The organism is Cohnella yongneupensis (assembly GCF_042655785.1).
Classification (GTDB): domain Bacteria; phylum Bacillota; class Bacilli; order Paenibacillales; family Paenibacillaceae; genus Cohnella; species Cohnella yongneupensis.
The window spans coordinates 1-57,671 of record NZ_JBHSNC010000053.1 but is presented as its reverse complement, the minus strand read 5'-3'; the positions used below and the strand labels follow the sequence as shown (position 1 = coordinate 57,671).

The 57,671-nt window shown below is 54.7% G+C and carries 54 protein-coding genes (1 of these 54 running past the window's edge); 10 read left to right on the top strand and 44 right to left on the bottom strand.

Translation table 11 applies throughout. The features are described 5' to 3' along the window. Together ACFPQ4_RS18240 and ACFPQ4_RS18235 are read right to left on the bottom strand one after the other, a co-directional pair. Positions 1-266, bottom strand: partial view of an RluA family pseudouridine synthase gene (locus ACFPQ4_RS18240; RefSeq protein ID WP_378113318.1) — the start only. The gene continues 685 nt to the left of window position 1, outside the view; 266 of the gene's 951 nt are visible here — the first part of the coding sequence; it begins with the start codon at positions 264-266; the stop codon falls past the left edge of the window. Further along, positions 259-1,188 (bottom strand): ArsR/SmtB family transcription factor, encoded by a 930-nt coding sequence (locus tag ACFPQ4_RS18235; RefSeq protein WP_378113317.1) that lies wholly within the window; start codon positions 1,186-1,188, stop codon positions 259-261. Before ACFPQ4_RS18235 ends, ACFPQ4_RS18240 begins: the two co-directional genes overlap by 8 nt. A gap of 180 nt (positions 1,189-1,368) precedes the next feature. On the opposite strand from ACFPQ4_RS18235, the gene arfA reads away from it, so the two are divergent. Together arfA and ACFPQ4_RS18225 are read left to right on the top strand one after the other, a co-directional pair. Next, a complete protein-coding gene (gene arfA / locus ACFPQ4_RS18230) occupies positions 1,369-2,883 on the top strand; it encodes an arabinosylfuranosidase ArfA (protein WP_378113315.1) in 1,515 nt (504 codons plus the stop codon). 152 nt (positions 2,884-3,035) lie between these two features. Next, complete coding sequence (locus ACFPQ4_RS18225) at positions 3,036-3,353, top strand: hypothetical protein (protein WP_378113314.1); 318 nt, start codon at positions 3,036-3,038, stop codon at positions 3,351-3,353. A gap of 78 nt (positions 3,354-3,431) precedes the next feature. Here ACFPQ4_RS18225 and ACFPQ4_RS18220 read toward each other — a convergent pair whose 3' ends face one another. The 5 genes from ACFPQ4_RS18220 to ACFPQ4_RS18200 all read right to left on the bottom strand — a co-directional run bounded on the left by ACFPQ4_RS18220 (position 3,432) and on the right by ACFPQ4_RS18200 (position 8,682). Then, complete coding sequence (locus ACFPQ4_RS18220; RefSeq protein ID WP_378113313.1) at positions 3,432-4,238, bottom strand: pyruvate, water dikinase regulatory protein; 807 nt, start codon at positions 4,236-4,238, stop codon at positions 3,432-3,434. A gap of 11 nt (positions 4,239-4,249) precedes the next feature. Further along, on the bottom strand, positions 4,250-4,891 hold the full coding sequence (locus ACFPQ4_RS18215) for a helix-turn-helix transcriptional regulator (protein WP_378113361.1): 642 nt from the start codon (positions 4,889-4,891) through the stop codon (positions 4,250-4,252). A gap of 54 nt (positions 4,892-4,945) precedes the next feature. Beyond that, entirely contained in the window at positions 4,946-5,593 is a 648-nt protein-coding gene (gene fsa / locus ACFPQ4_RS18210) for a fructose-6-phosphate aldolase (RefSeq protein ID WP_378113312.1), read from the bottom strand. Positions 5,594-6,155: 562 nt separating this feature from the next. Further along, positions 6,156-7,664: an alpha-glucosidase/alpha-galactosidase gene (gene melA / locus ACFPQ4_RS18205; protein ID WP_378113311.1), complete on the bottom strand. Its 1,509-nt coding sequence runs from the start codon at positions 7,662-7,664 to the stop codon at positions 6,156-6,158. Positions 7,665-7,782: 118 nt separating this feature from the next. Beyond that, positions 7,783-8,682 carry an AraC family transcriptional regulator gene (locus ACFPQ4_RS18200; RefSeq protein ID WP_378113310.1) on the bottom strand — a complete coding sequence of 300 codons (900 nt, stop codon included), beginning with the start codon at positions 8,680-8,682 and terminating at the stop codon, positions 7,783-7,785. 214 nt (positions 8,683-8,896) lie between these two features. Here ACFPQ4_RS18200 and add point away from each other — a divergent pair, with 214 nt between their 5' ends. After that, positions 8,897-9,955 (top strand): adenosine deaminase, encoded by a 1,059-nt coding sequence (gene add / locus ACFPQ4_RS18195; protein ID WP_378113309.1) that lies wholly within the window; start codon positions 8,897-8,899, stop codon positions 9,953-9,955. Between the two features lie 681 nt (positions 9,956-10,636). Here add and ACFPQ4_RS18190 read toward each other — a convergent pair. The 10 genes from ACFPQ4_RS18190 to ACFPQ4_RS18145 form a co-directional block, all read right to left on the bottom strand. After that, positions 10,637-11,620 (bottom strand): sugar kinase, encoded by a 984-nt coding sequence (locus ACFPQ4_RS18190; protein WP_378113308.1) that lies wholly within the window; start codon positions 11,618-11,620, stop codon positions 10,637-10,639. After that, complete coding sequence (locus ACFPQ4_RS18185) at positions 11,617-12,261, bottom strand: bifunctional 4-hydroxy-2-oxoglutarate aldolase/2-dehydro-3-deoxy-phosphogluconate aldolase (RefSeq protein ID WP_378113307.1); 645 nt, start codon at positions 12,259-12,261, stop codon at positions 11,617-11,619. The genes ACFPQ4_RS18190 and ACFPQ4_RS18185 overlap by 4 nt, the downstream gene beginning before the upstream one ends. A gap of 176 nt (positions 12,262-12,437) precedes the next feature. Beyond that, a complete protein-coding gene (gene uxuA / locus ACFPQ4_RS18180; RefSeq protein WP_378113306.1) occupies positions 12,438-13,490 on the bottom strand; it encodes a mannonate dehydratase in 1,053 nt (350 codons plus the stop codon). A 38-nt stretch (positions 13,491-13,528) separates the two neighbouring features. After that, positions 13,529-14,296 (bottom strand): SDR family oxidoreductase, encoded by a 768-nt coding sequence (locus tag ACFPQ4_RS18175; protein WP_378113360.1) that lies wholly within the window; start codon positions 14,294-14,296, stop codon positions 13,529-13,531. Continuing rightward, positions 14,296-15,597: a glucuronate isomerase gene (locus ACFPQ4_RS18170; RefSeq protein WP_378113305.1), complete on the bottom strand. Its 1,302-nt coding sequence runs from the start codon at positions 15,595-15,597 to the stop codon at positions 14,296-14,298. Before ACFPQ4_RS18170 ends, ACFPQ4_RS18175 begins: the two co-directional genes overlap by 1 nt. Then, on the bottom strand, positions 15,585-16,445 hold the full coding sequence (locus ACFPQ4_RS18165; protein WP_378113304.1) for an AraC family transcriptional regulator: 861 nt from the start codon (positions 16,443-16,445) through the stop codon (positions 15,585-15,587). Before ACFPQ4_RS18165 ends, ACFPQ4_RS18170 begins: the two co-directional genes overlap by 13 nt. Beyond that, the gene (locus tag ACFPQ4_RS18160) at positions 16,432-17,313 is read right to left on the bottom strand and encodes a sugar phosphate isomerase/epimerase family protein (protein WP_378113359.1); all 882 of its coding nucleotides are present in this window, start codon (positions 17,311-17,313) and stop codon (positions 16,432-16,434) included. The genes ACFPQ4_RS18165 and ACFPQ4_RS18160 overlap by 14 nt, the downstream gene beginning before the upstream one ends. Before the next feature lie 39 nt (positions 17,314-17,352). Further along, positions 17,353-18,423 (bottom strand): Gfo/Idh/MocA family protein, encoded by a 1,071-nt coding sequence (locus ACFPQ4_RS18155; protein WP_378113303.1) that lies wholly within the window; start codon positions 18,421-18,423, stop codon positions 17,353-17,355. A 14-nt stretch (positions 18,424-18,437) separates the two neighbouring features. Further along, positions 18,438-19,586 (bottom strand): Gfo/Idh/MocA family protein, encoded by a 1,149-nt coding sequence (locus ACFPQ4_RS18150; protein ID WP_378113302.1) that lies wholly within the window; start codon positions 19,584-19,586, stop codon positions 18,438-18,440. Positions 19,587-19,757: 171 nt separating this feature from the next. Next, entirely contained in the window at positions 19,758-20,684 is a 927-nt protein-coding gene (locus ACFPQ4_RS18145) for an AEC family transporter (protein WP_378113300.1), read from the bottom strand. Positions 20,685-20,778: 94 nt separating this feature from the next. Here ACFPQ4_RS18145 and ACFPQ4_RS18140 point away from each other — a divergent pair, with 94 nt between their 5' ends. Next, entirely contained in the window at positions 20,779-21,084 is a 306-nt protein-coding gene (locus ACFPQ4_RS18140; RefSeq protein ID WP_378113299.1) for a hypothetical protein, read from the top strand. A 571-nt stretch (positions 21,085-21,655) separates the two neighbouring features. Here the strand turns inward: ACFPQ4_RS18140 and ACFPQ4_RS18135 are convergent. The 8 genes from ACFPQ4_RS18135 to wrbA form a co-directional block, all read right to left on the bottom strand. Next, positions 21,656-22,315, bottom strand: a complete 660-nt coding sequence (locus tag ACFPQ4_RS18135) for an SGNH/GDSL hydrolase family protein (RefSeq protein ID WP_378113298.1) — start codon at positions 22,313-22,315, stop codon at positions 21,656-21,658. A gap of 122 nt (positions 22,316-22,437) precedes the next feature. Further along, entirely contained in the window at positions 22,438-24,030 is a 1,593-nt protein-coding gene (locus tag ACFPQ4_RS18130) for a DUF2339 domain-containing protein (protein WP_378113297.1), read from the bottom strand. Further along, the gene (locus tag ACFPQ4_RS18125; RefSeq protein WP_378113296.1) at positions 24,030-24,788 is read right to left on the bottom strand and encodes a YwaF family protein; all 759 of its coding nucleotides are present in this window, start codon (positions 24,786-24,788) and stop codon (positions 24,030-24,032) included. The genes ACFPQ4_RS18130 and ACFPQ4_RS18125 overlap by 1 nt, the downstream gene beginning before the upstream one ends. Before the next feature lie 198 nt (positions 24,789-24,986). Then, entirely contained in the window at positions 24,987-26,075 is a 1,089-nt protein-coding gene (locus ACFPQ4_RS18120) for an RCC1 domain-containing protein (RefSeq protein WP_378113295.1), read from the bottom strand. Positions 26,076-26,126: 51 nt separating this feature from the next. Further along, entirely contained in the window at positions 26,127-26,852 is a 726-nt protein-coding gene (locus ACFPQ4_RS18115; RefSeq protein ID WP_378113294.1) for a response regulator transcription factor, read from the bottom strand. Further along, positions 26,845-28,242, bottom strand: a complete 1,398-nt coding sequence (locus ACFPQ4_RS18110) for a sensor histidine kinase (RefSeq protein WP_378113293.1) — start codon at positions 28,240-28,242, stop codon at positions 26,845-26,847. Before ACFPQ4_RS18110 ends, ACFPQ4_RS18115 begins: the two co-directional genes overlap by 8 nt. Positions 28,243-28,278: 36 nt before the next feature. Further along, complete coding sequence (locus ACFPQ4_RS18105) at positions 28,279-28,869, bottom strand: thymidine kinase (protein ID WP_378113292.1); 591 nt, start codon at positions 28,867-28,869, stop codon at positions 28,279-28,281. 161 nt (positions 28,870-29,030) lie between these two features. Then, positions 29,031-29,645 (bottom strand): NAD(P)H:quinone oxidoreductase, encoded by a 615-nt coding sequence (wrbA, locus tag ACFPQ4_RS18100; protein WP_378113291.1) that lies wholly within the window; start codon positions 29,643-29,645, stop codon positions 29,031-29,033. Between the two features lie 156 nt (positions 29,646-29,801). Here wrbA and ACFPQ4_RS18095 point away from each other — a divergent pair, with 156 nt between their 5' ends. Next, entirely contained in the window at positions 29,802-30,608 is an 807-nt protein-coding gene (locus ACFPQ4_RS18095) for a hypothetical protein (RefSeq protein ID WP_378113290.1), read from the top strand. 81 nt (positions 30,609-30,689) lie between these two features. Here ACFPQ4_RS18095 and ACFPQ4_RS18090 read toward each other — a convergent pair whose 3' ends face one another. The 3 genes from ACFPQ4_RS18090 to ACFPQ4_RS18080 form a co-directional block, all read right to left on the bottom strand. Then, on the bottom strand, positions 30,690-31,355 hold the full coding sequence (locus ACFPQ4_RS18090; RefSeq protein ID WP_378113289.1) for an SOS response-associated peptidase: 666 nt from the start codon (positions 31,353-31,355) through the stop codon (positions 30,690-30,692). Between the two features lie 92 nt (positions 31,356-31,447). After that, positions 31,448-32,275 carry an ammonia-dependent NAD(+) synthetase gene (gene nadE / locus ACFPQ4_RS18085; protein WP_378113288.1) on the bottom strand — a complete coding sequence of 276 codons (828 nt, stop codon included), beginning with the start codon at positions 32,273-32,275 and terminating at the stop codon, positions 31,448-31,450. Between the two features lie 133 nt (positions 32,276-32,408). Continuing rightward, on the bottom strand, positions 32,409-33,248 hold the full coding sequence (locus ACFPQ4_RS18080) for a DegV family protein (RefSeq protein ID WP_378113287.1): 840 nt from the start codon (positions 33,246-33,248) through the stop codon (positions 32,409-32,411). 225 nt (positions 33,249-33,473) lie between these two features. On the opposite strand from ACFPQ4_RS18080, the gene rocF reads away from it, so the two are divergent. Beyond that, positions 33,474-34,379: an arginase gene (gene rocF / locus ACFPQ4_RS18075; protein WP_378113286.1), complete on the top strand. Its 906-nt coding sequence runs from the start codon at positions 33,474-33,476 to the stop codon at positions 34,377-34,379. Between the two features lie 346 nt (positions 34,380-34,725). On the opposite strand, the gene ACFPQ4_RS18070 is transcribed toward rocF, so the two are convergent. Continuing rightward, complete coding sequence (locus ACFPQ4_RS18070) at positions 34,726-35,520, bottom strand: helix-turn-helix domain-containing protein (RefSeq protein WP_378113285.1); 795 nt, start codon at positions 35,518-35,520, stop codon at positions 34,726-34,728. A gap of 145 nt (positions 35,521-35,665) precedes the next feature. Here ACFPQ4_RS18070 and ACFPQ4_RS18065 point away from each other — a divergent pair, with 145 nt between their 5' ends. Then, the gene (locus tag ACFPQ4_RS18065) at positions 35,666-36,475 is read left to right on the top strand and encodes a phytanoyl-CoA dioxygenase family protein (protein WP_378113283.1); all 810 of its coding nucleotides are present in this window, start codon (positions 35,666-35,668) and stop codon (positions 36,473-36,475) included. A gap of 15 nt (positions 36,476-36,490) precedes the next feature. Here the strand turns inward: ACFPQ4_RS18065 and pruA are convergent, their stop codons facing one another. Beyond that, positions 36,491-38,038, bottom strand: a complete 1,548-nt coding sequence (pruA, locus tag ACFPQ4_RS18060; protein WP_378113282.1) for an L-glutamate gamma-semialdehyde dehydrogenase — start codon at positions 38,036-38,038, stop codon at positions 36,491-36,493. Positions 38,039-38,151: 113 nt separating this feature from the next. Here pruA and ACFPQ4_RS18055 point away from each other — a divergent pair, with 113 nt between their 5' ends. After that, on the top strand, positions 38,152-39,357 hold the full coding sequence (locus ACFPQ4_RS18055) for an ornithine--oxo-acid transaminase (RefSeq protein WP_378113281.1): 1,206 nt from the start codon (positions 38,152-38,154) through the stop codon (positions 39,355-39,357). Positions 39,358-39,395: 38 nt separating this feature from the next. Beyond that, positions 39,396-40,325 (top strand): proline dehydrogenase family protein, encoded by a 930-nt coding sequence (locus ACFPQ4_RS18050; protein WP_378113280.1) that lies wholly within the window; start codon positions 39,396-39,398, stop codon positions 40,323-40,325. A gap of 71 nt (positions 40,326-40,396) precedes the next feature. On the opposite strand, the gene ACFPQ4_RS18045 is transcribed toward ACFPQ4_RS18050, so the two are convergent. The 14 genes from ACFPQ4_RS18045 to ACFPQ4_RS17975 all read right to left on the bottom strand — a co-directional run bounded on the left by ACFPQ4_RS18045 (position 40,397) and on the right by ACFPQ4_RS17975 (position 55,303). Then, positions 40,397-40,603, bottom strand: coding sequence for a Spo0E family sporulation regulatory protein-aspartic acid phosphatase (locus ACFPQ4_RS18045; RefSeq protein WP_378113358.1), 207 nt, complete (start codon positions 40,601-40,603; stop codon positions 40,397-40,399). A gap of 252 nt (positions 40,604-40,855) precedes the next feature. Beyond that, positions 40,856-41,938: a glycoside hydrolase family 172 protein gene (locus tag ACFPQ4_RS18040; protein ID WP_378113279.1), complete on the bottom strand. Its 1,083-nt coding sequence runs from the start codon at positions 41,936-41,938 to the stop codon at positions 40,856-40,858. A 121-nt stretch (positions 41,939-42,059) separates the two neighbouring features. Next, positions 42,060-43,241, bottom strand: coding sequence for a SulP family inorganic anion transporter (locus ACFPQ4_RS18035; RefSeq protein WP_378113278.1), 1,182 nt, complete (start codon positions 43,239-43,241; stop codon positions 42,060-42,062). 150 nt (positions 43,242-43,391) lie between these two features. After that, positions 43,392-44,537 carry a glycosyl hydrolase family 8 gene (locus tag ACFPQ4_RS18030; RefSeq protein WP_378113277.1) on the bottom strand — a complete coding sequence of 382 codons (1,146 nt, stop codon included), beginning with the start codon at positions 44,535-44,537 and terminating at the stop codon, positions 43,392-43,394. Positions 44,538-44,643: 106 nt separating this feature from the next. Then, positions 44,644-45,840 carry an acetyl-CoA C-acetyltransferase gene (locus ACFPQ4_RS18025; RefSeq protein ID WP_378113276.1) on the bottom strand — a complete coding sequence of 399 codons (1,197 nt, stop codon included), beginning with the start codon at positions 45,838-45,840 and terminating at the stop codon, positions 44,644-44,646. 29 nt (positions 45,841-45,869) lie between these two features. Then, on the bottom strand, positions 45,870-46,778 hold the full coding sequence (gene prpB / locus ACFPQ4_RS18020; RefSeq protein WP_378113275.1) for a methylisocitrate lyase: 909 nt from the start codon (positions 46,776-46,778) through the stop codon (positions 45,870-45,872). Between the two features lie 37 nt (positions 46,779-46,815). After that, entirely contained in the window at positions 46,816-48,264 is a 1,449-nt protein-coding gene (locus ACFPQ4_RS18015; RefSeq protein WP_378113274.1) for a bifunctional 2-methylcitrate dehydratase/aconitate hydratase, read from the bottom strand. Positions 48,265-48,304: 40 nt separating this feature from the next. Further along, positions 48,305-49,420, bottom strand: coding sequence for a citrate synthase (mmgD, locus tag ACFPQ4_RS18010; RefSeq protein ID WP_378113273.1), 1,116 nt, complete (start codon positions 49,418-49,420; stop codon positions 48,305-48,307). 15 nt (positions 49,421-49,435) lie between these two features. Continuing rightward, on the bottom strand, positions 49,436-50,290 hold the full coding sequence (locus ACFPQ4_RS18005) for a 3-hydroxybutyryl-CoA dehydrogenase (protein ID WP_378113272.1): 855 nt from the start codon (positions 50,288-50,290) through the stop codon (positions 49,436-49,438). A gap of 203 nt (positions 50,291-50,493) precedes the next feature. Next, complete coding sequence (locus tag ACFPQ4_RS18000; protein ID WP_378113271.1) at positions 50,494-51,756, bottom strand: alkaline phosphatase; 1,263 nt, start codon at positions 51,754-51,756, stop codon at positions 50,494-50,496. 87 nt (positions 51,757-51,843) lie between these two features. Beyond that, positions 51,844-52,599, bottom strand: a complete 756-nt coding sequence (locus ACFPQ4_RS17995) for a sugar phosphate isomerase/epimerase family protein (protein WP_378113270.1) — start codon at positions 52,597-52,599, stop codon at positions 51,844-51,846. Positions 52,600-52,647: 48 nt separating this feature from the next. Next, a complete protein-coding gene (locus ACFPQ4_RS17990) occupies positions 52,648-53,157 on the bottom strand; it encodes a hypothetical protein (RefSeq protein ID WP_378113357.1) in 510 nt (169 codons plus the stop codon). A gap of 45 nt (positions 53,158-53,202) precedes the next feature. Then, positions 53,203-54,300 carry a Gfo/Idh/MocA family protein gene (locus ACFPQ4_RS17985; protein ID WP_378113269.1) on the bottom strand — a complete coding sequence of 366 codons (1,098 nt, stop codon included), beginning with the start codon at positions 54,298-54,300 and terminating at the stop codon, positions 53,203-53,205. A gap of 145 nt (positions 54,301-54,445) precedes the next feature. Further along, positions 54,446-55,303 (bottom strand): AraC family transcriptional regulator, encoded by an 858-nt coding sequence (locus ACFPQ4_RS17975; RefSeq protein ID WP_378113268.1) that lies wholly within the window; start codon positions 55,301-55,303, stop codon positions 54,446-54,448. A 142-nt stretch (positions 55,304-55,445) separates the two neighbouring features. On the opposite strand from ACFPQ4_RS17975, the gene melA (ACFPQ4_RS17970) reads away from it, so the two are divergent. Next, a complete protein-coding gene (melA, locus tag ACFPQ4_RS17970; protein WP_378113267.1) occupies positions 55,446-56,744 on the top strand; it encodes an alpha-glucosidase/alpha-galactosidase in 1,299 nt (432 codons plus the stop codon). The last annotated feature ends 927 nt before the right edge of the window (positions 56,745-57,671 follow it).

The window sequence follows — 57,671 nt, the reverse complement described above, 5'->3', positions numbered from 1 at the left end:
ACGTCGATGTTCGCGTTCACGCCGACGTACTTCGTCTTCTTCTGGCCGATGCTAGCTTCCTTGTAGGCTTCGTCCTCGACGTAGATCGTAAGCTCGTCCCCCGCGACCAGCTCGTAGTTTTGATTTTTGCGCTTGCCGTTCACTTTAACTTTGCCCTGGTCGATCATCTTGTATATTTGCCCGAGCGGAATGTTCGGCATCAAGTTCCTTAGGAAGCGGTGCAGCTTCTTGCCGCCCTCCGAGTTCGATACTTTGCGGTTAATCATCGCTTGCTCTCCTCTTGCTGTAATAAGCGCGTAATTGAATATCTTGATTATAGTTGCCAAAGCCCGCGCCATACAACGTCAAGCCTCCGACATGCGCGGCATCTTCCTCCACGGCGAACCGCAGCGTCCAAAATCGATCCTCCAGCCGCAAATCCCCGAGCTTCGTGTTCGAGATCCGTTGACCGTCCATGTACGTGCCCGACTCGTTCACTCTAAGCACTTTCCATAATCCGTACTGATTAAGCGGCGGAGCCCACCAATCTGGCGTGTAACGTCCGCGCGATTCCGTGCCGAAATCTCCGGGGCTTGTCCATTCCCCAAGCCGCGTTCCATTCAAGTAAAACCGAATGTCCGACGGCCATTGTTCGTTCGAGCCGGGTGCCTCCGACGCGATTTCGAACGAAATTTCGAGCTCGACGGGTTGCTGGCTCGCCAACAAATAATTCGGAACCGTATATTCGACAAATCCGCGGCCGAACCATAGGATCGCCGCTTTGACCCGCTCCGGATCGAGAAAATAACGAGGGTCGTCGTAGTGGCCGATCAGCTTCTCGCGCGTCGCGAGCCCGCACGTCGGGAACGCCTCGAACGCGGTATAGTGTCCGACCTGAATAGATTGCTCATGATACACCCGTTCTTCCGCGACCGTATGCGGAAGCGTAATCTCGACGCCCGTCTGCGCGAGCGAACACATTTTGTGCGTTCCTCCGGCTTTGCGCACCATTTTCGTCTGCACGAGACCCGCCAGCTCCAGCTTACGGATATGCATCGTTACGATCGCGCTGCTTAGCGACATCCGCTGCGCGATATCTTTTACGTTCATATGCGCGTCGGCTAACAGTTCGATAATTTGCAGTCGCACGTCGCTAGCGAGCGCTTCGTACAACGGCAACCACTTGCGATCCGTATTCGCCTTGAGCATTTTCATCCTCCGTCCGACCATTCTGCAATATAGATTAATATAAATATAAATTCAACAAAATGCAATGAATGTTTAATTTTCAGGTTGAAATTCGATTGCGGATCGGTTTTAATACATTTGAAAGCACTTTTTTGTTTGCTAATTAATTAAAATATTAATCCTGAGGAGTTTGATGGATTTATGACAACGCAACATGCGGCTAAAATGATCGTCGACAAAGACTTCAAAATCAGCACGATCGACGACCGCCTATACGGCTCTTTCATCGAACATCTCGGACGCGCCGTATATGGCGGCATATACGAACCGGGACATCCGCAAGCCGACGAGAACGGCTTCCGCCGCGACGTTCTTAAGCTTATTAATACGCTTCGCGTGCCGATTATCCGATATCCGGGAGGCAACTTCGTATCGGGCTACGACTGGAAAGACGGCATCGGACCGAAGCACCTTCGTCCTAGACGGCTGGAGCTCGCTTGGCGCACGATAGAGCCGAATCAGTTCGGCATGAACGAGTTCGTCGATTGGAGCCGCGCCGCGGGCACCGACGTCATGTGGGCGATCAATCTCGGCACGCACGGCGTAGACGAAGCGCGTAATATCGTCGAGTACGCGAACCATCCTTCCGGCTCTTACTGGAGCGATCTTCGCGCAAGCCATGGTTACGCCAAGCCGCACGCCATCAAAACTTGGTGCCTGGGCAATGAGATGGACGGACCTTGGCAAATCGGGCATAAAAACGCGGTCGAATACGGACGCGTAGCGTTAGAGTCGGCGAAAGTCATGAAGTGGGTCGATCCGACGATCGAGCTCGTCGCTTGCGGCAGCTCAGGCCGCGGAATGCAGACTTTTCCAGAGTGGGAAGCTACGGTGCTCGACCATACTTACGAACACGTCGAGTTTCTTTCGCTGCATAGCTACTACGGGAATCATGAGAACGATACCGCGACTTTCCTCGGCCGATCGCTGGAGATGGAAGATTTCATTCATACCGTGGCCGCGACTTGCGATTATATTAAAGCGAAGAAAAGAAGCAAAAAGAAGATGATGCTAAGCTTCGACGAATGGAACGTCTGGTTCCACTCCAACGATGCGGACCGCAAGATCGAGCCTTGGCAAATCGCGCCTCCGCAGCTTGAAGACTTGTATACGATGGAAGATGCGCTAGTCGTAGGATGTCTGCTCATCGCGCTGCTGAAGCATTCCGACCGCGTCAGAATGGCTTGCCTCGCCCAGCTCGTCAACGTCATCGCTCCGATCATGACCGAGAACGGCGGCCAAGCTTGGGCGCAGACGATTTTCTATCCGTACATGCATGCCTCCGTATACGGCCGCGGTCAAGCGCTCGTCCCGCTCGTCCAATCGCCGAAATATGATACGAAGGACATTACCGATATTCCGTACCTGGAATCGATCGCCGTCTACAACGAGGATGCCAGCGAAGTAACCGTCTTCGCGGTTAATCGGGATCTCGCGAACCCGCTCCCTCTCGAAGTCGATCTGCGCAGCTTCGGCAGTTGCCACGTTATAGAGCATCTCGTGCTGGAAAACGGCGATCTGAAAGCGACGAACGACGCCGCGAATCCGAACCGCGTACAGCCGCACAACGGCGGCAATGCAGTTGCTGACGGCTCCAAAGTTACCGCTAATTTGAACAAAGCATCGTGGAATGTTATCCGCCTCGGCCTTAACTAACGATCAACCTCGCCCCGCACGGTCCCCCTACGGAGGCGAGGTTTCTATTGTAATATCCCATAATTAATCTTAGAATATCTACCAATCGTCCAAAAGTTATGTTATACTGTAAGCGCTACCAAGCAAACATCTTTCTAAGGGGGATTGGAACGATGACTGTAGCACTGCAGCAAAAAAACGTATACGAGGACTTCGATCCAAAGTCGGACACGTTGTTTTTCAAAGTAGGTACGCATGGGCTGATCAGCTTCCACGGACGGAACTATAACATTAAAAAGAGAATGTCCGCCGACGAAAGAAACCGACTGATCGCGGATACCGGAACTTTCTTCCGCGTGTCGTCGGACTGCTACGTGAACATCCACAACATCTCGTCGCTTGGCGACGCAAACATCTTCTTCGGCGATTCTTCCAAACGCGTATCTTGCTCGCATCGGAAGCTGCAAATGATTCGCGAGAAGCTGGCCTAACGATCGGTCGCCTCACAAGATGAAAGCCCGAGTAAGTTAAGGGATTCGACTCCCTTACTCACTCGGGCTTTTCTTTGTTCACACGATCATATCCATAATAAGTCCGGCCGTCTCTTCGATCGCCTTTTCAGACACGTCGATGATCGGGCACTGCAATCGGTTCATCATTTCCGCCGCGAACGCGAGCTCCTTCTCGATCCGCTCCATCGACGCGTAATGCGCGCGGCTTGGAAGCCCTAGCGCTTTGAGCCGTTCGGTGCGGATTTTGAGCAGCCGGTCCGGATGCATCGTCAGACCGACGGTCAGACCGTTCGTCTTGGCGAACAACTCCTCCGGCGGCTTAACCTCGATGGTCAGCGGATAGTTCGCCGTCTTGATCCCTTTGTGCGCGAGGAAGATGCTGAGCGGCGTCTTCGACGTGCGGGACACGCCGACGAGCACCACTTGCGCTTGCAGCAACCCTCGGGCGTCTTTGCCGTCGTCGTATTTGACCGCGAATTCGATCGCTTCTATTTTCCGGTAATAGTTATCGTCCATCTCGTGCAACAATCCCGGCTTATACTTCGGCGAATCGTTGAACGTATCGATGAAAGCTTGCATCATCGGGCCCATGACGTCGACGGCTCGGACGCCGTGCCGGATCATCTCTTCCCGCATCGTCTCCCGAAGCTCCGGCTGCACTAATGTATAAGCGATAAACCCGCCGTTCGCCGCCGCTTCCGCGATGATCGCCTTGATCTCGTCCTCGTGCTTGATGTTGCCGTAGCGTTTAATTTTCACTTGCTCCGTCGCGAATTGGCGAGTCGTCGCCCGCGCTACGGCTTCCGCCGTCTCGCCGATCGCGTCGGAACATACGATTATGATCTTTTGTTTATCTTCCGGCATCATCCGTCCCCCTACTCGGCCATATAGCCTGACGTCAACTCCACCAGTATATTCGTCATATTGGTTTTGGTAATCCGTCCGACTACCTCATAACGATGACGGTCGCCGTGCAAAGTTACGACCGGCATGCCGCCGACCTGATGATCGAGCATCTTCTTCGCCGCGTCGAGCGCCGAATCTTCCGGCGATACCGTGACGATGCGCGTGGAACGCGTCATGACCATGCTGATCGGAATCGTCGCCGCGCTCGGATTGCCGAGCGTAACCTTCAATAAATCTTTCAGCGATACCATGCCCGAAAGCGCACCATGCTCGTCCGTCACGGTCAAGAAGCCCGTATTTTCCATGAACAAAGCGATTACCGCATCGTTCACCGTCGCGCTCTCCTGAATGACGACCGGACGATTCATGACGTCTTTGACTTTAAGCTGCCGGAGCCGTTCGTTCAGCTGACCCTCGGTAGTCATCACCTTGCCGAGAAAATAGCCGACTTTCGGCTTGGCGTCAATATAGCCCAGCATCACCAATACGGACAAATCCGACCGGATGGTCGGGCGGCTAATCCCGAGGGCTTCCGCGATCTGTTCGCCGGTTATGGGCGCGTGCTTCTTCACTAGCTCTACGATCGTAAGCTGCCTAGAAGTGAGTTCTATACTCGCTACCTCCTTCGGGAGAAAGCCTCGACGCGAAGTGCTAGCCGATCAGCTTCATGGTTTCGGCACTTTCTCCCAATCTTTAAGGAATCGTTCGATTCCGATATCCGTTAGCGGATGTTTCCATAGCGCCGGCAACAACGTGCCGGGGATCGTCGCGATATGCGCGCCGGCGAGGGCGGCTTGTTCGACGTGTCCGATGCCGCGGATGCTTGCCGCGATAATTTCGGACTTAAGTCCATATTGATCTAGCACTTGGCGAAGCTCTTTGACAAGCTTCATGCCGTCTACGCCGATGTCGTCCAAACGGCCGACGAACGGGCTGATGTAAGTAGCTCCCGCTTTGGCGGCCATCAGACCTTGCGCAACGCTGAAAATCAAAGTGACGTTCGTTTTGATGCCTTCAAGGTATAGTTGGTGCGTCGCTTCAAGACCCGCTTCCGTCATCGGCAATTTAATGACGACGTTAGGCGCCCACGTAGCGATGTCGCGCGCTTCCTTCAGCATGCCCGCTACGTCGAGACTGATGACTTCCGCGCTGACCGGACCGCTGACGATCGCGCAAATTTCTTGGATCACGTCTTTAAAAACGCGACCTTCCTTAGCGATCAGCGTCGGGTTAGTCGTAACGCCGTCTACCAGACCTAGCTTCACGATTCTTTTGATCTCTTCCACATTACCAGTATCCAAGTAAAATTTCATCTCTTTAAATCCTCCCTGAAAGTAAATTCGGATTTTTGCATAAGTAATGTATATCACATTCCTATTTATGACACAATATATAAATTGATTAAATGCATGGTGAACATATATGTTGTAAAAATGTCGTAATATATCGGATGGTGCGTGAAACATGCGGCGGCGCGGTTTCGACGCTCTAGCATCGTGTGGCGCGGTTACATGGAGCTCCAACATAGTTTCGGCGCTCTAGCATCGCGTGGCGAGATTGCATGGAGTTCCGGCGTAACTTCGGCTCTCTAACATCGTGTGGCGCGGTTGCACGTCGCTCCGGCGCAACTTCGGCGCTCTAGCATCGTGTGGCGAGGTTACATGGAGTTCCGGCGTAACTTCGGCGCTCTAGCATCGTGTGGCGCGGTTAAATGGAGCTCCAACGTAGTTTCAGCGCTCTAGCATCGCGTGGCGAGGTTGCATGGAGATCCGGCGCAACTTCAGCGCTCTAGCATCGCGTGGCGAGGTTACATAAGAAGGCTAAAAAAAGGATTGCCCCCGCACGCATAGCGCGCAAGAAGCAATCCCGTCTCTTTTAATGGGCCGATTTAGCCCGCTCTTTGCCTTTATCCGCTTCGCCGGCGTTTTTCGTCGCAGCTTCGCGGTCTTGCTGCATCTCTTCTACAGACTTCACGTGCAGGCGAGCCGCGCCGCGGTAGCCTTCTCGCGTCGGAACGCGCTTGCCGGACGCGAGTCTAGCCTTCGCTTCCTCGATCGCCGAGCCATACTGCGGCAGCCAACGCTCGCCAGCGACGAGCATCACGTCGACCATCTGCCAGATCTCGTTCGGATTGCACACCGCGCCTACTAGCGGATCCATCATGAACGCTTGGCGCAGCAGCTTATCGTCGCCATGCACCGCGGCCTCGACGGCTAATCGTTGAACCGAGATGCTCACGTTGCACACCGCGGCCGGTCCTAGCGGCAACGCGCCTACAAGCGGCATCGAGATGCCGTTGCGATCGACGTAACCCGGCGCTTCGATAATCGCGTCGTCAGGCAGATTGGTTATCGTGCCACGGTTAACGACGTTGAAGTGTCCGCGGTATACGCGCCCCGTCTCCAATCCTTCGATAATGTACGAGCCGTGCTCATGGCTCCGGTTCTCGGACGCATAGACGAGCGCCGGCTCCTTCATCCAGTTCGGAAAATCGGTTTCGAACCAATTGCGCCCTTCCGTACAGACGCGCAGGTACCCGCCCGTCTCGCCGTTAATCCAGCTTCCGAGATCGATCCATTGCTCGATTTCGTCCAGACGCTTGCGGTACCACGGCACGTACTCGCTCAAGTGGCCGTTCGATTCGGTACTGTAGTAGCCGAAGCGGCGCAACATGTCGATCCGAACCTTTTCGGTCCGGCTGAAGTCGGGGTGCTTCTCGAAAGCCTCTAACAGCTTGCCCGTCATATCTTCGCCGTTATGGCGGATCTGGACGTACCAAGTCTGATGGTTAATGCCCGCGCAAATGATATCGACTTCTTCCGTCTTGAGGCCGAACGCTTCGGCGATTTGCCAATGTCCGCCTTGCACGCCGTGACATAGTCCGACCGTACGTACGCCTCCGTATTGATTGCACGCCCACGTCAGCATCGCCATCGGATTCGCGTAATTCAGCAACAGCGCGTCCTTGGCAGCAACTTCCCTAATGTCTTTGCAAATGTCGAGCATAGCCGCAATGCCGCGTTGCCCGTACATGATTCCACCCGCGGACAGCGTATCGCCGACGCATTGATCGACGCCGTATTGCAGCGGAATGTCGATGTCGGTCGCGAAAGCTTCGAGTCCGCCGACGCGGATCGTGCAGATGACGTAATTGGCGCCCCCCAGCGCCTGACGCCGGTTCGTCGTCGCTTCGATCCGGATAGCCAGGCCGTTCTCCGCGATATCGCGTTGGCACAGCGCGGTCACCATCTCCAAGTTGTGAGCGTTAATGTCCGTAAAAGCCACTTCGATGTCTTTGAACTCCGGCACGCTAAGCAAATCTCTCAGCAATCCCCGCGTGAAGCCGATGCTCCCCGCTCCGATGAACGCGATTTTGAAAGCCATACTTGTCGCCCTCCGTCATATGCATGCTTGATTATGAATATGACTACATTGTATAGGCGTATCCGGATAAAGCGTTATCAATATCATGACTTCCTGTTGCCCGCGCTGTCAGAAATCATCACTTTCCACGAATATCGTACAACTGCGTGTCTTTCGAAAGACGATAGTCGATCGGAGTAACTCCGGTATGTTTCTTGAATATCGCGTGAAAATATTGCCGGCTTCCGATCCCCACGTACTCGGAAATGTCGGCGACCGGAATGTCCGTACTGCGCAGCAGCATCTTCGCCTTGTCCATCCGGAGCGAGGTTAAAATTTCGATCAACGTCTTGCCGGTATTCGACTTAAAGATTCGCTGCAAATAACCCGGATGCAGGTTGACCGCGGCTGCGACGTCTTTCACTTGGATGTTACGGTCGTAATTTTGGTGCAAATACGCCCAACACTGCTTCACGTACACTTCCGTTGGCTGATTCATAAGCGCATCCGTCTCCGCACGCAGCCGGCCGATTCGAATGAGCAACTGGGACAGTAACAGTCGATCGAGCACTCCGCCGTCTCGGCCCTGGTTGTCCAGTTCTACGACCAAGCCGCGAAGCGCGTGATATACCTCGTCAGGGTCTTGCAGCGTGAAAAACGTATCCGCCGACGCCAAGAGCGACGCCAACGCCGGTTCTTCTTCCGCCAGCTCGCGAATCGACGGAAAAATACCCGCATGCCGCTCAAATCCGAACTCTACGTTAAGCATCCGGCACGATTGCTCCACGACTAGCCTATGCCGCGTATTGGCGTCAAGCAGGATGAATTCGCCCTTTTGCAGCTTGAGCGATCGATGTCCGGACGGGGACTGTTCCACTTCAACCTCGCAGTTGCCCTGAATCACGTACATGATCTCGGTGGAATCATGCTGATGAAAACCCATGGTAAACCCGTTCCATTGCTTATAATAATAGGCGAAAATCCGCGGTAAATACCGGTCGTCGCGCAGCGCTGCGCAGAATAAGCTCCCTATAGCCATCGTAACCTCCGCCGAATCGTCTGCCTGCGGCAGACGGCTGATACTTGTAACTATGGATGCGAATGACGATTCAGTCAATCCGAAACGGTAGAGTGGAAAAATATCTGACATAGAGGTCACGCTAATGCGTTCTTCTCTTGAATATTCAGAAAATTATGTTACTTTATATAACAACAATCTAAGAGTATTTCGACAAGATGGGGGGATATGTACAATGAAAGAGCTGCATTGGTTGTCCGAGATGCCCAAAGTCGACCTTCATGTACATTTGGACGGCTCGATCGTACCTGAAACGTTAATCGCGCTCGCCCGTTTTCAAGGGATGCCTCTTCCGACTTTCGATCCTGTCTCGCTTCTGCCTTACATGCAAGTCGGAGAAAATTGCTGCGAGAACTTGGCTGACTATTTAACGAAGTTCGATTTCGTGCTTCCCTTCCTTCAGACGGGAGACGCGCTTGCCTACGTCGCCACGGAGTCGGTCAGGCAAGCCGCCGAATGCGGCACCAAATATATAGAAATTCGATTCGCTCCACAGTTGCATCGCCACAAAGGTTTATCGGTCGAAGATGCGATTCGCCATGTTGTTCGTGGATTAAAATTCGGAGAGCATCAGTATGGCGTAAAAGCCCGGGCCATCGCGATTTGCATGAGGCATCACGGAGCCGAGGCGAATCTCGAAGTTATCGATGTAGCGGCCCGATATTGGGGACATGGGCTTGTCGCCGTCGATTTGGCCGGCAACGAAGCCGCCTATCCGGCTGCATTATTCCGAGACGTGTTCGCAAAGGCGCGCGAGATCGGCATTCCGATTACGATTCACGCCGGGGAAGCCGCCGGTCCCGACAATATCGAGGAAGCGGTGCTTCAGCTTGGCGCGCGGCGAATCGGACACGGGGTGAGGGTACGCGAGGATGACCGCGTATTCGAGTTGGTCCGCGACCGGCGTATTCCGCTCGAGCTTTGTCCGACGAGCAACATTCAGACAAGAGCGGTTAGCGGATGGGATGATTATCCGATCCGAGACTATTACGATCGCGGCTTGCTGCTTACCGTGAATACGGATAATCCGGGTGTATCGGGAACGAACATAACGCAAGAATATCGCGCGCTCGTCGAACGGTTCGGATTCACGCCTCGCGAGATCGCCGGCTTGATTATGAACGGCGTGGAGGCTTCTTTCCTGGAGCCGGATCTGAAGGACGCGCTTCGGCGGGAGATGCGGGGCAGTCTTGATCGGTTGCTGAGCGTATTGGAAGAGTCTCGCACGGGATAGTGGGCAACCATCGAGCTATTTGGATTTGGCGAATCAATGCTCGGCAGCACGCGATAGCGCGGTTTCAGCGAGTTACTAAGTTGGTTTTGGCTCGAAGGCACGCGATAGCGCGGTTTCAGCGAGTTACTAAGCGAGTTTTGGCTCAGGGGCACGCGATAGCGCGGTTTCAGCGAGTTACTAAGCGAGTTTTGGCTCAGGGGCACGCAATAGCGCGGTATCAGCGAGTTACTAGGCGAGTTTTAGCTCAGAGGCACGCAATAGCGCGGCATCAGCGTGTTACTAGGCGATTTTTGGCTCGAGGGCACGTAATAGCGCGGTATCAGCGAGTTACTAGGTTGGTTTTGGCTCGAAGGCACGCGATAGCGCATCATCAGCGAGTTACTAAGCAATTTTTGGATCGAGGGCACGCAATAGCGCGGTATGATCGAGTTGCAGGGCGAGTTTTGGCTCGAGGGCACGCAATAGCGCGGTATCAGCGTGTTACTAGGCGAGTTTTGGATCGAGGGCACGCAATAGCGCGGTATCAGCGAGTTACTAAGCGAGTTTTGGCTCAGGGGCACGCAATAGCGCGGTATGATCGAGTTGCAGGGCGAGTTTTGGCTCGGGGGCACGCGCAAAATAGCGCACGACCACACAATAAAGGGACGGTGAGGATTCCCCCTCGACCGTCCCTTCACCTTGTTACCTCGTCACTTCTTTGCCGCCGGAGATGAGCCGCAGCAGCTCCTCGCGCTTCGGCAGCCCTTCCCAGTCGCCTTTAAACTGCGTGGCAATCGCGCCCATATGGTTCGCGCGCTCGAGCGCTCGCAGAAGATTATCGTCTTCGGTTAGCTCGCCGAATTCCAGAACACCCGACAAGAAGCCCGCAGCGAACGCGTCGCCTGCGCCTACCGTATCGACGACGCGTTTGACCGTATACGGCGCAGCTTGAACGACCTGGTCGCCAGCGAAGCCCATCGAGCCTCGCTCTCCGAGCTTCAGCACGACTGCTTTCGGGCCCATCGCCAGGAAGTGCGCTCCGTAAGCCTCCTCCGACATGACGCCCGCCAGAAACTCGGCTTCTTCGTCGCCCGGCATAAAGATGTCGCACAACGGGATGAGAGACAGCAACGTCCGCCGCGCCGCTTCCTCGGTCCACAACTTACGGCGCAAGTTCGGATCGAAGCTAACCGTCAAGCCAAGTTCCCGCGCGCGCTTCATGGCAACGCGGATCGCATCGGCCGATTGCTCGCCTAGCGCGGGCGTAATGCCCGTCACGTGAAGGTGCTTCGCGCCTTCGAACCACGCGTCCGCCACGTGCTCCGGCGCTACCTGGCTCATCGCCGAACCGCGACGGTAATAGTACACGTTCGGATCGCCGTAGCCTTTGAACTCTTTGAAATAGAGCGCGGTCGGATAACGGGCGTCACGCGCGACCTGCGACACGTCGATTCCTTCGCCCGCAAGCGTCGACTGTATCACGTCCCCGAACGGATCCGCGCCTAGCCGGCTGACCCAGCGAACTTTAAAGCCCAGCCGGGATAATCCGATCGAGACGTTCGATTCGGCTCCCGCGATCGTACGCGTGAACAGCGGCGCGTAAGCTAACGCCCCTTCGCTCATCGGTTGCATCGATAGCATGCTTTCCCCGATCGTTACGACGTCGATAGCCTGCGTCGCTGTCATACCGACTTCGCCCCTTGCACCTCGTTCACGTAAGATCTCGCAAGCTCGGCGAGCGCGCCGAATTTACCGTCTTTAACGAACTGCTTGTCGACGAGGTTGCCGCCGAGACCTACGGCGATCGCGCCCGCCGCAAGAACCTCGCGAATGTTGCTCAAGTTAACGCCTCCCGTGGCCACCATCGGAATATGTCCGAGCGGCGCGCGGATTTCTTTCAAATAGTTAATGCCAAGCGAGCCCATCGGGAACACTTTGACCGCGGTCGCGCCAGCTTTGTACGCGCGAACGATTTCGGTCGGCGTCATCGTGCCCGGCCATACTTCGACGCCTTGATCGACGCCATAGCGAACGACTTCTTCGTCCAAGTTAGGAGAGATAATATACTCCGCGCCCGCGGCGATCGCTTCTTTGGCTTGTCCCAAGTCAAGCACCGTGCCCGCGCCGATCCGCATGCGATGGCCGTGTTGCTCGCGGAAGCGCGAAATCATGCCAAGAGCTCCGTCGGTGTTTAAAGTCACTTCGAGGAACACGATTCCTCCGTCTGCCAATGCTTGCGCCGTGGCATCTCCGGATTCGGCGGAAATCCCGCGGATAATAGCTACGATTTTCTCGCGTTGCAGCGATTGCATCAATTCGGAAGACATAATAAGCTCCTTTGCGGACGAAGGACGAATCGATCGAATCGATCGATCCGCCCTCCGCTTTTCGTCGTTTTGCCATCTAGTGTACCACCATGCGTCCGATCGTGCCACTACATTCCGTTATTTTATCGTTTGGTTAGGTTTGAAAATGTTCGATATGGTTCGAGTCATATCCGATTCTATCGCCGTTCCCGCTCTTTCGTGAGCGCCTCCCACATGCCGTTCAAATAAACCGCGCCGAGCGCCCGGTCGTACAAGCCGTACCCCGGCTTGCCGGTTTCGCCCCAGATCATGCGGCCATGGTCCGGGCGAACGGGACCGTCGTAGTCGACGTCGCGCAGCGCACGAACGACTTCCGCCATATCGATCGAGCCTGCGGAAGACAGATGCGCGGACTCTTCGAACGAACGCTCGCCCGAGAACCGGATATTCCGGCAATGCATGAAATTGATACGCCCTTCCCGTCCGAAGCGGCGAACGATCGCAGCCATGTCGTTAGTTGGTTTGGCTCCGAGCGAACCGGTGCAGACGCACAAGCCGTTCGACGGACTATCGTACAGCGCCAGGAACCGAGCGAGTGCCTTCTCGTCCGTAATGATGCGCGGCAAGCCGAAAATCGGCCAAGGCGGATCGTCCGGATGAATCGCCATCTTTACCCCGACTTCTTCCGCGATCGGCATAATAGCGCGTATGAAGTAGGCCAAGTTATCCCACAGCTTCTCCTCGTCGACCTGCGCGTACTGATCGAACAGCAACTGCAAATCTTCCTTGCGATAGCTGCTGTCCCAGCCTGGCAACTGAAGCTCGCCGGTGAGCGGATTCATGCGCTGCACGACTTCTTCCTCGTAAATCAACGCGGTAGATCCGTCCTCGAGCTCATAATCGAGCTTGGAGCGCGTCCAGTCGAACACGGGCATGAAGTTGTAGCAGACGATATCGATTCCGGCGCGAGCCAAATTCCGAATCGTCTTCCCGTAGTTCTCGATATAGCGGTCGCGACTCGGAAGCCCGAGCTTTATGTGCTCGTGTACGGGAACGCTTTCGATGACGCTGAGTTCGAGCCCCGCGGCTTCCACTTTCTCTTTTAACGCGACAATCGTCTCATAAGGCCATTCTTCGCCGACCGGCACGTCGTAGACCGCGCTGACAATCCCCTTCATGCCGGGAATTTGCTTGATTTGCCATAGCTTGACCGGATCGCTGTCGCCGAACCAGCGGAAAGTCAAATACATGTAAGTCCCCCCTCTAAGTGCGTAAAATCCCGTGCTCTCTAAATCGTCATAGCCCCGAACCCGCCATCGACCCGCAGCAGCGAACCGGTGACAAAGCCGGACGCCCGCTCGGAAGCGAGATAGACGATAGCCCCTTGCAGCTCGGACGGGTCGCCGAACCGGTTCATCGGCGTATGCCGCATAATCGATGCGACTCGCTCCTCTGACAAGATCGCCCGGTTCTGCTCAGCCGGGAAAAAGCCCGGTATGACGGCATTCACCCGGACGCGGGCAGGAGCGAATTCACGTGCCAGGAATTGCGTCATGCTGTTCACCGCCGCCTTCGACGCCGAATAAGTAAATACTCGCGATAACGGCGGACCCGAGGACACGGACGAGACGTTGATGATGCTGCCCCCTTGCCCCCGATCGACCATATGTCGGCCGAACACTTGGCACGCTAGCATGACGCTTTTGGCGTTCACGTCCATGATCTTGTCCCATTCTTCCTCTTGGATCTCGAAAAAAGGCGTCGCGCTGTTCACGCCCGGACAATTGAGCAGAATGTCGACGCCGCCCGTCCACGCTTCCACTTCTCCGAGCAACCGCTCGAGATCCGCCTTTGACGTCGCTTCCGCCGAGAAGCAGCGCGCTTGGCCGCCCGCGGCCTCTATGCGCTCGCGTACCGGCACCGCTTTCGCCGCATCCCGCGCGGTTAACGCTACCGATGCGCCGTAAGCGGCCAGCGCCTCCGCCATCAAACCGCCGAGCGTGGAAGACCCGCCGATGACGAGCGCGGTTTTACCCTTAAGATCGAACAAATTCATCATCGAGCCTCACCCCTTTCGACCGCCGGCACCGGCTTGCCGAGAAACCGCCAGAAGTTGCCTCCGAACAAATCGGCGCAATCTCTGCGCACGTCGTCTTCGGTTACCGTCCAACCGGTCTCCAGAACGCGCGTATATTTTTGGATCAACGTCTGCGCGATAATACGTCTAGAATATTCCCATTTGTACAGCAACTGCCCGAAAATCCGGCAATCCGAATGCTGCGGAATGACCGACAGGCCAAGCAACTCGAGCCGCATCTCCGTCATTTCGCGCACCATCGATTCGATGTGCAGAAACCACCAGCAGCCGAACACCATCAGGTTGCGGAATTTACGCGCCAGAACGGCAAGCTCGTGCTGATTTTCCCGCGCCAGCATCGTGATCAGGAACTTCTGCTCCGGATAAGCCCGGCACAGCGATTCGACTGCTCCGACGTCCGATTTCATGCTCATATCGCCCGCTAGCTGCAGGCCGGGGTTGACGCGACGCCGTACGCCGATCATGAGCGCGAAGGGGATGCCTGCCTCTTGGCATGCCGGAACCATAGCCTCGTCGATCATCCGCGTGCGGTGGTCCGTCGCCGGATAGACGAAGTCGCCAGGCATCGATACGGCCAAATACAGCGCGTCCATCCGGTCGATCCACTCGCCCAAAAACCGGCGGACTTCTCTAACGGTTTCCTCCGTCCAATCCGCGGACACGCGGTAACCGAGCCCCGCGAGCTGCGGCCAAGCGTTATCCCAGTCGTTCAGCAACGGATCGACGCGCAACGCCGCATGGAACCTCGGATCGCCCTTCCCGCCTCCGCGCTCCCATGTCGCCCGTTCCGAGGCATCGAGCGGATCGTTCGTCATGACGATATCGCGCACGCCCGCCGTACGCATCACATCGTCGATATGTCCGTCCACGGTCATTCGCGCCCATGCGTCCCGATATGTCTGCAAGTCGCGCGACGACGTATCCAGCCCGAGCTGACGGAACACGTTAAGCACGCCCGAAGCGGCTTCGCTGATCGGCGAGTGCTCGACGAACAACGTCCGCCAGATGAGATCCGCTTGCTCCCGCTTGGACAAGCTCCAGAACTGCTCGTAAGGCATATCGATCCAGCGGAACGTCTCCGAGATAAGGTAATGATACGTGAGCAAATCGTCGAGCTCCCATAAGCAGAGCGACTCGAATTCGGATGCGAACAAATGCGTATGCATATCCGTAACTGGAGTCTGGCGGACAATGGTCTCTACGGCATCCGCTATCGTATGTAAATGTAACGTCGTACCTGCTATTTTCATCGTTTCCATTCGCTGAATCCCGCTTCCTTTTCTTGCAGGTTATTGTTCCTTGCCTGCTTCTTGAACTGATCCGGGGATAAGCCGGTCATTTGCTTGAACAGTCTGCTGAAATGCGCCAAATGCTTGAAGCCGAGCCGGAAGCAAGCTTCGGTCACCGTCATGCCCGGATGCAGGAGGAACAATATCCGCGCTTCGTTAATTCGCTTGCGGTACACGTACTCGAAGATCGTTACGCCCGTAACTTCCTTGAAAATTTTCGCCAAATATGACTTGCTGAGATGGAGCGTCTTCTGAAGCTGGTCCATGTGCAAATCTTCGGTAAACGTCGTCTCGAGCAGCGCGATGACGTCCTGCACCGCTTTTTCCTTCTCCGATGGAAACTCTCTTTGCTGACGCAACGGCTGCAAACACCGCTCGTACACGAAATGCAGCAGATCGACGAACGCGAGCATGCGCCGGCTATCGCCGATTTCATCATGCCGTTCTTGATGCTTATGCATGAGCGACAAAATGCGCTCCGCCTCTTCCTTGTCCTCGCCTCTTAAGCAGAGCCGGTAGTTCTTGAACTGCTGAAACGGCTCGAGCACGTTAATCGCATGCGGCGGCTCCAAATACGGACGCAGCAACGAGGGGTCGAAGTGAATGATCGAGCGGATGTACGGATAAGCCGGATCGATTTTCGCGCAGTGCAGCGTCATGCCGTACATAATAATCAAGTCGCCGGGAGAAAGCGTGTAAATCTGATCGCCAATCAAGTAGTTGCACTTGCCCTCGTGAAAGTAATACACCTCGTAGTAGGAATGCGAGTGAAATACCGGCTCGATCGGCGTATCCGTCCGATGGTTAAACGTGAACATTGCCCTGCAGCTCCCGCACCAGCCCGCCGATGTAATCGGCGAAAAATTTCAGCATGTCCGGGGAACGTCCCGCGAACACGCCGCTGAAATCTTCGACGCCGAGGTATCCGTCATAGCCGATCGCGATCAAATCCTCGATTACTTGGCGCCACGGCACCATGCCCTGATTAATCGGCTCCCAGTCGCTGCGCCAGACGCCGCTTCCATCGGCCGCTTGCCCCGCCGGCTTCCAGCCCGCGTTCTTCACGTGAACGTGCGCCAAGTACGGACCGAGAATTTCCATAGCCATCCGGTAATTTTCGAATCCTTCGTGCACCGTGTTGCCCGGGTCGAACAGGACGCCGATGTGCGCGGGATCCATCCCTTCGACGAGACGCCTCGCGGCGGAAGCCGTCGCGGCAATCGTGCCATGGTGAATTTCGATCAAGCCTTTGACTCCGTATCTCGCGCACAGTTCTTCGCAAGCGCGCAAATATTGACGCTCAAGCGCGAACAGCTCGTCGAAAGGCTTGCTGCGGTCGTAACCCGGAACGCCGAGCCGGATGAACGACGCCCCTAGCGCCTTCGCCGCTTGCAGCACTTGCTCGGTCGCTTCCAAATCGCCCGCCTTCAAATAAGGCGTAACGCTAAGCGTACGAATGCCGTGACGCTCCGCCGCCTCCTTGAATCTGGCAAGCTCCGCCTCGCCCGCGGACGGTTGAATCGTGCACCGATTGTTCCCCCAGTACGAATACGGTTGGCTTGCCGCGTTCGCCGGCAGCTCGGTATATCGCCATTCGATGCCTTCCAATCCGGCTGCGTGTGCCGCTGCAGCCAATTCATCAGGTCCAAGCTCGGGCGTCGAAACCGTAAAAACCGAAAGCTTCATCATTATTAATCGTCCCCCCGGGATCGCATAAGTGTATGCTTACACGCGTATGGCTTGAAGCTGAGCCCTCAAGCACAATTCCGCGGCTTTGAATGCATGCGCCTGCGTCATCGCCTTTTCCGTGCGGTTCAAGCTGTCTAAGATCAACTCGCCGAAGTAAGGGAAGCCGACTTGACCGCCAAGCTCCAGATGGAACTCTCCTTCTCCATTAACCATGTACAGATGGTCGCCGCTTCCGTGTCTAGCGATATCGACGTATTTGCGAAGCTCGATATAACCGTTCGTGCCGAGGATCATCGTCCGGCCGTCGCCCCAAGTGGACAAGCCGTTAGGCGTTAACCAATCGACGCGAAAATAGTTCGTAACCCCGTTATCGCCCCGCAGCGTCGCGTCGCCGAAATCCTCGAGTTCGGGATACGCGGGGTTATTGTAGTTGCCGACTTTGCTGTGAAGCACCTCTGCATCGGCGCAGCCGCCATAGTACAGAAATTGCTCGATCTGGTGGCTGCCGATATCGCACAAGATTCCGCCGTATTGCGATCGGTTGAAAAACCAATCCGGCCGCGATGCCGCGTTCAGCCGGTGCGGACCGAGCCCGAGCACTTGCACGACCTTGCCTATCGCGCCGTCTTTGATGAGCTGTCCCGCGAACACGGCGCTTTCCACGTGCAGCCGTTCGCTGTAATAAACCGCGTATTTGCGGCCCGTTGCCGCAGCTACGGCTTTCGCCTCTTCCAATTGCTCTAAGGTGGTGAAAGGCGTTTTATCGGTAAAATAGTCTTTGCCGTGCCGCATCACCTTCACGCCGAGTGGCCCGCGGTCGCTCGCGATCGCTGCTGCCGCCACCAGGCGGACTTCCGGATCCTGCAGGATCTGCTCTTCCGATTGCGCCACCTTCACTTCAGGATAAGCGGCGACGAACCGTTCGACTTTAGCCGGATCGCGATCGTACACCCATTTCAGCGTCGCGCCTGCTTCCCGAAGACCGTTGCATTGCCCGTAAATGTGACCGTGCTCCAGCGACATCGCCGCGAAGACGAACTCGCCAGCCCCGACGACCGGTCGAGGCTTGCCTTGCGGCGCATAATTCATTCCATTAGCTCTCGACATGGCTTAGCGCCCCCTTATCGTGCGGACGGCTGCGCATTCGCCGCATTCGCCGCCTTCGACCGCTCGATTTGCTCCTGTAGCTTCGCGCAAAACAGCTCTTCGTCGATCGGGAGATCGACCCAGCCGTCCGTCCAAGTGGACAGCAGCATCGCGTTAGAAATCGTCAAGCCTTTGATGCCTTCCTCACCCGGAGCGATCAGCGGCGTACCTTTCAAGATCGCCTGCGTCCAGTTTCTCGTGATGTGGAGGTGCTCCGCGCCCCCCGGCGTAATCGGAATTTCGAACTTCCAAACTTCCGGTTGGGCGAAGCTTTCCGTATTCCGCTTGTTGAATTCCGACTCCGGCTCGCGGAGACGCCAAAACGTCATTTGATCGTTCTCGATGACGATTTTGCCGCGGTCGCCCGAAATTTCGAACCGGTTCGTACCCGGCGCTTCGTGCGTCGACGTGACGAACACGCCGGACGCGCCGTTCTCGTATTCCACGTATGCCGTTACGTCGTTCTCGACTTCGATGTCGCGATGTTTGCCGAATTGGCAGAACGCGCGGATGCGTTTCGGCATTAAACCCGTCGTCCATTGCCACAAGTCGAGCTGGTGCGGGTCCTGATTGATGAGCACGCCGCCGCCTTCGCCTGCCCAAGTCGCTCTCCAGCCGCCCGAATTATAGTAGCTCTGGGAGCGGTACCAATTCGTAATAATCCAGTTCGTCCGGCGGATCTCCCCGAGCTCTCCGGAAGCGATCAATTCCTTCAGCTTGCGGTAAAGCGGATTCGTCCGCTGGTTGTACATGATGCCGTATATTTTGCCGCTGCCCGCAGCAGCCTCGTTCATCTCTCTCACTTGCTTCGTATAGACGCCGGCAGGCTTCTCCACCAAGACGTGCAAATCGTGCGCGAACGCCTCGATCGCTTGCTTCGGATGCTCGTAGTGCGGCGTGCAAATGATAACGCCGTCCACTTCGCCCGAGCGGAACATCGCTTCCGGCGAATCGAAACGCTTCACGCCGTCTCCCCACTCCGCCTTCGCTTGATCCAGCCGCTCCGGTCTAACGTCGCATACGGCTGCAAGCACGCCGCCGCTAACTTGACCTTCAATCAAATATTTCGCATGACCGGTACCCATGTTCCCTAAGCCCACAATGCCGATTCTAACGCGCTGCATAATGCACTCTCCTTCGATTCGAGAAGTGTTTACTTTACGTCCCCATTGTATCATTGTTATCTGTGAGCGAACTTCACTACCAGTATACAAATTCTGTTTTCATTTGACTGTGAGTCAACAAAAAAAGACGACCGGAGTTTTATCTCCTATCGTCTTTCCGTGCGCGCAAGATCAAATATGCAATAGATAGATGACTCCCGTAACCGTCGCGACGCTGCACACGGTGCTGACGAGCACGGTTTGGGAAGCGAACTCTTGTTCATTGTCGAATTCGACCGCCAGCAATACGCTGCTTAACGAAGTCGGGACGGCGGACGATACGATCAGCGCCGAAGCCATGAGCCCCTCAAGTCCCATAGCATTCACGACGCCCCAAGCGAGCAGCGGACCTACGATCAACCGGAGCACGGTCGATAAGCTTACGTCCACGACGAGCTTGCGGCTCAGCGATCCGCGAATGCTCCCTAGCTGCACACCGAGCGTAAAGAGCGCCGTGCCGATGAACGCATTGGACAAATAGCCGACGGATATATCGATCGATTCCGGCAAAGGAACGTCGAGCCCTCTCATCAGGAACGCGAGCGGAATGACATAGATGACCGGCATGGACAAGATCACCCGGCGAATGGCTCGCCAGTCGGCTTTGTGCGCGTTAACGCTATAGATGCCGTAAGTGTTCGGGACAAGCGACTGCATCATCATAATAAGTACTTGCACCGACAACGTGTACGGGTTGCCCGAGAACGCAAGCTGATTGATCGGAATACCGTAATTGGCGCTGTTGTAGAAAAGCACGCTGTTGCGCATGGCGCTTTTTTGGCCGCCTTCGTATTTGCGAAGCCTGATGACCGCCTCGACGATCGTATACTGCGCCAACATAAACAGGGCGAAGAATAGCATTACCTGTCCGAACAGCTTGAGCGAAATCTCGGTTTCGTACAGCAGCTTGAACATGATCGCCGGCGAGAACAAATAGAAGTTAAGCTTCGAAAGCGTCTTAATATCAAGATCGAAAATCCGGTGCAAGACGGCGCCGAGGCTAATTACGATCGAGAGCGGGAGTACGTTGTTCCACAAAATATGCAAAAAGATATCCATGAAGTCTTCTTTCCGTTGCGAGATTTGGTAATGCTATTATCGGCTCCGTGCTATAATATTTCAACCTACTAAAGTAACGAAAGGATGAACCTTCATGGCTTTCGGCATTACCCGGGCTGAGCTCGATGCGTGGAAAGCGGCGGTCAGCCGCGGCGAAATCGCCTACATAACCCACTACTGGCTGGATCCCCGATTTGCGGGAGTCCGTACCGTGACGAAGGTCGGTTGCGCGGATTTGCCGCGGCTGCGGGAATGGTGCGTCGCCAACGGGCTGAACCCGCGGTACATCCATAATCGGCCGCCCTATCCGCATTTCGATCTGATCGGACCGAAGCAAACGGAAATTTTGCGCCGCGAAAATTTAATCGATCAACTGGAGCGGTTTAAGTTGGAGGGTTGAGTGTGATGTTTGCGGTGGCTGCCGGGATTAAGGTAACTCGATTCCATCGTGCTATAGCGTGCCGTCGAGCTCATTTCAGATCAGTAACTCGATGTCATCGTGCTATTGCGTGCCGTCGAGCTCATTTCAGATCAGTAACTCGATGCCATCGTGCTATTGCGTGCCGTCGAGCCCATTTCCTCTCAGTAACTCGATGCCATCGTGCTATTGCGTGCCGTAGAGCGCATTTCCGTCTTGTAACCCGATATTTCCGCGCTATTACCCCACTCCGTGCCGAATTCCGATCAGTAACCCGATTTTCCCGCGCTATTACCCGACTCCGAGCCGAATTTCGTACAGTAACCCGATTTTCCGCGCTATTACCCCACTCCGCACAGTATTCCATTCAATAACCCGATATTTCCGCGCTATTACCCGACTCCGAGCCGAATTCCGTTCAGTAACCCGATATTTCCGCGCTATTACCCCACTCCGCACCGTATTCCAATCAGTAACCCGATATTTCCGCGCTACGCAAAAATCCCCCTCGCCACAATCAACCTGAGCGAAGGGGATTTCGTTATAAAGCGAATTAGTTCCTATTCCATTCGAATCCGATTTTGTTCAGGAACGCCCGAGCCAGTACCGCATGGCCCGCTTGCGTAGGGTGAACGCGATCCCATGCCAGTGTCGCGGAGTACAGCTCTTTAAGCACTTCGTTAAACGCGGCTTGCGTGTCAATGAACTGCGTGCCGTAATCGGCTGCAACGCTGCGGACGATCGCGCCGTATTCGTCCATCGTGCGACGCATCGCGTCTTGCTCGTTGCTCTCGATAAAGAACGGTGTCATTAGCACGAGTCCGCCTTGCAGATGCGGTTTCGTCTCCGCGACGAGCTTGCGCAAAGTCGCTTCGTACTGGTCTTTGTATACATGCCCATCGGTAATGAACGGCGTGTCGTATTGCCGCCAGACGTCGTTCGTGCCGATCATGACGACAAGCCAGTCCGGCTTCCGGTCGATAACGTCCTCTTGCCATCTTGCTTCCAGGTCGACAACCGTATTGCCGCTAAGCCCGGTATTGACGACCCGAATTCCGAGCTCCGGGTAAATGGCTTGAAGCAAGGAGTCTACTAGCGACACGTACCCTTTGCCGAGCGCCCCGAACAATCCTTCGCCGACAGGCTTAGCGCGATCGCAATCCGTAATGGAATCTCCGATAAACAACAGCTTTTGGCCTTTTTGCAGCAGCACGCGCTCATCACTCCAACCTTAAATGTGTCGATACAGCTTCATTCATTGTACAACCATCTAAGCTACCGTGGATAGAACGAAATCGTTGCTTTTGCCACACCGACCTGAAACTCGCGATTCTCTCAGCCGTTGCTAATATCCGATTGCGGATTGCCTTCCTCTTGACGCCACTTCGCGTTTACCCAAGTAATTAAGAACGAGATTCCGCCAAGCACGAGCAGCACGAAAACTTTGTATAACGCTTCTTCGCCTTGAAGATCCATGAAGATTGCCTTGATAGCTACGAGAACCAAGACGACGGATCCGAAAATCCGGAACAGGATTTGCCGTTGATGAGCACCCCACAAGTATAGAAGCAACGCGTAAATCCCCCACGATACGGTCAGTGATAGCTGCAGCAATTGATCCGAATATTCGTCGAAATAGACGAGGAACACGTTCTGAATTTGTACGGTCAACAGCCCGCCGACGATTAGATGGCTTAGCAGAGCGAACAGCATCGACATCACGTATGCCGAATTATCGGTCGATCTCACGACGATTCCGCGCATCGCGTAGTAGAATCCGATGGCTGCGAGCAACACCCAAGCCATCGCCCCCCAGTTCAGGAACGGAATGAACGTGCCGAACCATTCCCCTCTTGGCGCATCCCAAGTTTCGACGAACCAATAGATGCCTACGACCGTCCATATCACGACGGATGCAATTGCAGCGGACATCCAATGCTTGACTTGCCCAACCAAGGCGAGCAGTCCTGCGATACCGCCCCATACGAATACGTTCACCAAAGGTTTTGCTTCGAGCCCGCTGCCGAGACTAGAGGAGGCCAGCAGAAGGAGCAACATACCAGCTAACATATGGCTGACGGAAGCCGAATCCGCCTTGCCGACCAGACGTAGCATGAACATTCCAGTACCGATGAAGACTGCTCCAAGCAACGCGATGACGACGGAATAAGGAAGATCGTCTTGCAAAATATTGATCGCCCAGCAGCCGAACAGAATTCCGTTGGCTAAGCTTAAATACATGCTCCAACCGTCGAAGCAACGGTTGCTTCTCCACGAAGCGATCATAAATCCGATCGCATAGAACGCAAAGGCGGCCAACGCGTACCGAAGCGGCATGCTCCACAATCCGTCAACCGGCGGATTATAGTGGACGAAATACGCTGCATATATGATCCACGTTCCGATGAACGCATGAACTCGCAGCTCGCTCCATCTTTTGGCCACGCTGATCGAGAAGAAAGCGGCATTGATGACAAACAAGTAAATGAAGAGGCTGAACACTTGATCCGTCTCCGGTTGCATGAGCAACGGGGATAACAATCCGCCGGCAAGCGAAATGTTCATGAGCAGGCGGGAACCGAAGCGATAAGAGAACGCCGTTACGCCCGCGGTCACTGCCGTCATGCCGATGAGCACGGTCATCGGACTCCACAGACCGTAATAGATGCCGGCGAACGAGAACGTAGCGTATAGTACGCAGGCGCCAAGACCGAGCACGATTTGGCTGACGTAAGCGGACCGTCTTTTCCGCGACGCCTCAAGTCCGGCTACGCTTAAGCCGGTGCCGCAGAGCAAACCGAATCCGATTTTCATAACATCCGTAATCCAACCCTCATCGAGAGAATATTTGAACAATGTAATGAACGCCGATAAGACGAATAACACGCCGAGTAGAGAAGTCCAGTGCTTGCGAACGATAGTTTCCATTACGATCTACCTCCATGTAGGGGTGTATACCGATTTAACCTTCTGATTACCGCATCGATGCCGAGGACGATTCCAAGCAGCGCGAAGCACATAAGCAGCGCTACGACTTCTAATTGCAACAAGTACCAAGGCCACGGCGATAGCAGATCCAATAACGAACCCGAGCTTGGCTTGCGAGCGAGGAACATGAAGTTGGTTCCCGCCAATGCATTCGTGATCGCTGCCGGAACGGCCAGAACGTGCAACCATCCGATCGCTCGGAAGACCGAAGCCGCGGTCGGTCGCCAACCCGTCACCGCCGTCATGTAAATGCTCGCCGAGATGATGGCTCCGTGAGCGAGGAAGAAGTGAAAGTAGCGAAATTCGTAGTACGTCGCATCCAAGTCCGGTGTCAGGAGCGCCTGCAGTGCGCCCAGTATGCCAAGAAAGAAGGCGATCTCGTATAATTTCTTATTTCTGGTGAGCAGCAACGCCGCCGACACCCAAACCATAATGCTGCACAGCTGAAAAGGAAGCGAATACAGTCCCCAGTTGTCCGTCAGCGTGTACCAGCTATAGAGCGAGACCTCGCTTCCGATCAGAATCGCGGCAAGAGCTTTCCTCGCGATGTTGTCCATGCCGGAACGTCTCAGTCGCCGCCGGTACCCGATAATGCCGATTGCCAGCGCTGCCGCCATCGCAATTCCTACTCCATGCGCCCATGTGAACGGTTCGAATGCCACCTTCGCCACTTCCTTTCCAGTCGATGCTACTAGCATCTCCACACCTTCATTCTAGAAAAATGGCGCAAAAAAAATAGTACCAACTATTCGTGGTACCGCCGAAATATTGATGTGTGGGTTCTTGTCAAAATCGTGAATGGGATAAAGTTCTTGTCATTCAAAAATGACAACAGCATTATCCCATTAAATAAAAAAAGCCGCGATTTACGCGGCAAGAAGAAAGCTAATATGCTCTTAGGGATATAATTTAAGTGAATCACCATTGGGATCACCATCAAATAACTCCCCGTTGTTTGCAAGTGCAACTACTTTATAGGCATCTCCGCCTATTTCTCTAATGTCATGAAGCATAGCCAGTCTTGATTGATCACCTAGATACCATACAGTGCCGTCGTCTTTAAGTCCAAAAGCACCGCTGATTTTCATTACATGATCCATAAGCAGAATTGGCTTCTGCACCGTCTTAATGCCCCGCGAGTCAGGTATTATAGGCACCACATCTACTCCCACAAGCTGGTAGTCATCCGACTTTGCAGTCCCCCAAGTCCACACATTTCCATTTTTATCTAATGAAAAATGATAGTCTTCTCCTTCTTGAAGATCGACAATGTCATGTAATCCAATAACCATATAAGGTGATCCGTCATATGTCTCCCAAACCGTTCCGTTACTTTTAATTCCGGTCATACAACTCCCAACTACTTTTGCATTATCTAACCATTCATATGGGTGTACAGCTAACTGGGATTTTTTTAATTCCTGATGGCTTACTAATTTGGTGCTAGCCATTTCATTATTCGTTGGAAGTTGGCAATCTGAGGCTTTCCAACCCCAAACGGTTCCATCCTTTTTTTGATAAATAAATCCATCACCTGATCCCCATAAATTTATAACTTCATCGGCATAGGGAAATTTTGTTGCCGTTTTAACTTGAGGATGGGAATCAAATAAACCTTCCTGTACATACTTCAGTGGTTCTCCCCAAAACCATATACTTCCGTTCTTTTTTAGTGCAAAGTTTCGACTCTCACCTCTGACAACTTTTACAACGCTATCTAATTTATCAATTTGAACAAATTTAGTGGTATCGGTTTCAAATGATCCATCATCCGTATCATTAGCATGAATCAACTGATCTTTTTGAATTATGACATAACCTTTAGTTGTTATTAAAAATGGGCCGCTAAATAAATGTTCTATATCCTCTAAATTGGATACAGGATGATGTTTAACATCCCCCACATATTTGCATCCTGCTAAAAGAAGAAAAGAAACAAATAGGCTTATACCCATATATATTTTTCTTACTTGGTTGGGTTTCAATTTATTACTCCTTAATAACTGTTTTGTATTAAATTGTAACCTTGATACAACTTAGTTTTTATCATAATCTTTTCCTTCGATCGTGCGGTTTCGTTCATCGCGGTCGGCTTCGGCTCCCAGCAAACCAAGCTCCTTCGCCTGTCTTGCGGCATCCTTCGAGCCTGTAACCTTCAGCTTCTTCAAAATATGGTTAATGTGGTTTTTCACCGTCCGTATGGAGACGAATAACTTGTTCGCCATCTCGGACTGCGAGTAGCCTTGATCGACCAACTCCAGCAGTTGAAGCTCCGAGGGCGTCAGCTTATCCTGCATCGTCTTCACTTCGAATTCACGCTCGATTCGTTTAAGGCGCCGGAACTCCTCCCGCATTCGTTCCGCGGCTGCCGGACTTATCGGAGACTGTCGCCTTGCCGCCGCGCGGATCGCATCGGGCAAAGATTCGAAATCGGATTTGATCTGGTAATCGATCGCTCCGGCTTGGAACGAGCGGAAAATCAAGTCCTTCTCTTCCATCGAGGTCAGCATGATGACTCTGGCGCCTGTCGCGAGCGAAACCTCTTCCGCGAGCGCTATGCCTTCGGGCACCCCGTCCAGCATGATGTCCATGAGCGCAACGTCGGCTGGCGGCGGATTGTCGGAAACGAGCGCTTGCCTGACTTCTTCCGGCCGACTGGCGGAGAAGACGATGCCGATGTCCGGCTGATTCCCAAGATAAGCGGACAAGACGCGTAGCCAGTCCGGGTCGTCCTCGACGAACCATACATTGATCTTAGACATTCGCTGACCTCCCGAAATCGACTGGATCTACAACCGCATGCATCGCGGCAATGCTCCGTTTCGGAAAAGTAAACATGACGCTCGTGCCTTCCCCTACTCGGCTGCGAACGAGCAAATCTCCTCCGTGCTTTCGCATCACGTAATAAGCGTAAGGCAAGCCGAGTCCGAAATTCGTATCCTGTCCGCGTTTTGTCGTATAGAACGGCTCCAGCGCTTTGCGCGCCTGCGTCTTGTCCATGCCGCCGCCCGAATCGCGGACTTCAACCGTCAGCTCCCGCTTGCTGGCGCGAAGCGACACTTGAAGCGTTCCCGCTCCGTTCATCGCTTCGATGGCGTTCGCGATAACGTTATGGATCGCTTCTCCGACTTGCGCCGCGTCCACGTTGCAACGCCAACCGGCCGGAACTTCAATACTTACCCGTATCGACTCAAGCTTAGGCTCGCACGATTTGATGACGCTTCGAATCAAGTCGCCGAGCTCGGTCTCGACCGGACGAATGATCAAATCCTCCGTCCGGCGGTGCACGCGGGAGATCATCTCTTGAATGTGCCGCGATGCGTTCATAACCGCGTTAACGTCTTCGAGCAGCTCCCTTTGGTCGGTAGACTCCGCGTAAGCTTTCATTTTTTCGCCGAACAACCGCATTTTGCCGACGTCGTTCTTGATCGCATGATGCAGAATCGCCGTGCCGGACGTTACCGCGCGCAACGTCGAATCGAGTCTCCGCCGATCAATAAGGACGCGCACCCCGAGAAATCCGTAAGTAAACAGCCCGATCACGAAGACGGCTATGCCCATCCCTACGAACCAGGTGTTGAACCGCCACATTTGCCGCATCCCGAGACTAGGCAACACGTAGCTCATCAGCATAGCGAATAGCGTCGGCGGCAGTACGGCAAGGCAAATGATCCAGTGGGAGCTTGAACGCGCGTAATGCTGCGTTTTTTTCGAAAGGACCGCCCATGCGCCGATCGCGAAGTGCGGAATCGCCCACCAGACGATCGCTTCGAACGTGACCGGCTTTACCTCGTTGTACGGCGGCGTTAATAGTACGAACCCGGCGATCGGCACTAGGAGCACGACCGGGACAAGCTTTGCTAGCATGTAAGAAAGCACAACCGGACGATAGGCAAGCGCGAATAGCAAAAATGCGTACGGTACGCCGTAATAGCAAAATAGCGACGATAGAGCTTGGACGTTATACAAAGCATGCGCCAACGTCCCTCCGTCCTCGAGCGTCGGAATGACGACATTGGCAAGCGTCGCCGCGCACGCCCCGGCCCCGCCGCTGAACGCAAGCAAGCCGAGACGCCGATTAACCGGCGATCTCGGCTCTGACAGCCATACGATAATGGCTACCGCCCATAATGCAATCCACACGAACAGCATCCGCAGGCTCCTTCGTTCGAGGCGCTGTTCCCCCGTCTATTGCTGCTTGAACGCGTTGTTATAGCATCGCCGGCATACCGGCTTGTAGTCTTCGTTGCCGCCGATATGAATCTGCTCGCCTTCGTTGACGGGAATGTCGTCCCGGAAACGGATGACCATCGTCGCTTTGCGGTCGCAATACCAGCAGATCGTCTTGATCTCCTCGATTTTGTCGGCTTGGATGAGAAGGTTGTAGCTTCCTTCGAACAGCTTATTCTGGAAATCGTTCTTCAATCCGAACGCCATAACCGGTATCCCAAGCTCGTCGACGATGCGCGTAAGCTCCAGCACTTGGCGTTTATTAAGGAATTGCGCCTCGTCCACGAGAACGCAATAAATTCTTTTATTATCCGACTCCGGTTCGTACGATTTAACGCGCTCATAGAGATCGGTGCTCGAATCGACCGGAATGGCCGGGCGAGTCATTCCGACGCGCGACCCGACTTGGTCCGTGCCGCCTCTCGTATCGATCGACGGAGTGAATATAATGACCGGTTTGCCTTGTTCTTCGTAATTGTGGGCAACCTTGATGATTTCGAATGATTTGCCGCTGTTCATCGTGCCGTACTTGTAGTATAACTGCGCCAACGGATTCCCTCCATGCCGATGATGTTAGCCCAATTATACATGAGAAACCGGCCATGCAGTAGCCTCGGTTGTCGAATGGCGCGCAAAAAAGTCGAATCGTTAAGGTGAACGCAAAAAAACTGTGCGGCTTCGCACAGTTTTCATCCGCTTGGCTATGTGCATTATCCTTGCAGACCCTTTTTCACCCAACCCGCGACGGTCGCGGTACGTTGGCCTTGATGGATGACCGCCGCCTTGACGTCTTCGACCATTTTGCCGTCCTGGCCGACCGTCACGCTAACGCCGTACGGATTTCCTCCTGCCGCGAACATGACTGGATCGGTATAACCCGGCCCCGCAATAATGCCGCCCCAATGATAAATCGACGTATACAGCGACAAGATAGTCGCTTCTTGACCGCCATGCGCGTTACCCGCGCTCGACATGGCGCTGACGACTTTGTTGGCCAGTTTGCCGGTGAACCAAAGCCCGCCGAGCGTATCGAAGAACTGCTTCATCTGCGCGGCCATGCCGCCGAATCGGGTGGGTACGGAGAAGATGTACGCGTCCGCCCATTCCATGTCCGCGTTGGTTACGACAGCCACGTCTTTGGTCGCATCGACATGCGCCTTCCATCCAGGGTTCGCCGCGATCGCGGCTTCGGGCGCTAGCTCGGGAACGCGAAATATTTTAACCTCTGCCCCGGCCTGTTTCGCGCCTTCGGCCGCCCACTGCGCTAACTGATAATTCGTTCCGGTAGAGCTATAATAGATGACCGCCAGTTTGACATCGGACACAGGAATCCACTCCTCGACCTTTACGTACAACGTACAGGATGCCTCGGGAGCGTCGATTTCAATCTTTAGGAAAATATTGATACCTGTCCAAACAGAGGAAAAGAAAGCTCCAATCGCGAATGATGTAGCATACCTAGAATGAGGAGTAGATTTTACTTGTATACCAAATTGTCGATCGCCGCGGTTCTATTGCTTATGCTTTGTTCGTGCGGAGCCCGTATCACGCCGGAGGACACTCTTGAGCAAGCGATTGCGGCCCACGAGCAAGCGGATCATTTTCAAGTTCATATGAACGCTTCGCAGAAAACGGATATGGATGCGGTATCGGTCAAGCAAACCGCAAGCACGAACGTTCAAATCGCAAAAGATAAGAATCAATATTATATGGACAGCAATATTAAAAATCCGGTCACATCGATTGACACTAGGCTGTATATAGACGGCGAAGATTACTACATGCAGTCCGACAAATTAGAAATGGAATGGATGCTACTCGATGATCCGGACATCAAATCCCAGCTCGGCGGATCGTTAATGATGGATTACGACAACCCGAGCGTCTATTTGAATTTGCTGCTCGACGACGTTAACCGAATGACGGTCAAAACGAAGGACGGAGCAACCCGTTTAGTCGTCACCGAGCCGACGGAGAAGACGAAGCTCGCGATCGCCCAATATTTAATTGACAACGCCAAAACGATGGAACAGGGGACGGACTTCGATATCGAAGTTCAATCCGTCGATATGAACGACCTGGAAATCGTCTTCGACGAACGGACTTCTCTTATTCGATCGATCTCGATGGATCAAGTCGTGAAGTTGAAATTCGGCATCCCTACCGCCGAAAGCAAAATTAAACAGACCAACATGACCATCTCTCAAACGCTAACCGTAACGTACGACCACTATGACGATACGGAGATCGAGCTTCCCGACGAACTGACGACGTTTCTTGCGGGTTAACATTTAAAGATGAACTGCGATACTGCGACATAAAGCCGCCAACCCGGTCGAGATGACGGGATTGGCGGCTTTTGCATGGCATCAAACTTTCACAAGCGGAAAATCCGGGGATAGCTCGGCCATATAATCCGCCGTATCCCACGTTAAACTCTCGACGAGCGGCGTAACCGGATACATATGAAAATCGGCTCTGGGCAACGCGTGCAGCATGCCGATCAACGATTCGATTCTCGTCTCGTCCCGGTTGAGCCACATATCCATTGCGTAATCGTCCAATACGATCGGAAGCGCATGATCCGTTCCGAAAGCGGTACCCGCCGTAATGACTGTGCACATCGGAAATTCGTTTTTTTCGGAATCGAGCCATACGTCGTACATGCCTGGCATCGCGAAAGTCCGTTGTTCGCGGTGAACGACCCGCCAAGCGCGCCGGACTTTCCCTTCTTGTTTCCAGATGTAGAAGCCGCTGCACGGCACGACGCAACGCTTCTTCTTCAGCATCGACCCTAAATACGGCTTATCGCCCAGCGAATCCAAGCTCGTGTTGACCGAGCTTTTCCCCCAATACGGCATCAATCCCCAGCGTTGCTGGTTCAAGCACCGCTCTTCCCCCATTTGCTCGATGACCGGAACGAGCTGCGTCGGCGCGATATTGTAGCGCTGGTTGTAAGGGATATGTACGCGATCGATACGAAATTCGTCCGTCAAATCGGACAGTTCTGCCGTTAATGAATAGCGGTTGCACATGCAAATCAGCCCACGCTTCCCGATAGTAGATTCGGGTTAGTGTGAGCCGATAGCATGTAAAATATGCGCGGGTTGGTTAAACTTTCTTCGTGCTATCGCCACCAATCATCGTATAACGTCACCGGGCCTTGGCGCTTATGTTCGGATGCCGCGTAGCGCTGCTCGATCTTCTCCCGAACATCGTCGGGGACGGTCTTGAGCTCTAGAAAGTCGTCCAATTGCTCGTAAGTTAACCCAAGCGCGTCTTCATCCGGCAGTCCCGGCTTCTCGTCTTCCAAATCCGCGGTAGGCTTTTTCTCGTAGAGATGCTTCGGGCAATCCAGGCGCTTGAGCAGTTCTCTGCCTTGGCGCTTATTCAGGCCGTAAATCGGCGCCAAGTCGCACGCGCCATCGCCGTGTTTCGTATAAAAACCGGTAATCGCCTCCGCCGCGTGATCCGTTCCCAGCACGAGCAAGCGGTAATGGGCGCCTAAGTCGTACTGCACTTTCATTCGCTCGCGCGCCTTCACGTTGCCCCGTAGAAAATCGCTTAACGTCTCGCCCGTCGCTTGTTCGAACGCCTTCACCGACGCGTCGACCGCCGGTTTGATATCGACGGTTAGGATACGCGACGGACGGATGAATCGAATGGCGTCCTGCGCGTCGTCTTCGTCCCGTTGCGTGCCGTACGGCAAACGAACGGCCAAAAACGAATATTTGCCGGAAGGCGCCGCCTCGTTGATCGCGTCGATCGCAAGCTGCGCGAGCTTGCCGGCGAGCGTGGAATCTTGCCCTCCCGACATGCCAAGCACGAATCCCTTAGCCCCCGTCCGAACGAGATAGTCCTCCATGAACTTAACCCGTCTATCTATTTCCGTCTCTACGTCAATGCGGCTTCTGACCTGCAGCCTCCGCGCGATTTTCTCTTGTATGCTCGACATCGCGATCCGCTCCTTCGTCTTTCCGGAATATACTGGCACTGTGCGTATTGTCCCGCCCGCGCAACGGCTTATACTCCGAAAACGCAAAAAAACCCGCCGTCCGAAGACGGTCGGGGCTTGCTGCGTAAGGCTGTCAGTCCGCGTAATACATAAATCCGAGCGCGCCCGGACCCGTATGCGTCGTAATGACCGGAGTCGCCGGACGAACCATGACCGGCGCGGAAGTAAAGCGCGCGATCTGCTCCGTCAGCTTCTCGGCGAGCGGCAAATTGTCCGCATGGGAGATAGCGATGCCGCGGACGGTTTTGCCGGCGATGTCTTGCTCGAACCGCTCGATGAGCGCTTTGATCACTTGCGACATGTTGCGCACGCGCGCGACCGGCGTGTAGACGCCTTTGTCGAGCATGGCGATCGGCTTGATGCTGAGCAGCGACCCGATCCAACCGGCGGCTTTGCCGATGCGCCCGCCTTTGATCAAGTTGTCGAGCGTATCGACGACGACGAGCAAAGACGTATGCGACAGAATCTCCTTTAACCGCGCCACGATGCTCGATACCGGTTGACCATCGCGCGCCATTCGCGCCGCTTCGATCACTTGGAATCCGAGCGCTTGCGAAATCATCTGCGAGTCTATGACTTCCACTTTGCTCGTCGACATTTCCGCGGCGACACAAGCGGCGTTGTATGTACCGCTAAGTCCGCTCGTCAAATGAATGGAAATAACCGTATCGCCATTCTCGCCAAGACGGTTGTACGTATCGACGAAGACGCCGACCGGCGGCAACGACGTTTTGGGCAGCTCGGAGCTTCCTTTCATTTTCTGGATGAACTCCAGAGGGGTAATCGTAACGCTATCCAAATACGTTTCTCCGCCTACGTACACCGAGAGGGGAATCACTTCTATGTCGTATTTGCTTAAGAGCTCCTTAGGGAGATCGGTCGTCGAATCGGTCACGATTTTAATTCCGGCCATAATAGTCACCTTCTAGTTGAGTAAGAACCTTCCTATTATACCCGTTCGATCGACAATTGAAAAACGACGGAACCTTCCTATGGCGCTAAAAACGGGCCGTTTCGTCGAAATTCCGCGCGGCGATTGGCGCCCCGGCGTCGAGCTTGGAGCCGATTCGTGGTATGATGAGAGGAGCAACCGGAAGCCGGCTACGGCTTATTCCTCTCAGAGAAGGAGCTCGCCTTCATGACTTTACCTAAAGAAATAGCGATCTTGAGCGTCCCTTTCGATTTGGGTGCCGGACGCAGAGGCGCGACCGAGGGACCCTCGGCCATCATCCAAGCCGGACTTGAACAACGACTACAATCGCTAGGCATGGCCAGCGAAGACGCGGGTGCCATCCGTTACACGGCAACCTCGGAAATAGATCAGGCGTCCGACAATTTGAAAAATTTAGCGGACGTTATAGCCGTCAACGAAGCGTTATCCGAACAAGTATCCCGCGTAATATCGTCTGGGAAATTCCCTCTCGTGCTCGGCGGCGACCATAGCATTGCTATCGGCACGATCGCGGGCGTCGCGCAGCATTATAACAATCTCGGCGTCATCTGGATCGACGCGCATTCCGATCTGAACACGCCGGAGACGACCGGATCGGGCAACATCCACGGCATGTCGCTTCGGGTGAGCTTGGGTGAAGGGGATGCAAGGTTGACGGGCATCGGAGGCGCCGGAGCGAAAATCAAGCCGGAGAATGTCGTGCTGATCGGCGCGAGGTCGCTCGATCCCGGGGAGAAAGCCTATATTAAGGCGGGTAATATGACCTGCTTCACGATGTACGACGTCGACCGCAAAGGCATGAGCCACATTATGGAGGAAGCGATTCGCATCGCCGGCAACGGCACGGACGGCGTCCATCTTAGCTTCGATATCGACAGCGTCGATCCGGGGGAAGCTCCGGGCACCGGCACGCCGGTCCAAGGCGGGCTCAGTTACCGCGAAGCGCACCTCGCTATGGAGATGCTAGGCGAATCGGGCATCGTGACTTCGGCCGAGTTCGTAGAGGTCAGTCCCGCTCACGACTCCGGGAACAAGACGGCGAATTTGGCCATGGAGCTCATCTGCTCGTTGCTCGGCGAACGGATTTTGTAAGGGATGGAACATCGCCTCGCGAGGCTACCGAACGAAACCCGGCTTCGCGCGACTCTAACCTCGCCTCGCGAGGCTGCAGCTACGAAACCCGGCTTTGCGCGACTCTAACCTCGCCTCGCGAGGCTGCAGCTACGAAACCCGGCTTTGCGCGACTCTAACCTCGCCTCGCGAGGCTGCAGCGACGGAACCCGGCGCCGTACGACTCTAACCTCGCCACACGTGGCTACAGCAACGAATCTCGGCGCCGCACGACTCTAACCTCGCCACACGTGGCTACAGCAACGAATCTCGGCGCCGCACGACTCTAACCTCGCCACACGTGGCTACAGCGAGACAGCTCCCCCCCTCACTCCACCCGCCCGCCGCGATATGCGCGCGGGCTAACCCCGTAAACTTTGCGAAATTGCGCGGCGAAGTGGTTGTAGTTGTTGAATCCTACTTCCTCCGCGGCCTCGCTCGCGTTTCTGCCGCGATGCGAAATAAGCAGCGCCGCTTGGCGGATCCGCATGCGGTTAACGTGCTCTAATATCGAATAACCGGTCTGCTCTTTGAACAGGTGGGAAAGCCTCGAAACCGATAACCCGATTTGCCTGGCGATATCGTCGACTCGGATCTCTTCCTTCATCGAACGACTCAGCACCTGCAACGTATGCTCGATTCGAGGATCGAACTGCTTGTCCTTACGCTGGGCGAGCAACAGAATCACTTCGCGGATCGCGTTCTCGCATAACGGCATCCATAGTTCGGTTCTGTTCAACGAATCCTGCAGCACGCGGCGAAACGCGCTTTCTACTCGCTCCCTTACCGCTCCTTCCGGCAATGTGCCGATATATACTTCTGCGCCGGTCAAATAGCTGTTTTCCGGTAGTCCGGGATAATGAATCCATAGAAATTCCCACCGCTTCCCTCTGACGGTTCCGTATTCGTGAGGAGCCCCGGCACGTAGCAAAGCAACCTGTCCGGCCCCGCAGATAACTTCGCCTCCCGGTGTGCGGATATAGCCCTCACCGCTTAGCGTGTAAGCGATTAACCAATCCTGCATGCCATCGGGTCGCCAGTGGCTATAATCGTCGCCTTTGTCGTAATAATCGCCGAAAATAGGTCCTTCCCAACTATCAGAACTAGGTTCGTATGGGGTCATCGCTTGAACTTCAGCCTCCGATCATCCGCATGGCATAGCACAATCGCGTGAATGAATAGCAACTTTGTTACTTCCTCTACGATACGGAACGGGGTAATCTGATGTCAATAAGATTGCATCTTAATGACAGAGGAGATTTCGATTCATGACGAAATCAAACAGATCGTTGACAGAAGAGCAGATCAAATGTTTCGAAACTAACGGTTACTTGATAGTCAGAGGTTTGTTCAATAGCGCGCATTTGGCCGAAATCGAGGAGACGTTCGAGGAGATGAGCCATACCGTCGTCCCGGGCTACTTCGAGCCGGTTTTGAACGACGAAAGCGCCGATCCGCTGAAGCGTTATCCGCGCGTTATGCATCCTCACCGCTTCAATGAGACGGCTAAGAAGTATATGCTGCACACGCCGGTCATGGACGTGCTTGCCGACTTGTACGGCGAAGAAGCGCTAGCCGCGCAAAGCATGTTCTACTACAAGCCGCCGGGTTCGCGCGGTCAAGCGTTACACCAGGATAACTTCTATTTGCAGGTCGACCCCGGCAACTGCATCGCGGCATGGACGGCGGTCGATCCCGCGGACGAACAGAACGGCGGACTGCTCATCGTGCCGAAGACAAGCGACTACGAGATCGTCTGCCCCGAGCTCGCGGACGAGAACGAATCGTTCACGACCCACTACGTGAAGCCGCCCAAGGAAGAAAAGGCGATTCCCGTCGTCATGGACAAAGGAGACGTGCTTTTCTTTAACGGCAACCTCATACACGGCTCGTACCGCAACAAGACGAACGATCGGTTCCGTCGCGCGTTCATTTGCCACTATGCCAACGCTTCGGCTACGCATATCAACGCGCATTATCGGCCGTTATTCAAAGCCGACGGAACGACGATCGACCTCGAAGTAAGCACCGACGGCGGACCGTGCGGCGTTTCGTTCGAGGTCCTCTATCCACACTGATCAAAGCTCACCGGCTCACATCCGCTCGCTAACGATTTTCGCTTGCGTGAACAGCAGCAAATAATCGTGCCCGCCCGCCTTGGAGTCGGTTCCCGACATGTTGAAGCCGCCGAACGGGTGCACGCCGACCAACGCACCGGTACACTTGCGGTTGAAGTACAGGTTGCCTACGTGGAACGCCTTGCGGGCAAGCTCCAGATGATCGCGATTGCTTGAAATAACAGCCCCCGTCAGCCCGTAATCGGTATCGTTGGCGAAGGCGAGAGCCTCCTCGAAGCTGCTTGCCTTCGTGAACGAGACGACTGGGCCGAAAATCTCCTCTTGCGACACCCTCGCCTTGCTATCCACGTCGGCAATAATCGTCGGCTCGATGAAGAAGCCTTGCGGCGCTCCGCGATTACCCCCATGAGCAATCCTGCCTTCGGCGCGCCCTATTTCGATATAAGCCATTATTTTCTCGAACGCGTTACGGTCGATGACCGGTCCCATTGCGGTCGATAGGTTGCGCGCGTTGCCGATCGTAAGCCGCTTCGTTTTCTCGATGACGCGGGCAAGCACTTCGTTGTACTTGCTCTCGTGCACGATCGCTCTGGAGCATGCGGAGCACTTCTGCCCCGAGTATCCGAAGGCGGATGCCGTAATCGCGTCGGCCGCGAGCTCGATATCGCCGTCTTCATCGACGATAATCGCGTCTTTCCCCCCCATCTCCGCAATGACGCGTTTGATCCACTTTTGCCCGGGCGAAGTTTTCGAGGCTTTCTCGTTAATGCCAAGCCCTACCTCTCTCGAGCCCGTAAAAGAAATGAATCGCGTCAGCGGATGCTCGACGAGGTAATCCCCGATCTCGCTGCCCGGTCCCGGCAAATAGTTCACGACGCCCGGCGGCAGTCCGGCTTCCTCCAGCAATTGAACGAATTTCGCTGCGATGACCGGCGTCGGGCTTGCCGGCTTCAGGACAACGGTGTTGCCGGTAACGATCGACGCCGTCGTCATTCCTGCCATTATCGCCAAAGGAAAATTCCAAGGCGGAATGACGATGCCGACGCCTAGCGGTATATACGTCAGCTCGTTATGCTCGCCTTCAATTGTTACGAGTGCCCCCGCTCCTCCAATCCGCTCCATTTCCCTGCCGTAAAACTCCATGAAATCTATCGCTTCTGCCGTATCGGCGTCGGCTTCCGGCCACGTTTTGCCCGCTTCGTACACGAGCCACGCCGAGAACTCGTGCTTGCGTCGACGCATGATCGCCGCCGCCTTGTAAAGCAACCGCGCGCGCGCCGCGGCGCTCGTCTCTTTCCACGTCTCGAACGTCTCCGCCGCGGTACGAACAGCTAGCTCGGCGAGCTCGCGATCCGCCTGGCAGACGTTGCCGACCAGCTGCTCGAAGAACGAAGGATTCGTCGAGGCAAGCGTACGGGAGGTAACGATCCGCTTGCCTCCGATCACGATCGGATAAGTCAAACCTAGCTCAGATTCGACGCGTTGCAAAGCTCCTTCGAAAGCAGCTTTGTTGTCCGGCTTGGAGAAATCGGTAAAAGCCTCATTGCGAAACGGCGTCATCATAACGGATCCCGTCCCCTCGATGTCGGATAAACAGCTTATACCTCAACATATGCGCCAAGTAGGTGGGACGGAAACGAACTCGCGCTAATAAATTAGTCTAAGGGGGTATCCGCATGAATCCACCTGAGACGAAGTCCGAGCTTGTCATCGCCCAGACCGACCGTTACGGCGCAAATAATTATCATCCGCTGCCGATCGTCCTCACTCGGGGAGACGGCATCTGGGTATGGGATGCGGAAGGCCATCGTTATATGGACATGTTAAGCGCCTATTCCGCATTGAACCAGGGACATCGCCATCCCGCGATCATTCAAGCGCTCAAAGACCAAGCGGATCGTATAACGCTAACTTCCCGCGCTTTTCACAACGAGCAACTGGGTCTCTTTTACGAGAAAATAGCCCGTCTAACGAGCAAACCGATGATTTTGCCGATGAATACGGGCGCGGAAGCGGTAGAGACGGCGATCAAAGCGGTGCGCCGCTGGGCTTATCGCCATAAAGGCGTCCCGGCTGAGCTTGCAGAAATCATCGTCTGCGAAGGCAACTTCCATGGCCGAACGACCACCATTACTTCATTCTCCTCGAACCCCGAGTATCAAGCCGACTTCGGTCCGTTGACGCCAGGATTCCGAATCGTGCCCTACGGCGACATTGAAGCGTTACGTGCAGCGATTACGCCGAACACGGCCGCCTTTCTCGTGGAGCCGATTCAAGGCGAAGCCGGCATCGTCATCCCTCCGCCAGGTTACTTACGGCAAGCCAAGCAATTATGCGAAGCGAACGACGTGCTGCTCGTCGCCGACGAAATCCAGACCGGCTTCGGCCGAACGGGCAAGCTATTCGCCTGCGAATGGGAGGAAGTCGTTCCCGACGTCTATTTGCTAGGCAAGGCGCTTGGCGGAGGCGTGTATCCGATCTCCGCGGTTGCCGCTAGCCGCGACGTCCTCGGCGTATTCGAGCCCGGTTCGCACGGTTCGACGTTCGGCGGCAATCCGCTCGCTTGCTCCGTCGCGATAGCCGCGCTTGACGTCATAACGAACGAGCGTCTCGCCGAGCGATCGCGGACGCTAGGCCAATATATGCTTGACCGGCTTAAAGCTTTGCGAAGCCCGATCATCCGCGAGGTTCGCGGCGCAGGCTTGTTTATCGGCATTGAATTGACCGTACCAGCCAGACCTTGGTGCGAGAGGCTCATGCAAGGCGGTTTGCTATGCAAGGAGACGCACGAGCACACGATCCGGCTTGCTCCGCCGCTCATCATTACCGAAGATGAATTAGATTCGGCGCTGGAGATAATCGAATCGGTGTTGCCTGCCTAAGCCCTGGCGGGCGACGCGATGTTAGGAGGGATCCGGTTATGGGATGGGGAACGAGGCTTTTTCGATCGTTGCTGCTATCGCTCGCGGGCAATAAATTCGCCGAGAAGCTCGCGATGAAATACGGGCTTAAGCTTGGCGCGAGCCGATTCGTCGCCGGACAATCGCTGGACGAGGCGCTCGACCGGGTACAGGCAATGAACGCCCAAGGGATATCGGTAACGCTCGACCATTTGGGCGAGGGGATTACGCGACTGGAGGAAGCTACCGAATTTAAAGCCCAATATATTAGCCTGCTGGAAGGCATCGCCCGAAGACAAGTCGACTCGACCGTTTCCTTGAAACCATCGCAAATGGGACTGAAGCTTGACCCCGAGCAATGCTACGCGAACATCCGCGAAATCGTCGCGACCGCGCGTCGGTACGGCAATTCCGTTACGATCGATATGGAAGACAGCTCCTGCACCGATGCCACGATCGAATTAACGAGAAGGCTGCACGACGAGGGACTCGATAACGCGGGAACCGTCATTCAAGCCTACCTCTATCGCTCGCTAGCCGATATCGACACGCTAACGCGATGCGGCGTCTCGCTCAGATTGGTCAAGGGCGCCTACAAAGAGCCGAAACAGCTTGCTTTTCCGAAACTAACCGACGTTAACGACAACTTCCTCCGCATGATCAAGCTGCGATTGGACGGCGGATCCTATACGGCGATCGCCACGCACGACGAGCGAATCATCGCATGGACGAAGCAATATGTTCGGACTCGCGACGTTCCTTTGGACCATTTCGAGTTTCAAATGCTATACGGCGTTCGAACGATGCTACAAGAGCGCTTAGCCGCCGAAGGTTATACGGTTCGCTGTTACGTGCCGTACGGTAAAATGTGGTATCCTTACTTCGTTCGCCGTCTCGCCGAGCGTCCTGCGAACGTCTGGTTCATTATCAAAAATCGATTCAAGCGATAGCCGCCTTAAAATATAAAAACCGAGCACGTTAGACGAGTGCTCGGTTTCGTTGCGTATATAGGCGAATCCGTTCAAGACGGACGCGTAGCTTGGAGGGGGGAGATTAGTCGCCCGACCAATAGCGTTCGCTGTCGGGTATAACGAATGTAATTGTTCAGCTGCTCGTCCAATCGTTCCGAGATACGGAGAACCTCTAGGTTGCTTAGATCGCCATCATGACAAATGTACGACAGTATCATTGCGTTGCGCAATCGTTCGATACGACGTTTCAATCTCATAAGCTCGCGGTCCATGCTTCTCCACCTCCATCGATTAACTGCCTACAGCCGCCGTGCTTCAGCATAATCTTGGTTGATTAACCTCAGTTTAGTCGGAATGTATATTGTAAGTTACAGGATAATCGTTAGAAAAGTATGTGATTGCTCCTGAGCGAAGGGGATACCATTGCAAAGCGTTGCAACGCTTTGCAACAGCAACGAAAAAGCCGCCCAAGGGGCGGCTGCTCGACATGCTCCATATCTGTCCAATCATCAAATCACTTCCCGGACGTCCTTGCCCGGCAACGGCGGGAACGGCGCGTGCGGCTCCGCCTGGTACCAGAACGCCGTGGACGCGATATCGCTCCGCTGCGCCAGGTACCGCGCATCGCTGCGCCAGCCGAGGTCTTGAATCGTCACGCGCAGATCGCTCTCGAACCGGATCGGGTCCATGACGTGCCAGCGATACATGCCGAACCGTGGCTGGCTGCGGTACAAACCATCCGGCTTCAACGCTTGGTGCATGCCCAGATAGGCCGTCGAATACGTGCAGTACGTCCCTTGCGGTTGCTCCCAGTTCCATGCGCCGCCGAAGTAATCCTCCGTACCCGTCCCGCAGATCGTCGGAAACTCCTGGTCACCGTCCATGAAGAACTTGATTTCCCCTTCGCCCCACCAGCCGTTATTGTTGACCTGCCAAGCCAAATACGTGCCGACGTAATGACCTTTGCCCGCTATGCCGTCGACGATCGTGTACGGCTGCTTGTCCGATACCGGATTTTCACGCCGCCACTGCGCATGGAAATAAGCTGTATCCTCCGGCACTTCCGTCAGCGTGTAATCGATCTGATAATATAGCGTCGTCTTCTCCGACATCGCGTTCTCTATCGTAATCTTGGCGGATTGGCGGAACGGCATCGGCCAATAGCTGTTCATGCCGCCCGCGGGATTAACGGCGACCGGCTGCGAGTTCACATTGCATCTCTCTTGCCATCCGTTGCAGAAGAAGTCGCCTACCGGCACCTCAACCGACGGCTCTTCTTCGCCGTCCCAATACATTCTGAGGATCATATTCCGCCAAGACGCGGGGAAGCAAGTCATCCAGATGTGTTGGATCGCGCCCGGCCCTTCGATCTCGGCCAACGTGAACGACGTTCCCGGTTGAATGTCTACGGAGGGCGACACCTTCCAGCCGATACCCAATTCGCGAGATACGTGAGCGCCGGTCCCCTCGGTCGCCATGCCGCCCTTGCCCTTTTCTCCCGTGAAGTTTTCCGCGCTGATCGATCTCGTCTTTGCGTCCGACAGCCTAGCCAAGTTGCCAAGTCCCATATTCAGTCCGTTGAATCCGCTCATCCGCCAAGTCTCCTTTTATGTACTTCTCTCTGATAGTATGACGAACGGAGATGACGTTTGATATATCGCTTTTTGGCATTTTGTTTGCCTTTTTCGCCGATGGGCAATCGAATTCGGGCTATTATACGATATCGATATCAATATCGACCCCGCGTTTCAAAGACATCGTCCGGAGTAGCAGATGAACGCCGATCCCCGCTAGCATGCCGATCGCCAGATTGTGCGTGATGACGGAGCATAGAGCGGTCGACGCCATGACGGCCGTCTCGCTTGCCGCGATCTGGCGAACGCGAAGCAGCGAGCTCCATTCGAAAATTTCGAAGCTTACGAACAGCATGACCCCAACGAGCGCAGCCATCGGAATCGCGGATACGGTGCCGCCTAAGCCGACGACGAGCAATAACAGCACGATGCCTGCCGTAAGGTTGGACAATCTTCCTTTGCCGCCCAGCTTCGTATTAATAATAGACTCCGCGACTAACGCGCAGCCGGCCATGCCGCCGAACAAGCCTGCTGCCATATTGCCTAGTCCTTGTCCGCGCATTTCCTTGTCTTTGCTCGTGCGCTCGCCTAGCAGCTCGTCGATCTTGCTCTGCGTCAGCAGCGTCTCGCCATAGCCGACCAAAGCGAGCGATAAGGAGTACGGCAATAAGATTCCGAGCGTATGCCAATTAAAAGGAATATCCGGCCAATGGAACGCGGGAAAAGCAGCCGTCATCGGCGCTTCGTCGCCTACGGTCGTTAGTTGAAGTCCCGCTACGACCATAATGCCGGTCATAACAATGACGGCAACGAGCGGCGACGGAATAGGCTTTGACACTCTAGGCCACAAATAAATGATTACCAGCGTCCCGATCACGATAGCGTACATAGGTAGCCGCTCGCCCGAAAAATATTTCAGCTGCGTAACGAGAATCATTACCGCAAGCGCGTTAATGAACCCCGTTATGACCGCGCGCGGTACGTAATCCATCCATCTTCCTAATCGCAATAAGCCTATTAGCAGCTGAATAATACCCGTCAAGACGGTCGCCGCGAACAAATAGTCGATGCCATGCTCCTTCACGAGCGGCGTCATGAGCACCGCCATAGAGCCGGCCGCCGCGGTCAGCATGGCCGGTCTCGCGCCGCATAACGCCAGCGCGATCGAGAGACATATCGTCGCGTAAATGCCGACCATCGGGCTAACGCCGGCGATGAAAGAGAACGCGATCGCTCCCGGAATCAACGCCAACGTCGAAGTGACGCCGGATAGCACATCGCCTTTCCAATTAAACAGCCAAATCTCTCTAAATCTATTCATGTTTGCATTCAAGGCAATAGTTGTCCTTCCTGGTTGCAGGTTGCTAGAATCAAATTACTATATTCGCTCCCGCGGCGTACGTCAATAGATTATCGGCAATATGCAAAAAGAGCCATCCGAGGATGGCCCTTCTGCCGCAACATTAGGAATTTACTTGTCGGTCGGCATCCAAATCCGAAATTTGCCGCTTAGCGCAAGCATCGTGAACATATACAAGCAATTGTCGTAGTAACGTCTGCCCCCGGTTCTTACCGGCGTATTCCAGAACAGCTCCACGTTCGCTTTCGCGTTCGGACCGGTCGCCGCGAGCGATGCCATCGCGTTCGTCGCCAGCAGCCCGACGGGATGAAGCGATTTCTCCTCGAACGGCTCGCCCGCGATCGTATACCGGCGGTAATCTTCGGGCGTCTTGTCCGCGAAAAAGCTTTGAAGCTTATTCGCCTCCTCGATCTCCCACTCGTCTCCCCGGAACCATTCGTAGTCGAGGCCGACGTTGGCGGCGACGCGGTAAGAATCGCTGAAGAAGTGACCGAACCCGCGATCGTTGTTCGGCGTTCCGTCGTAGTGCGCGTATTCGGGCGCGAGTCCGGTCACGGGATGGCACGCTATTTTCAAATAGTCACGGCTTGCCTGGGCCGCTTCCTTCCAAAACGCGCGATCTTCCGGATAAGACCATAGCGCGAACAGCTCGTAAAAGTGCGGAAGATGGTAGGAAGGGTCGGAATATTCGCAGTTCGGGATGAACTTGATCAACTTGTTGTCCGGATTCCACATCGGTTGGCCGATGCCGTCTTCGCCTTTATGAATAATGACGCGAAGCAGCTCGCGGGCTTGATGCCCATAGTTCAATGGCTCCGCCCCGTCTCCCCAGCGATGGGACGCGAACAATAACGCAAGCGCGAAAAACTCTTCTCCGTCGGGCGCAGGGCCGTTCGAGTTTTTCGTCCCGTCCGTCTTGCACGACCAAGCGAAATAACCCGCGTTATCTCCCTCCGTCATGAACATGTACTTGTGCGTCCAACGCCAAATGCGATCGAAGACGTCCTTGCGATCCATCTGAACCGCCATCATCATGCCGTACGACATGCCCTCCGTTCGCACATCAAGGTTTCCCGTATCCATAAAATATCCCATGTCGTCTCCGGCAGGATAATAAATTCTCGTCTCTTCGTCGCCTTCGAACAGGGCGTCCCAAGTGTGCTGTACCCTTGCCTCGATCGCTTCCTCCGAATAGCCGTTCTCCTTCAACACATTCCGGTATTGACCGGTGTGGAACGCACCTCGTAAATCGTTCATGTTGGCTTCCCCTCTCTGTGTCCGTTGTCCACTTCCATTATAAGCGTGCGGAACGAACGGCCGATTGAGGAAATTAAACATTGTACTTCCTTAACTATAGATAAGGTCAAGTTCCTTCCGGCGCATGTACCTCCATCAAGACGGCGTCCCCTTGCGCGCCTCCGCTGCAAATTGCAGCAACGCCCAACCCGCCGCCGCGTCGGCGCAGTTCATAGATCAGCGTCATCAGGATTCGCGCGCCGCTAGCCCCGATCGGATGACCGAACGCGATGGCCCCGCCGTTCACGTTGACTTTGTCCGGATCCCAACCGACGAGGCGCGCGCTCGTCAAGATGACGGAGGCGAACGCTTCGTTCACCTCGAACAGATCGATAGCTTGGATGTCGTACCCCGTCTTCTTCAGCAGCTTATGGATCGCGAGTGCCGGCGCGGTCGCGATATATCGAGCCTCTTGCCCGACGGAAGCATGCCCGACGATCGTCGCGAGCGGTTTCTTCCCGAGAGACTTCGCGTGCTCTTCGGACATGAGCAGCAAAGCGCCCGCGCCATCGCTCACGCCGGGAGCATTGCCGGCCGTAATCGTGCCGTCACTCGCGAAGACGGAAGGAAGCGCGGCAAGCCGCTCCAGACTTGTATCCCTGCGCGGCCCTTCGTCTAACTCTATTAACCCCGCTCTACCTTTGCGATCGTAGATCGGCACCGATACTAGCTCGTCCGCGAGCTTCCCTTCATCGCTTGCCGCTACGGCTAGTCGGTGGCTTCGAAGTGCCCATGCGTCCTGCTCTTCCCTAGTAATCTTGTACTCGGCCGCTACTCTATTGCCATGCTCCGCCATATGCACGTGATCGAAGGCGCACATTAATCCGTCCTGCAGCAGCAGATCTTGGATAGCCCCATGTCCCATTCGCGATCCCCATCTGGCGCTCGGCAAGCCGTAAGGGATATGGCTCATGCTTTCCATGCCTCCCGCGACGATCGTCCCGGCATCGCCTGCGCGGATAATCTGATCGGCGAGCGTAACCGCGCGTAAGCCGGATGCGCATACTTTGTTCACCGTCTCCGAGTGAATGTCCCAGGGCAGCCCCGCGATCCGCGAAGCTTGTCTAGAAGGGTTTTGCCCGGCTCCGGCTTGCACGACCATCCCCATGATCACTTCGTCGACTTCGGACCCGAGAACACCTGCGCGAGCGAGCGTCTCTCGGATGACAAGACCGCCTAGATCGACAGCCCGCCATTCCTTCAAAGCCCCGCCGAATTTGCCGAACGGCGTTCTGCAGGCGCTCACGACAACCGTTCTCCCCATCCCGATCTCCCCTCTTCTACACGTCCGAACTATTCGCCTTGCGGCAAAACGGTTTTCGCGATTTTCCCGTCCAGCTCTTCGTAATCGTAGTACCGAATCGTCTCGTACAGCTGTTGCCGCGTTTGCATCTCCTTAACCGAATCGGCTTGCGTGCCTTGATCGCGAATTTCCTCGAATACGCGTTCGTACGCCTTGGCCGCCACTCTTAGCGAGGAGACGGGATAAATGACCATGTCGTATCCCCACACCTCGAACTGATCAGCCTTGTAATAGGGCGTTTTTCCGAATTCGGTCATATTCGCCAGCAGAGGTCCGGAGACGGAAGAGCGAAACTGCTTGAACTCGGCTTCGTTTTCCAGCGCCTCCGGGAATATCCCGTCGGCCCCCGCTTCGACGTACAACCGCGCGCGCGCGATCGCTTCCTCCATTCCGTCCACTCCCTTCGCGTCCGTCCGGGCGATGACGAACAGCGAGGGGGCGATCTCCTTGATCGCGCGTATTTTTTGCGCCATCTCCTCGGCGGACACGAGCTTCTTGCCGTTTAGGTGGCCGCACTTCTTCGGCAATTGCTGATCCTCGATCTGAACGGCGGCGACTTTGGCCTCTAGCATCTCTTTGGCGGTACGGGCGACGTTCAGCACGCCGCCGAAGCCGGTATCGATGTCGACGAGCAGCGGAAGCCCCGTCGCGCGCACGATGTCGCGCGCGCGTTCCGCCACCTCGTTCGAATAGATCAAGCCTAAATCCGGCAGCCCTCGGCTGGCCGTGTAGGCAGCACCGGACAAATATAACGCCTGAAAGCCGCATTGCTTGGCGATTCTCGCGGCCAGCCCGTCGTGCGTTCCGGGAATTCGCACGATGGAACTGGACGTCACTAACTTCCGGAATTCCGCTGCCAATGACGCTTGATCAGGTTCTTTTTCAATAATCCACGCCATAAGGGACCTCCGCTTTGTAATGGAATGAGTACAGCTATCAGATAACGTACATTCCCATAAATTGCTGCACGGGAAGCTGCACCAACGACTCGAAGTCCGTCGTCAGCCGCATTATTTCGGCCGCCCTCTTCCGCGGGAACCGCGTCAGCAAGTTCGCTTCGTATTTCGTAAGCACTTGCGGCAGCCCCTCCTCCCGCCTTCTGCGATGTCCGATCGGGTATTCGCAGACGACCTTCTCCGTATGCGTGCCGTCCTGGAAACGAATCTGAATCGCGTTGGCGATCGAACGTTTCTCCGGATCGAGATAGTCCTCGCTGTATTGCACGTCTTCTACGACGACCATCTTGCTCCGTAGCTCGTCGATTCGGGGATCGCGCGCGATTTCGTCCTCGTAATGCTCTGCCGTTAACGTACCGAACAGCAGTCCGATCGCGACCATGTACTGCAAGCAGTGATCTCTATCCGCCGGATTGCGAAGCGGTCCTTGCTTATCGATGATCCGGATCGCGGATTGATGCGTCGTCAGCGTAATCCGGTCAATGTCGCTTAGGCGTTCGCGCACTGATTTGTGTAAAGAGAAAGCACATTCGACCGCCGTCTGCGCGTGGAACTCGGCTGGGAAAGAGATTTTGAAAAGCACGTTCTCCATCACGTAACTCCCTAGCGGACGAGCGAGCACCAACTCTTTTCCCTTGAACAGTACATCCTGGAATCCCCATCCCGGCGCGGATAACGCGGTGGCGTAGCCCATCTCCCCGCTCATCGCCATCAAGGCATGGCGCACCGCGCGGCTCGTGGCATCGCCGGCCGCCCATGACTTGCGGGACCCGGTATTCGGCGCGTGCCGGTACGTTCTTAGACTGCCGCCGTCAAGCCAAGCGTTGGACACCGCGCCAACAACCAGTTCTTTCGTTCCACCGAGCATCGCGGTCACGACGGCCGCCGATGCGATCTTGACGAACAGCACATGGTCTAGACCGACACGGTTCAAGCTGTTGTCCAGCGCGAGCACGCCTTGGATTTCATGCGCTTTGATCGAAGCCGTCAGTACGTCCCGCATCGTTAACGGTTCGGAGCCTTCCGCGATCCGGCTTCGGCTGACGTAATCGGCGACGGCGAGAATGCTTCCCAAATTGTCCGACGGATGTCCCCATTCGGCGGCGAGCCAAGTATCGTTGTAATCGAGCCAGCGGATCATGCACCCGATATTGAAGGCGGCTTGGACGGGATCCAGCTCGAATCTCGTACCAGGTACCCTTGCCCCTCCTTGCAGGAAAGCGCCAGGCACTACCGGTCCCAACAGCTTCGTGCATTCCGGAAACCGGAGCGCCAATAACCCGGTACCGAGCGAGTCCAAGAGGACGTGATGCGCGATGCGATAGGCTTCCGGGCTTTCAATCTTGCCGCTCAGCGCATACTCGGCGATTTCCTCCAGCAATTCGTCGACTCTGTCTGCTGCGGGTTGACCGTAATCGCTGTTACTCATTTCAAACGCCTCGGCTTTCCGCGAAATTTGCGTTCGGCGACTAATTATCGGGATGGAGATTACGAGGTCCCCTGTACAGAACGCGCGGCCGGAATAGCCTATTGTTCTCGTGCTGCTCGATCACGTGCGCGCAAACTCCGATCGTCCGCGCAGCTAGAAATACCGGAGTGAACAATTCGATCGGAATGCCGAGCAAATAATAGACGGGAGCCGCATAGTAATCCAAATTAGGATACAGCCCTTTCTCTCTTCTCATCAGTTCTTCCCCTATGACGCACATTTCGTACAATTCCGCCCTATTCCTCACCTCGGCTATTTCGGCCAACGCTTCTTTCATCAACAGCGCGCGAGGATCCGCCTTCTTCATATAGACGCGATGCCCGAAGCCCATGATCCGCTCTTTGCGCTGCAGCTTGCCCAGCATCAAAGCTTCTACGCCGTCCGCCGAGCCGGCTTCCAATAACATCTGCATGACGGCTTCGTTCGCTCCTCCGTGCAAAGTTCCCTTCAAAGAGGCGACGGCTCCGGTCAAGGCGCCGTACATATCGGATTGCGTGGATGCGATCACTCTCGCGGCGAAAGTGGAATTCGGCATCTCATGCTCGCTGTATACGACGAGCGACTGATCGAATATTTTCTCCTCCGTCTCCGTCGGCTCGAGTCCGGTAATCATGTACAAGAAATTGCCCGTATAGGATAGGTCCCCTCTCGGTTCGACCAAGGGCAACCGGGCGTTGACACGGAAACCGTTCGCCACGATTTGCGGAACTTTGGCCAAGAGCCGGATCGCTTTGCGGTAGTTGGCTCCGTGGGAACGATCCTCGAGTTCTAAGTCGTACGAAGCGATCGCGGAAATACCCGTGCGTAAAATATCCATCCTATTAGCGTTAATCGGGAGCATCTGCAGCATCGTGAGCACTTCTTGCGGGAAACCGTATTCCGACTTCAGCTTCTCTTCTATCGCAGTCCGTTGCGGCGGTGTTGGCAACGCGCCGTCGAGCAACAGGCCTACGACGTCCAAATACGTTCTGCGCTTCGCAAGTTCAAGCAGGTCGTAGCCGCGCAAGACGATTTCTTCGTTGTCTACATCGAGGTACGAGATGCCCGTCTCGCTAGCGATCACGTTCTCCAGTCCGGCGCTATAAGGAACGCTCATCGTGCACATCCTCCTTTAGTCGGTATACCGATAAAATCCGCGACCGCTTTTTCGGCCCAGCCATCCCGCTCTGACGTACTTGCGAAGCAAAGGGCACGGCCGATATTTGGAATCTCCCAACCCGTTATGCAAAATTTCCATAATCGATAGGCACGTATCGAGTCCGATAAAATCAGCCAACGCCAGTGGGCCCATCGGATGATTCATGCCGAGCCGCATCACATCGTCGACCGCCTCGGGCGAAGCGACGCCTTCATACACGCAATAGATTGCTTCATTGATCATCGGGAGCAGTATTCGGTTGGAGACAAACCCCGGATAATCGTTGACGGCGACCGGAATTTTACCAAGCTGCTCGGAAACCGCGCGGATCGTCTCGTATGTATCGTCCGACGTCGCAAGTCCGCGAACGACCTCGACCAGCTTCATGACGGGCACCGGGTTCATAAAATGCATGCCGATTACTTTATCCGGACGGTTCGTAACCGCAGCGAGTTCCGTTATCGGCAGCGATGACGTATTCGAAGCGAAAATAACGTCGGGCGGACATAGCGTATCGAGCCGTTCGAATAAGCGCGCTTTCGCTTCCCGGTTTTCGACGACGGCTTCTATGACGAGATCGGCATGACGCGCATCGCTCGAATCAACGGAGGGGGAAATGGCGCGCCAAATTTGCTCGGACTCCTCCGCGCTTCTCCTACCTTTGGCTTCATCTCGGGTTAACCGGCTCTTAATCTCCTGCAAGCCTTTATCCACGAGCTCCGAACGAACATCGCTCAAAATGACGTTTAACCCCGCCGTTGCCGCAACCTGCGCGATCCCGCTTCCCATCTGCCCCGCTCCGAACACAATGACGGTGTTAATAGCCAATCGGAGCCCTCCTTCGCTGAAGCAGCTATACAAGTTCCGTACAATATATTCGGGCGCGGAGTAAACAAGTCGTTATTTGCTAGGCAGAGCCTTAACGCTTTTGTTGGCGGTAACGTATGCGATTAACGTACGCGCGCAACAAAAAGAAGCCATCCCCGAGAGGATGGCTTCCATTTATGAATTATGCATTTCGACTTCGGCTATTACTTAACCTTAATACCCAATGCTTGTGCGAGCTTGAAGAAGATGTCCGTGTTCTCGTAGTAGCCCGTGAACAGCGATGCGCCCGGGCCCATTGCCGTAACCGGAATGTCGACCGCCGTATGGCCGGAAGTCGTCCAGTCCACGTAGAACATTTCATCTGAGCCGGCGATCTTGAACGGACCGTCTTCTTTGGAGATAGCGTCGCCACTCTCGTCTTTGTCGTCCGCCGCTTCGATCGCCAGACCGCCTGTTTCATGGTCGGCCAATACGAGCACGAGCGTATCCGGATGTTTCTTCGCGAAGTCCTTCGCTATTTGCACGGCTTTGTTCAGCTGTTGACCGGAACGGATGACCATCTTCGCGTTGTTGGAGTGCGCCATCTCGTCGATCGCTTCTTCTTCGACCATAAGGAAGAAGCCGTTTTTGTTCGCGGAAAGCGTATCGAGCGCCTTCTTCGTCATATCGGGCAACGAAACAACCGGGTTGTAGATGTCTCCCTTGCCTTCTTCCCGCTGTTGGAACATCTCTTCGTTGGAGAACAGTCCGAGCAGCTTGCCGCCTTTTGCTGCTTGCAGCTCGGCATTGTTCGTCGCATAGGCGTAGCCCAGTTGCTTAGCTTTGTCGACCAGATTCCCTTGCGTGCCTTTGCTCTTCTCGGACGGATCTTCGGCCGGTTCGTCTTGGTAAGCGCCCGGAGTGCCCGCCGGGTACCAGAAGTCTTCGCCGCCGCCCAGAATGACGTCGAGCTTAGCTTGCGTCAAATATTGAAGGGCGATATCGCTTTGCTTGGATCGGTCTTCCACGTGCGCGCCGAATGCCGCTCCCGTCGCGTCCGTCACTTGGCTCGTCGTAACGACGCCGGTCGATTTGCCGACTTCCTTGGCATATTCCATGATCGTCTTAACGGAGTTTTTGTCCGGGTCCATACCGATCGCGCCGTTATATGTCTTCACGCCGCTGGCGAATGCCGTTGCGGCAGCCGCGGAATCCGTAACCGCGGTCGTCGAGCTCGAATGGAACATGCCTACGTACGGCATATTGTCCATCGCCAGTTGTCCTTTTTCTCCTACGAGCGCAAGGCGGATCGCATCGCGCGCCGCGGTTCCCATACCGTCTCCGACGAACAGAACGACGTTCTTCGTAAGCGCCGAGGAGGCCCCGGAATGATTGGCGGATTGTGTCACGACGGTGCCGGTCGTGACGAGAACTGCCGCGGTTGCGAACATCGTTGCTTTAAATCCGAGCTTCTTAGACAAATTCATATTTTCTCCTCCTATGTATCGATTCTTCTATAGGATAGAGCCCAATATTTAGCTGAATGTTGTTCGGATGTATGATTCTTGTAAAAATTAACGATAACCTAGAGAAACTAGATTATTATAGCTCGCACGCAAACAATCGAACGGACTGCCTTCGCAAATGTCTTGCTCCACGAGCGCGTACTTCGTGGCAGTCTTCTCCAGCGCCTTCATGATCGCCGCGAAGTTCATATTGCCCTCCATGACGGGAGCCATGATCGGTTCCATCCCTCTTACCGCCATATCTTTCAAATGCACGCAATGGATGCGATCTCTAAGCCGGTCGATCCATTCGTATATATCCGCGCCCGCAGCTTGTATCCAGTAAGTATCGAGCGTTACTCCCATTTCCCGAGGCGAAAAATCTTCTATTAATCTCTCGATCAGGCGCTTGCCGCCGATCTTGATGAATTCGAAATTATGATGATGGTACATGAACTGCATGCCGGCGTCCGCGATCCGATTCGCGGCCGGACGGAAGTCGGTTGCGAAATGCTCGTACCAGTCGTCCGAGCGGTATTTCTCCGGCATGCTCCCGATGCCGATATAGTCGCAACCAAGAATGCGATGCTCCTCGATCACTTGGTCGGTCTCGTTCACCAATCGCTCTGGACTGACGTGAGTCAACACGATCTTAAGCGACAGCTCGTCGCAGATCGCCTTTAACGTCTCCGGCGCGATTTTGCCCATTGCCGACACTTGGATCGTAGCGTATCCGATTTCCGCTATCTTGGCTAACGTGCGCCTAATGTCCGTTTCGTTCTGGAGAAAAGCTCTGACCGTATACAGCTGCGCTCCTAAGATCACCGAAAGTCATGCCTCCTTGTATGGCCACAAAGTAGACTGCTTCCCCTATTATAGCGCTTCCCACCGATGGCGGTAACGGTCCAAGCGAGGATGAATCATCCGGGGCTCCGACGTGACGATCAGTCTTACGCGAACGATCCATTCCTCGAAAGACGCGAAAGAAGCGAACAAATTCGCCGTCTCCGGCGCGAGCATGACAAAATGAGGCGCAGGCAGCGTCTCCGTCAAATGCCTCAGCGCGGCTTCCATCGGCGTATATTTTTTCCGCTTCCCTTCCCAGCCGTCGAGCGTTATGTCGTCGCTTCCGAACTCGCTCAACCACTCGGATAGTCGTTTTTCGCGTTTGTAATAGGGACTGACCGGTTCCTTCGACATTCGCTTCGCCGTTTCCTCGTGAATCGGGTATAGCACGAGCCGCGCGAACGAGCGGTCGTCCGCTACCGCTGCCGCAATCGCGATCGAGTCGTCCGTCGCGTGCTCGAACGTATCGTAGTAGATGAGCGTGCCTTTCTCCTTATCGGCCGGCGGATTATAACCGTAAGGCACGCGCTCCGTCATTTTATTCAACTAAGCATCTCTCCTCCAATACCGCATATCACGCGGCTACACTTCATGATCCGCCAGCCCGATCGGCAGCGGCGCCGGTCGCTCGCACGTCGTCTTCATCCGATAATGGACGCCTTGCTCGGACGCGTCGTGGAAGCCGAACATCGCTTCGAGCACATGGAAGCCCAAATATCCGCTCGCCCGGTGGGCGCGTCCGGTTAGAATCGACTTCGCCATCTCCGCGGCGCCTACCCCGCGGGCGTTCTCCGCTTTGCCGTGCGTTAGCGGAATGTCCGCCCATTCCTTGGCGCCCGCGCGCCAAAGACGGATCGGCCCGCCGAACGTGTTCGGGTCGGGAACGAGCAGCGTGCCTTCGCTCCCGTATACTTCGATTCGGGGAAGCACGGATCCTCCTTTCACGTCGAAGCTCGTCAAAATCGTGCCGACCGGCCCCGAAGCGAAATCGAGAACGCCCGCAACGTGCGTCGGCGTCTCGACGGTCATCTTTTTGCCGAAATTAGGCTGGCTCGTAATCGTCCGTTCCGGGTAAGAGATTCTGGCGGATCCGGTCACTCTGGCGATCGGTCCGAATAGGGCGACGAGCGCCGTCAAATAGTACGGCCCCATATCGAACATCGGGCCGCCTCCCTTCTGATAGAAAAACTCCGGCGCCGGATGCCAGCCTTCCGGACCTCCTCCTACCATGAACGCGGTCGCGCCGATCGGCGTGCCGATCCAGCCGTCTTCGATCAGCTTGATGCAAGTCTGGATGCCTCCTCCGAGAAACGTATCCGGCGCGCACCCGACCCGAAGCCCCGTACGCTTCGCCGTCTCCATCACCTTCGCGGCTTCCTCGCGCGTCGCGGACAACGGCTTCTCGACGTAGACGTGCTTGCCCGCTTCTAGCGCTTGGATGCAAACCGGCGCGTGCGCCTGCGGGATCGTCAGGTTGATGATCATCTGTATGTCGGGATCGGCGAGCATATCACCTACCGAATAGCCTTTGACGCCATGCTCGGCCGCCTTCGCTTTCGCTCGCTCTACGTCCAAATCCGCGCATGCGACGATTTCCATCGCATCGAATCTTTTACCGTTCTGAAAATAAATCCCGCTAATGTTTCCCGTTCCGACAATACCTGCTTTAAGCTTCTCCATGCCAGTTCCTCATCTCCGAATCGAATCGATTACGAGCACCCAGTCGTTGCCTCTTCCGGCGGACGGGGGTCTCAACTCGATTATTGCACCGCCGTTCGGATATATACCTGCTTCGCGAAACTGTCCCGTCCGCGGAGGTAAGGGCTTATGTAAGCTTCGTCGCTTTGCGATACGCAGTCGGCGATAGCCCGCTCCACCTTTGATAGTGCTTGGAGAAATAGAGGGAGTCGCCGTATCCGACCGATCCGGCTATTTGCTCTATCGTTAAAGCGGTCGATGCTAGAAGCAGCTTCGCCTGCTCCATCCGAACGTCGTACAAATATTGCTTGGGAGATTTCCCCATCACCTGCTTGAACAAATTCGAGAAATAGACGCGATGGTAGCCGAGGCTACTAGCCAACGTCTCTATCGACAACGCCTGCGAATACTGCGTCTTTATTAAACTCGCCGCGTATTTGACGCGCTTCTCCGAATCCGATTGATTCGAAGTGTCGTCGACGATGTGTTCCCGATTGCTTTTGCCCAGTTCAAAGAGCAACAGCCTTAAATAAGCCGAGCCCTCGAGATCGACTAACGCGGGAATTTCCGAAGCCTGGAACGTCTCTCTTGTCCGCTCATAGTAAGCGTGAATTTGCTCGTTCGCTCTATGCGTAACCGCGCGCTCCGGCGTCACCCCGATCAGTCGGAGCAGCTCCCCCGCCATTCTCCCGTTGAAGCTGGCCCATAAGTATTCCCACGGATTTTTCGCATCCGCCTCGTAGCTGAACAGTTCCCCCGGAAAAATATAGAACGTATCTCCCGCACTACAATTGTACCTTTTCCCTCTGCAAATAAATTGCCCGCGACCCGACTTGACCGTATGGATCAAGTAATAATCATGAATAGCGGGTCCGATCTTATGACCGCCCATGGGCCGTCCATATCCGCTTGTTGCAAGGGATAATTCGCTCGGTTTCCGGTAAGCGTTAAATCCGTGTTCAAGAATATAATGGTCCGGAATCATTCTGGCCGCCTCCCTCTCCCCTCACAGCTTACATCAAAACCCTTACATTCATCCATATGTATCTGAAATTTATCCATACGATTTCTCGCTTACTCGCCCTATAGTAGAGATAGATTCCATTCCTCATAAAGGAGCTCAACCGATGTCCAAAATCACTTTCCTAGGCGCGGGAAGCACCGTCTTCGCAAAAAACGTACTCGGAGACGTCCTGCAGACGCCCGCATTGCAAGGCTTCGAAATCGCTCTATTCGATATCGACCATGAACGGCTCGCCGATTCCGAAAGCATGCTGCTCAACTTGAAGAGAACGGCCGGAAGCTCGTGCGAGATCAAAGCGTACAAAGACCGCAAACAAGCGCTCCGCGGAGCCAAATACGTCGTTAACGCAATCCAGGTCGGCGGCTACGATCCTTGCACGATTACGGACTTCGAAATTCCGAAGAAGTACGGCTTGCGTCAGACGATCGCGGACACCATCGGCATCGGCGGCATTTTCCGCAATTTACGCACGATCCCGGTTATGCTAGATTTCGCAGCAGACATTCGCGAGGTTTGTCCGGACGCGCTGTTCCTCAATTATACGAATCCGATGGCCGTGCTCACGAACGTCATGAATACTTATGGCGGCGTGAATACGGTAGGGCTTTGCCATAGCGTCCAAGATTGCGTGCCGAGGTTGTTCAGAGATCTCGGAATCGATAATGCGGGCGTCAAAGCGAAGATCGCCGGCATTAACCATATGGCATGGCTGCTCGAAGTGACGAAGGACGGCCAAGACCTGTATCCGGAAATCAAACGCCGCGCAGCCGAGAAGCAAAAGGAATCGCATGGCGATATGGTCCGGTACGAGATGATGTTGAAATTCGGCTACTACAATACCGAATCTTCCGAGCACACCGCAGAGTACCACCCGTACTTCATCAAGCGCAATTATCCGGAGCTCATCGAGAAACTCAACATTCCGCTCGACGAATATCCGCGCCGCTGCGTCAATCAAATCGACAGCTGGCAAAAAATGCGCTCGGAGCTCGTGCATAACGTGGATCTCTCGCACGAACGTTCGCACGAATATGCCTCCTACATCATGGAAGCGATCGAAACGGACGTTCCGTTCAAAATCGGCGGCAACGTCATGAATACCGGCTTGATCACGAACCTCCCTCGCGAAGCGTGCGTCGAAGTGGCCTGCCTCGTCGACCGCAACGGCGTAACGCCGACTTACGTAGGCGATTTGCCTCCGCAGCTCGCGGCATTGAACCGCACGAATATCAACACGCAGCTACTCACGATCGAAGCCGCGATGACCGGCAAGAAGGACCATATTTACCACGCCGCAATGCTCGACCCTCACACGGCGGCGGAGCTGTCGCTGGACGATATCGTTTCGCTGTGCGACGACTTGATTGCCGCTCACGGCAGTTGGTTGCCGGAGTTTAAGTAATTATTAAGCTATTAAAAAGAAGTCTCCTGTATTCAGGGGACTTCTTTTCTAGTCAAAAGACGGGTTGTTGAACTATCGTTGCGATTTGAACATCAACTTTACCCTCGCCGTATTTATTGATGAGCTCATCCTTCAATGCCTCGGAGATCTCAGCTCGTACGAGAACCTTCTCCTCGTAAACGTCAGGAGCGGTGCTATAGGCGACTTGTTCTTTCTGCAAGCGGTCAGAGATCTCATCACTGATACGTTGTAGTTCAACTTGTGGAGTTTTAGCTTTCTTGAATTGAACCTTTGATCCAAGCGCATCCCGAGCTCATTGATCTTCTTGTTCTAGTACTTCATCACGATGCTCTCAAAGAAAGGATCGTTCGCTCCCGAGAACTCCACCAACGTTCTCGATGATTCTATTTATATGAGAGTTATGCACATAGACAGATTAAGAAGGAGCAGATTTGTTCATCTGCTTAGCGGATATTAGATATAGAATTAGCACTATTACAAAAAAGTTCCAAAAACTCGGTATGGATGTGACAGATAGATATAGCCCATAAGGCAGGGACCAAACAAATACCATATACATTAAGATTCGGTTTTTCAATAACGAGCTTACTATGCCTAATATCGCGGGAAGAATCAACATTGTAAAAATGATGATTAGCGTAACCTTACTCAACGGTGTATTTGTATAAGGATTCCAAAACAAAAAAATACAGCACAAAACGATGCATCCCACGGAAGCAATCAATCCGAAAATGGCAATTTTCAATTTACACCAGCTCCTCGGGATATATTTCCTTTTCCTAAATTATACCACCGAAGAGGCACTGTTCCTGTGCGATCATTGAACTAAACTCCCTCTATGGAGAAACACTTTGCTCCTCTTTACGCCCTTATTCTTAGGTTTTCGATATTATTCAAAGAGTGAAG

Excerpts from the sequence above, each read along its gene's own strand:
- ACFPQ4_RS18235 (WP_378113317.1), bottom strand. The coding sequence starts at position 1,188 with ATGCTCAAGGCGAATACGGATCGCAAGTGGTTGCCGTTGTACGAAGCG.
- arfA (WP_378113315.1), top strand. The coding sequence starts at position 1,369 with ATGACAACGCAACATGCGGCTAAAATGATCGTCGACAAAGACTTCAAA.
- ACFPQ4_RS18225 (WP_378113314.1), top strand. The coding sequence starts at position 3,036 with ATGACTGTAGCACTGCAGCAAAAAAACGTATACGAGGACTTCGATCCA.
- ACFPQ4_RS18220 (WP_378113313.1), bottom strand. The coding sequence starts at position 4,238 with ATGCCGGAAGATAAACAAAAGATCATAATCGTATGTTCCGACGCGATC.
- fsa (WP_378113312.1), bottom strand. The coding sequence starts at position 5,593 with ATGAAATTTTACTTGGATACTGGTAATGTGGAAGAGATCAAAAGAATC.
- melA (WP_378113311.1), bottom strand. The coding sequence starts at position 7,664 with ATGGCTTTCAAAATCGCGTTCATCGGAGCGGGGAGCATCGGCTTCACG.
- ACFPQ4_RS18200 (WP_378113310.1), bottom strand. The coding sequence starts at position 8,682 with ATGGCTATAGGGAGCTTATTCTGCGCAGCGCTGCGCGACGACCGGTAT.
- add (WP_378113309.1), top strand. The coding sequence starts at position 8,897 with ATGAAAGAGCTGCATTGGTTGTCCGAGATGCCCAAAGTCGACCTTCAT.
- ACFPQ4_RS18190 (WP_378113308.1), bottom strand. The coding sequence starts at position 11,620 with ATGACAGCGACGCAGGCTATCGACGTCGTAACGATCGGGGAAAGCATG.
- ACFPQ4_RS18185 (WP_378113307.1), bottom strand. The coding sequence starts at position 12,261 with ATGTCTTCCGAATTGATGCAATCGCTGCAACGCGAGAAAATCGTAGCT.
- uxuA (WP_378113306.1), bottom strand. The coding sequence starts at position 13,490 with ATGTATTTGACTTTCCGCTGGTTCGGCGACAGCGATCCGGTCAAGCTA.
- ACFPQ4_RS18175 (WP_378113360.1), bottom strand. The coding sequence starts at position 14,296 with ATGAATTTGTTCGATCTTAAGGGTAAAACCGCGCTCGTCATCGGCGGG.
- ACFPQ4_RS18170 (WP_378113305.1), bottom strand. The coding sequence starts at position 15,597 with ATGGAAACGATGAAAATAGCAGGTACGACGTTACATTTACATACGATA.
- ACFPQ4_RS18165 (WP_378113304.1), bottom strand. The coding sequence starts at position 16,445 with ATGTTCACGTTTAACCATCGGACGGATACGCCGATCGAGCCGGTATTT.
- ACFPQ4_RS18160 (WP_378113359.1), bottom strand. The coding sequence starts at position 17,313 with ATGAAGCTTTCGGTTTTTACGGTTTCGACGCCCGAGCTTGGACCTGAT.
- ACFPQ4_RS18155 (WP_378113303.1), bottom strand. The coding sequence starts at position 18,423 with ATGTCGAGAGCTAATGGAATGAATTATGCGCCGCAAGGCAAGCCTCGA.
- ACFPQ4_RS18150 (WP_378113302.1), bottom strand. The coding sequence starts at position 19,586 with ATGCAGCGCGTTAGAATCGGCATTGTGGGCTTAGGGAACATGGGTACC.
- ACFPQ4_RS18145 (WP_378113300.1), bottom strand. The coding sequence starts at position 20,684 with ATGGATATCTTTTTGCATATTTTGTGGAACAACGTACTCCCGCTCTCG.
- ACFPQ4_RS18140 (WP_378113299.1), top strand. The coding sequence starts at position 20,779 with ATGGCTTTCGGCATTACCCGGGCTGAGCTCGATGCGTGGAAAGCGGCG.
- ACFPQ4_RS18130 (WP_378113297.1), bottom strand. The coding sequence starts at position 24,030 with ATGGAAACTATCGTTCGCAAGCACTGGACTTCTCTACTCGGCGTGTTA.
- ACFPQ4_RS18125 (WP_378113296.1), bottom strand. The coding sequence starts at position 24,788 with ATGCTAGTAGCATCGACTGGAAAGGAAGTGGCGAAGGTGGCATTCGAA.
- ACFPQ4_RS18115 (WP_378113294.1), bottom strand. The coding sequence starts at position 26,852 with ATGTCTAAGATCAATGTATGGTTCGTCGAGGACGACCCGGACTGGCTA.
- ACFPQ4_RS18110 (WP_378113293.1), bottom strand. The coding sequence starts at position 28,242 with ATGCTGTTCGTGTGGATTGCATTATGGGCGGTAGCCATTATCGTATGG.
- ACFPQ4_RS18090 (WP_378113289.1), bottom strand. The coding sequence starts at position 31,355 with ATGTGCAACCGCTATTCATTAACGGCAGAACTGTCCGATTTGACGGAC.
- nadE (WP_378113288.1), bottom strand. The coding sequence starts at position 32,275 with ATGTCGAGCATACAAGAGAAAATCGCGCGGAGGCTGCAGGTCAGAAGC.
- ACFPQ4_RS18080 (WP_378113287.1), bottom strand. The coding sequence starts at position 33,248 with ATGGCCGGAATTAAAATCGTGACCGATTCGACGACCGATCTCCCTAAG.
- rocF (WP_378113286.1), top strand. The coding sequence starts at position 33,474 with ATGACTTTACCTAAAGAAATAGCGATCTTGAGCGTCCCTTTCGATTTG.
- ACFPQ4_RS18070 (WP_378113285.1), bottom strand. The coding sequence starts at position 35,520 with ATGACCCCATACGAACCTAGTTCTGATAGTTGGGAAGGACCTATTTTC.
- ACFPQ4_RS18065 (WP_378113283.1), top strand. The coding sequence starts at position 35,666 with ATGACGAAATCAAACAGATCGTTGACAGAAGAGCAGATCAAATGTTTC.
- pruA (WP_378113282.1), bottom strand. The coding sequence starts at position 38,038 with ATGATGACGCCGTTTCGCAATGAGGCTTTTACCGATTTCTCCAAGCCG.
- ACFPQ4_RS18055 (WP_378113281.1), top strand. The coding sequence starts at position 38,152 with ATGAATCCACCTGAGACGAAGTCCGAGCTTGTCATCGCCCAGACCGAC.
- ACFPQ4_RS18050 (WP_378113280.1), top strand. The coding sequence starts at position 39,396 with ATGGGATGGGGAACGAGGCTTTTTCGATCGTTGCTGCTATCGCTCGCG.
- ACFPQ4_RS18045 (WP_378113358.1), bottom strand. The coding sequence starts at position 40,603 with ATGAGATTGAAACGTCGTATCGAACGATTGCGCAACGCAATGATACTG.
- ACFPQ4_RS18040 (WP_378113279.1), bottom strand. The coding sequence starts at position 41,938 with ATGAGCGGATTCAACGGACTGAATATGGGACTTGGCAACTTGGCTAGG.
- ACFPQ4_RS18035 (WP_378113278.1), bottom strand. The coding sequence starts at position 43,241 with ATGAATAGATTTAGAGAGATTTGGCTGTTTAATTGGAAAGGCGATGTG.
- ACFPQ4_RS18030 (WP_378113277.1), bottom strand. The coding sequence starts at position 44,537 with ATGAACGATTTACGAGGTGCGTTCCACACCGGTCAATACCGGAATGTG.
- ACFPQ4_RS18025 (WP_378113276.1), bottom strand. The coding sequence starts at position 45,840 with ATGGGGAGAACGGTTGTCGTGAGCGCCTGCAGAACGCCGTTCGGCAAA.
- prpB (WP_378113275.1), bottom strand. The coding sequence starts at position 46,778 with ATGGCGTGGATTATTGAAAAAGAACCTGATCAAGCGTCATTGGCAGCG.
- ACFPQ4_RS18015 (WP_378113274.1), bottom strand. The coding sequence starts at position 48,264 with ATGAGTAACAGCGATTACGGTCAACCCGCAGCAGACAGAGTCGACGAA.
- mmgD (WP_378113273.1), bottom strand. The coding sequence starts at position 49,420 with ATGAGCGTTCCTTATAGCGCCGGACTGGAGAACGTGATCGCTAGCGAG.
- ACFPQ4_RS18000 (WP_378113271.1), bottom strand. The coding sequence starts at position 51,756 with ATGAATTTGTCTAAGAAGCTCGGATTTAAAGCAACGATGTTCGCAACC.
- ACFPQ4_RS17990 (WP_378113357.1), bottom strand. The coding sequence starts at position 53,157 with ATGACGGAGCGCGTGCCTTACGGTTATAATCCGCCGGCCGATAAGGAG.
- ACFPQ4_RS17985 (WP_378113269.1), bottom strand. The coding sequence starts at position 54,300 with ATGGAGAAGCTTAAAGCAGGTATTGTCGGAACGGGAAACATTAGCGGG.
- ACFPQ4_RS17975 (WP_378113268.1), bottom strand. The coding sequence starts at position 55,303 with ATGATTCCGGACCATTATATTCTTGAACACGGATTTAACGCTTACCGG.
- melA (WP_378113267.1), top strand. The coding sequence starts at position 55,446 with ATGTCCAAAATCACTTTCCTAGGCGCGGGAAGCACCGTCTTCGCAAAA.